This window comes from Shewanella sp. MF05960 (genome assembly GCF_050849305.1).
GTDB lineage: Bacteria > Pseudomonadota > Gammaproteobacteria > Enterobacterales > Shewanellaceae > Shewanella.
This window is the reverse complement of record NZ_JBOZPS010000017.1, coordinates 57,672-110,077: the sequence shown is the minus strand read 5'-3', so window position 1 is coordinate 110,077 and position 52,406 is coordinate 57,672. Positions and strand designations below refer to the sequence as shown.

The window sequence follows — 52,406 nt, the reverse complement described above, 5'->3', positions numbered from 1 at the left end:
GCGGTAAATGAGCGCATCAAAAGCAACGATAAGAGTGAGAATGTTGTACAGAAAACTAAGGCCAAAAAGCCTTCGGTGAGCAGAGTATTATCTTGACTCACCGGGAGCGTCCATATATGGCCATGTTCTAATGGTTGCTTGTGGTATCACAAGTAAAGGCCCTTGGCGTAGCTCTAAAACACCAGGGATACAGCAAGCGCTGAGTAATGAGTATCTGAAGAAAGCAGGATTATATTCACTAAGAGATGGATGGATCGCAGTTCATTATCCTAACCAAAAAGTGAGTTAGGAGTTCTAAATGAACCGCCCTGTGCGGAGCCGCATGCAGGGTGGTGTGGGGGCTGGAGGCTAGATACCTCCGACTACCCGATTAGCCATTTACCACGCAGGTATTTGTGGTCTTTTCCCTCTGGCTATAGATACGCGATTAATTACAGCAGTATATTTAGCTATATAAATTGGATCTTTTAGCAAACCAATAGCATAAGTTTCCATATCATTTCTAGTATTAAAAACTTTATCAGCAATTAACTCAATTACATCTTTTATGTAACTAAACATCTCTTCACAAGAATCATCAGGATCTTCATTTAATTCATAAAAATCCTTACCTTCATGCACCAGTTTATTTCTTACATCGGTATATAATAAATCGTATTTCTCTAGCTTACTCTCAAATGCATTTGCAGAACCTTTAGATAATAATGCAGCAATGAAAGTTCGATGTTTCCATCCATTACCAACAGGATCAGTTAGCCCATCTAGCGTAAATACCAAGTTCAAAAACTGTGACTCAGAACCAATTGAATAGAATGATTGACGACATGATCTTAAAGCTGAAATCACCGATTTTGCAATTTCATTGTTGGTATCATTGCTATAAATATAAGAAAGATATTGAATACCTGGAACATAAAACCCATCCACTTGGGGCCCTAGCCAATTATTACTTACAGAAATAGGTCTTGATATCCCACTGAGCTCAAATGCCTTCATGTGGGTTTGCTCCATGGGAATAATATTCACAGAATAAAATCCATTGCTCATTTGCCCTGCTGGATTTGGGGTAAACTCTTTGACCTTAAATGAACTATGAGAAAACCTTACAATATCAAGTGCATGCTCAGCGAGAGCTAAACATTTATTAATAACGTAGTCATTATGATCCATTGTTTTATTGAGCCTTAGTAGATCTTTATAATTTAGATCAACTTCAAACTGAACATATTCACAGTCGAAGTTTCCATATCGCTCGTAAGGTTCTTGATCAAATTCTTTTCGACAGAAAAATGTATATTTATCTAAGTGGATTTTTTCTTGAATGTATATCTTATCCAAAGGAACAACTACGATACATTTTAATAAACGATCATCACTTTCTAAGTCTGCTAACTCGGTATTTGAATCAGATGAAATGCCTTTATCAATATCAACCCAATCAAAACACAGGATAAAATCTTCTAACATCTCTTCATTATTTCTAATGATTTTTTCATCATAAATATTAAAAGTAACACCATCCCCTTCAGGAAATTGACTAGCCCAATACCCAATTTCTCTTAGCTTATTAAGTGATATCTCTATTTCAGCTTTCTTAGTCGAAAAGCTTTCTTTATTCCAAAGTAAATTACCAGAATAGTTTTCTCTAGGGGGCAAAAACCTTGCTTTCATGCTAAATCCTATTTATGGCTAACAGCTTATTGAACGGCCAAATAAATTTAAATTCGGCAGCTTAAGTTATTGATTAATATCATCCTACATTTGCTATCTTACTGAAGTAAAGCAATTAATTATGTCTAACCGACAAAAACAAACCGTGCTTGCGCGTAAAGTAGAATTCACCTTCATTTTACAAAAAACTAAAGATAACAATATCAGACAATTACGATTTCTCAATTGATAAACCGATACAATTAAAGAACGACTGTTAATCATTTTTGTCGTAAACCAGTGAAAAACCATTATACCTGTACATAAAATCGGTACATGCCACATAAAAGTATTCATGTTGATTTTGTTTTTAACGCTTTTGATTTTTTTACATGCGCAGCATGTGATGCTTGGGGGGTAAAATCCCCCCTTTGTTCGAGGTGATTCTGCCACATCCATGAGCCATTATTTCTCTACACTTTAGAGTCAATACACAGCAAGCAACGAAGACATAGAGCCTCAGGTGCAAGCGCGGCTGTGATCGTCCATGACATGGACGTTATGGCCGAGCTTACAAGGATGTACTCGCAGCGTGTCACAGAAGCGTTTGAACTTGAGGTGATTCAGCCAAATCCATGAGCCAATATTTAGGCTACATATCTGTCCAGATACAAAGCCAGCAACGAAGGCATAGAGCCTCGGATGCAAGCGCGGCTGTGACCGTCCATGATATGGATGTCATGGCCGAGCTTACAAGGATGTACTGGCAGCGTGTCACTGAGGTGTTTGAACTTGAGGTGACTCTGCCACATCCATGAGCCAATTTAGCTACACATCTGTGCCGATACACAGCCAGCAACGAAGAAATAGAGCCTCGAGTGCAAGCGCGGCTGTGACCGTCCATGACATGGACGTCATGGCCGAGCTTACAAGGATGTACTCGCAGCGTGTCACAGAAGCGTTTGCACTTGAGGTGATTCAGCCGCATCCATGCGAGCTAGCGATATATCAAAAAGTGTCTTTAATACGCCAGTACAACATTCTGGCGCTGTCACACTCTCTACACTATCGGTTGAAACGCGGTTAGCGAGTCGAGCATAGTGGCATTACCTAACCCTTGCATTGGGGCTACGGAGGTAAATTGACCTTGTTCGCCGTGTAATGCCATGTAATTAAGCAGTACCGTTTCCACTAACAAATTCACGTTATTAGCAGACGGCGCAGACGCGGTATCGACTGACGCATCAGAGCGCATAAAACCGATTTGTTGTTTTTGGGCCATTTGCGAGGTAGTGCCACCCATTAACTGTGGCTTGCCAGATGGGTTATACACCAAAAAGAACGAGGCTCCGGTTGAAGAATTATCACCCGTCCATTCGCCTTTACCACGTCCTTCCATTGAGTCATCAATCCGGCCATTACTTGAAACTGAGCCATCACTAAACACATACAACATTAGCGGCATATTACGACGTGAAGCATACTCTAAGCAGGCTCCCATACAGCGCCCTGCTCGTAAATCGCGTAACTCACCGGTTGCACGCTCGCCTGTATGATAATCAAACCCACCCATAGTGACCGTACCCGCGCCAGAAAAGCCATTCACCACTAGCTTCATAATCGATGCTGTTTTTTGAAACTCTGATTCAGAATCAAACTCGTTAATGCCAAATATGCCACCTGGCCCCACAATATCTGGGTCTAATAACGGATTTAGGGTTGAAGGGTCGCCAAAGCGATCTGCTAAATCAGCGCTTTTAACATAACCGCAATTAACTAAATCTTTAATCACATCACCTCGGGTCACCTGGGTATTCACCGCCGCCATTTTTTGCGCGCTAATGCGTTGAATACTCTCCATTACTGCCACAGCATCACGTTGCGACAATAAACTAAATAAGTCGCCCACATCTACCAAACCGGTGACATCAGACGGTCTGTCAATTTTGGTCGGTCGCATGCTTAAATCAATAAAACTGGTTGGCGCCATTGAATTGCCGCCCGAGTCAGAATTACGCGAGCCCACCAACGGCATTAACGAGCCATTCGCGCCTGCTGCCGCAATAGCATACATAGGATTGTGTGGATTATTACCGGTGTCGTTGTCTGAGCGATTAGGGATCACTGCACCGTTAATTCTTGATGCCGTGTCTGATGAAACCTTTTCTAAAATACCGCGTAAAAACGCCGAGTCAGAATGAAATGCTAGGCCTAAATCGGTATTGATAAAATCAGACATGCCAACATTAGGATTAGCAATTGAGGGAGCCATATCACCCGGTAAACCTAACTTGTTGTAACCAGCTGTAGATAAAAAGTCTTGCTGACCACCCGCGCCGCCAACGAGCACATTTGAGCCCGCAATGTTAGCGCCACCCGCTAAATCAAAACTAATAAACGGAATTTTACCCGCACCTTGAACGCTAATGCCGCAAGAACCTCTTAATGCTTCAAGATCTGGCGACAATGCCGCATGTGCATTGTTAGGATTAGCAAACATGCTAAACAAAGATAATCCCGCAACCGCCGCACCACCTTTGTATAAACCCGTTGAAATAAACTCTCGTCGAGTCATGGGTTTACGGTGGTCGGCAAACAACAATGGACTGTCTGGATGAAGATGTTTTGGTTTAGTCATTGTTGGATCCTTTTTGTCTCTGTTTTACGGCAACAAATGCAGTGCTGTTCAGTGGTGCATGCATCAATTGAACAAAGCTCAATTGCGCGGTTGTTAATATATTTATCATCTGCGGCCCCTATTGCACTAGCATGACAGCACTGGCCAATACCGCAGCACAGGTTGATTTAGCAATGGTTCGAGTGCGCTCTGGATTACACGTACCACTGCACACCGACAAGCCTGTCACCAAACTGTCTAATTCTGCATACACATCGCTCTGGCTAGGTTGGTTACTCAATGACAATGGCATCAATTGATTGATTAATGGATTGAGCAAGTTACCTCTATCAGCCGCACTTAATGCCACGCTTGGCACCGCCGTAAAATCAACATCAGGGAACCAATTACTGCGTATGGTATTATCTTCAATTGCCGAGTCGCAGTAAGCGATTGCTAATTGGGTGATGCCCATTTGCTGTGCTGAAATAAAGGTTTCAATGTTTTCAAGACTAGGTAATTGACGTTTAACCAACTCATAAGTGGCAAACACCTTGGTTGATTGCTGCGCCACTCCGGTTAGCACACTCATGCTGTGATTAATTTCAGCAAAATTACGCACACCCACTTGAGCTGACTCAGTCGTGGCAGGCACCTCTGCAGGGGTAACAAATACGCCAGGTAGCACCACATTACTGTGCTCACCTAATTGCTCAAAGGTTAAGAAAAACTCATCCTGATTAGCGCCTTTTTCAAGCGCGATAATGGTGCCAAGTGCCGAGATAGAAAACGGCTCTGCAAGTCCCTGCCCTGCCGATACCGACAAGTCGAGATTTGCGTAGGATTGGCCTTGTGCGCTCTCTTTACCATTAATACCAATACGTAAGCCTTTTACCTCAAAGCTGTCACTCACTGGCGTGCCGTCAATATTTACAATCGCAGCATTGCTGAATAAATAACTGTAATTGTCGAACTGACTAACCTCAAACATTACATAAGTATTAGGTAAATCGATGAGATGGCTTATTGAGAACAGTAAAAAGAACTTTTCACCAACGCCCACTTCATAATTTTGCTGCACTTGCTCAGGCGCTAAAACCCGATTGTAAATAGCCAATAAGCGGACATCGCCCTGCCATACATGTTGATTAGACGCTTCACGGCCTAAAATTAGCGCAAAGCTGTCATCCCAATTTGCTAATGGGGCAATATCTTCATCAACCACATCAATCAGCTGACCGTTCACATAAATACTGCGGCCGTTAGTGGCGTTGTAAGTCATGACTACGTGCTGCAACGTCGCTTGCAATACTTCATCGGCATCGGGCGTACTTAAGGCCGGCTCACCATTGGTACTTGATGCTTCAGTTCTGAGCATAAAATCATAATTATATTGGGTTTGCCCAAGGGTAAAGTTACGCGCGTCATCACCTGCTGAATAAGTGACGATGCGGGCAGGCCCTTCTTGAGTCACATTATTGGGCGTCACCCAGGCTTCTATTGAAAACTCACCCGTTGCGGTAATTAAATCGTGCAATTTTTTGCTATTGGCGGTGCTAGCCTGCGCTTTACCATTGGTAAATGACAATCCCCAGCCGCCTAACCAATCGACATCACCCGTGAGCGTTAAATTTGCCGCAGGTGAAATACCCGAGGTGTCATAGGCAATGGCGCCCTCACCGGTTTTGAATTGGTACAGCGCAATCACGTCAGTTTCAAAACGACCACCGCTTGATGCGGTAATACCGTCGGTTAACCGTAACGATTTAGACACCACCATATCCGGTGAGATCTCATCGAGTTCAATGCCATCACTTAACGCCATAATCGCATCGCGCATTACAATACTGTCGTCTAAACAGTTACTCCAACAGTTATGAAACTCCGAACCTAGGCGAACCACTAATCGTGATTGTGCTGGGGTATCTAAATTCATCAACCCTTTTGCGGCTTCATACGCTTGCTCGATATCGTTGCTGGCAAAAAAAGGTGATTGCGCCGCTTGCACGCCTTCGCTATGGCAAGAGACACAATATTGATGCACAATCGGATAAACATGCTGGCTAAATAAACTGCTGTCATCGGGGAAGTTTTTGCTTGAACCTGGGTCTCTAATGACAGGTGCTGTTAGCTCAATAGTATTGGCTGTGCTCACGCGGTCATCAGCCCATAACTTAATCCACTGAGTCATGGTTTCGCCGCAAGCTGAATCACTGGCCAACCAACAGTTATGGCCACCAGCGACTTTACTGACTAAACGCGAAGCTTTTGGGTCGGTTAAGTCAACCAACGGGTTGGTAGCGGCATAAGCGTCGTTAACATCATTACGGCTGGCAAAATAAGGGGCTTGGTTACCTTCGGTATGACAAGCGCCGCATTTATCCTGAGTCGATATATTGTCCCACAATGACGTTTTGTACTTTTGAATATCGGCGGTTGCCGCGGCAGGGCCAGTATATACGTTAGAGGTTGGGGTTTGCTGAGCGGGTGGATTTTTTTCTACATCCCCACCGCCACAAGCACTTAAGCCAAACAATAATGAGACAATAACAAGGCGTTTAATCATTAAAAATTTCATGCCTATTCTCCCATACAATAATTGCCAACTTCAGCGAACACTCGCTTAAGCTGGTAAGCATTCTGCTTAAAAGAGGTTGTTGTTGCACTAATTTGCGCAATATCGGCCTGGCTTTCTGCATCACGCAAACATACTGACTTAAAGACTTTTTTCACTTGGCATTGTGCAAATGCATTACTGTTAGCCAGCTCTTGCCCTAACGACTTGGCGCCACTACCCTGCCCAGATAAGCTGTTATCCCAACCCAGTTTTTGATTAGGCCCTTGGCGCCAATAGTTTTGCCAATTATCATTTGGCGTCACAAAACCATAAGGGAAGCTTGTTGAGTTGATATGGTATTTACCTTGTACACGAGAGCCCGTGTCGGGATCGGTTTGACCGCTGGTGTTATAAGCAATTGAACCGCTTTCACCACTTGGGTCCTGATCGAGGTTAAATTCATACTCATAATAGGCAAATGCTTGAGCTAATGGATCCATGCCGCTGTGACAACTTGAGCAGTTATTAATAAACAAACGACTATCACCACCAGGGCTTCGACTCACATCCTGGCGAATACGGTCAGTTGAACGGGTATTGTCTTTAAGCGGTTCTAAATCGGTACATAAATGATTCATTAGGGTAAAGCGGAACATGGCGCGATTAGTGCCTAAATAAAAAAACTCTTTGGCCGCGGCGCGGCTGGTTAGCACGCCGGCGGTGGCTGACGAAGGTAAACCGTTTAGACTTGATTGCGTGGTGCGCTCAAGGCCATCTTTTAAATCAATAAATTGGTCTTCTAATGCTTGGTAATGGGCATTATCATTACGGTTATAAGCAGGTAAATTTAAACTGTTTTTGCCTACATACACCATATCAGCCTGTAAGATTTCTCTAAAATCGACATCATCTCTAACGGCACCAATGACAGTGGCAGAATAGTCATTTAATGGCGCAAAAATATCTTGTTCAATATTGGTCCACGGCGTAGCAAATAACTTAAGTGTGGTTGAATAAAATGCTGGGGTTTCCATCGCCAGATAAGCGGCTTCTATCGGTTTGCCATCATCTAATAACGTCGCCATGCTCTGTAACGTCGCTTCTGAGGCAGCAACACCGGCAATACGGTCGTGTAATTGTTTTGCCTGCTCTAAACTCCCTGCTGCCGCATTCACAGACAACAAGCTCAACACGCCAATAGTCAATGCATTAACGACGTGTTTCAGCGGCATGATTGTTCTAAAATTAGATAATAAGCTCAAGCTTGTTATCGTACGAAGCCGATCCTTCATACTGTCTCCTTGTTCACACTTGACTGCCTTGCAGTAAACTGACGTTGCGGTGCCGCACTGCTTATTTGTTTTATCAACATTCTCTTTTAATGAGCAAATGTTGTTACTCCCACTTGGTTTGAGTGTTTTTTAAGCAGTGATGGTGGCGAATGGTGCTGATTAAATCATTCAACGGGCAATATTAAAAGTTTTTATTTTGTTAATTTTTTTGACACTCTCAGCCAATAACTTGGCGCCAAAAAAGTGCCTTGAACCGTCAAAAAAAAGTATTGAAACTATTTCACAAAAAGCCTTGAAACACTGAGCCTACAAGGCAATAATGTCAAGCCTAATCGGGATTGGCTAAAACTCTTACAATAATAATGATGGTTAAGGAAAACAAATGAGGCCGACCTCAGGCTATAACATAATGATGTTTACAGTTATTGCATTGTTACTAGGATGTAATACTGAAACAGCAATTAAAGATGAACAGCCTGATCCCGTGCTTGTGGAATATCCGGTGGCGTATATCGAGCGCACTTTAGCCGCTGTCGATCAACCCCCAGCAGAATTTGACACTTTCAATCCCGCTCATTTTAATCCGGGCGCTCAGTTACTGATAAAACGTAATGCCTTTGCCGACTCACCAGCCACCAACTTAACGGCCAGTTTATTTGGTGAAGATAAGCTTATTGATATCCGTGATATCTCTGTGTCAGACGACGGCCAGCAATTACTGATGGCCATTCGCGCCCCTGAAATTGACGATGCCGACGATGATGAGCAGCCCAAGTGGAATATATGGCGTTATCGCGTTGCCGATGAAACCCTAGAACGCGTGATAACTAGCGATGTTACGGCTGAGCAAGGTGATGATTTAATGCCAAGCTTTTTGCCTGACGGCAGAATTATTTTTGCCTCAACTCGTCAGCGTTTATCGCGCGCCATTTTACTCGACGAAGGCAAACCGCAATACACTGCTTTAGATGAAAGCCGCGCCAATGAAACCTTCAATATCCATGTGATGGACCCAGACGGCAACGGCATCAAACAGCTGACATTTAATTTAAGCCACGACTTTTATCCGCTAGTGCTACAAAGCGGTAAAATACTTTATAGCCGTTGGGACCGAATGGGCGCAGACCATGGGGTCAATTTGTACCGCATGAACCCAGATGGCAGCGACAACGAACTGGTTTTTGGCTGGCATTCGCACCAACTGAGTGTCGATGGTCAAACTGAATCAATTGATTTTGTTAAACCGCAACAATTACCTAGCGGCGAGATTTTGATGTTGCTCACCTCACAAGATGATAGCGTGATTCAAAAGCGTCCTGTGGTGATTAACATTGATGACTATATTGATGCAGAGCAAGCCACTGCCACATCAGGTGCTCAGGACAATGCCATTACTGACGCCGTATTGTCTGATTTTCAATTTTCATTCTCAACAGCGTTATCCGAAACCGGTCGATTGAATCACTTATTTCCGCTTCCCGACAGCAGCCAACGTTATTTAATGAGCTGGGATTTATGCCGAGTGATAGTCAATGATGTTGTCCGTGCTTGCGGCCAGTTAACGGCTGAACAACTGGCCGATGAAAACTTGATTCAAGCTGATCCATTGTACGAACTCTGGTTACTTAATAATGCTAATAATACCCAACAATTAGTCGCGACAACGACCCTAGGTACTGTGCTAACAGAGTCGGTCGTGATGCAACCTAGCGCGCAGCCTAAAAGCTTTATTGCCGATAAAGTGGTCGGTAATGAACTCGACTCACAACTTAGCCAGGAGCTAGCAGGCTCAATCCACATTCGCAGCGTGTATGACTTTGACGGCATTGACAGTACAACCAATAGTGGTGGGATAAGCCGTTTAAGTGACCCATCTCAAACGCCTGCGGCTAATTTACCTGCGCGTTTTTTACGCATTGTTCGTGGTGTGCCCATGCCACCTGATCAGGTGCGTGATATTCCCAACACTGATTTTGGCCGCAGTAATAACCAACTCATGCGCGAAATCATAGGTTATAGCCCTATTCAACCCGATGGCTCGGTGAAAATTAAAGTGCCAGCCAACGTACCACTCGCCATCAGCGTATTAGATGCTAATGGCCAGCGTATCGGCGGTCGTCATCGCCAATGGATTACCTTAATGCCTGGTGAAACATTAGAGTGTGTCGGTTGCCATACCGCTAACAGTCAATTGCCTCACGGCCGACTAGATGCACAAGCTGCCAGTATTAACTCAGGTGCGATTGGCGGCTCTGCTTACCCTAATGCCAGCAGTAATATTATTCCTGAGCAAGGGCAAACCATGGCCGAGGCAGATGAAATGGTCAATGGCCTTGCAGAATTAAATGCGGGTCTTTCCTATCTCGATATATGGACCAACCCAGTATTGTCTGCGGTCAATCCAAGCATTGATTACAACTACAGCAATTTAGCCACGCCAGCACCAAATGGCAGCCAATGTTTTGATAACTGGACCGCGTATTGCCGCATACAAATCAATTATGTCGAGCACATTCAACCTCTGTGGGATCTTGCAAGGCCTTTTGTCGACACAGCAACTCAAATGATCGTTGCCGATAACACTTGTACCAGTTGCCACAATATTGTCGATGCCGACGGCGCAGCTCAGGTGCCTGCAGGGCAATTGTCATTAGTCAGTTCAGCGTCTAGCGACGAGCCAGCCCATTTAACCTCATACCGCGAACTGCTGTTTAACGATGTTGAGCAGGAAGAAGTCGACGGCATTTTAATCGACAGGTTAATTGAAGTGCTCGATGCTGACGGCAACGTGGTGTATCAGGTCGACAGTAATGGCGAGCTCATTCTTGACGCAGATGGTAATCCTATTCCAGTGTTAACCACGGTCAATGTACCCGCCATTTTGTCGACTAACGGCGCTCGCTCAAGCAACACATTTTTTGAGGTGATGAACAACACCACTCACCAAAACATGTTGTCGGCAGATGAGCTCAAATTGCTCAACGAATGGTTAGACATTGGCGCCCAATATTACAACACGCCTTTTTACTCACAGGACTAACAAAGCAAACGCCAACCCTCAACGTTGGCGCAATAGACTTTGCGATAAGGAATTATGCAGACTTATATACGCAACACCTGGCTGCTATTGGCACTTTTGTGCTTAAGCCCATTATTACAGGCTAACGACAACCCAAGTTTACGTATCGACGTACCTTTTGTTGAACTCAGATCTGGCCCGAGCGCGGGTTACCCTGTGGTATCGGTTATTGAAAAAAACGAGATGGTCAGCGTGTTACTTAAGCGCACGTCCTGGTTAAAAGTAAAAGACAAACGCGGTGTTGAAGGCTGGTTTCATCAAGATGATTTATTGGGCTTATCTCAAGACGGTCAAGCGATTAGCGCCATGCAAATCACTGAACAAGATGTCATAAACCGTCAATTCGACGTTGGGGTGATGTACGGCGACCTAGAAGGCGCTAACTTTTATAATTTATTTGCCGGTTATGCCTTTACTCCCGTCTTTAGCGCTGAGTTATCAGCGGGTAAAGCATTGGGTAGCATTTCAGACAGTGATGTATTTGAAGTGATGTTATTAAGTCACCCAATACCCGATTTACTTGTTGTGCCTTACATCGGCGTTGGCGCTGGGATCATTAATACCGAACCTCATAGTGTTTTAGCCGACACCGAATCACGTCGCAGCACGCTAATGAGCGCCGCTGCAGGCGTTAAATATCACCTTGCTCGTAACTTTATATTACGCGCCGAATACAAACTCTCGTTAGCCTTAACCGACCGAGATGAAAATGAAGAGATCCAAACATGGAAAATAGGATTCAGCGTATTTTTTTAATGCCGTTACTGACCGCCAGCACCTTGGCGTTTAGCGCATTAACCCCAAGCTCAGTTGCCTTTGCAGCAGATGACACACCAAACACTGTTAAAGCGGATGTAGAGCGCCGCGATGTGCTTGACGACCTGCTCGACACAGAAAATTTTGAAGTGGGTATTCAAGGCGGCATTTTGTCGATTGAAGACTTTGAGTCAAGCCCGTGGGTCAGCGCACATGTGGGTTATCACATCAGCGAACATTTTTATGTTAAAGCGCGTTACGCCCAGGCTAAAGCCGGTGAAACCAGTTTTGAAAAACTGGCCAATGCCGCGCCATTGTTAACTGACGACGAGCGTGAACTGACTTATTACGGTCTTAACATTGGCTATAACATGTTACCTGGCGAAATATTTTTCAGTAAAGATACCGTTTTTAACAGTGTCTTTTCCGTTGAGTTAGGCGGCGGCAACACAGAATTTGCCGGTGACGAGCAATTTACCGTTAACTTAACCGCCAATTATCGCGTGTTTTTAACCGACTGGATAGCGTGGGATTTAAGCATGAGTGATTACCTGTTTAACACCGAGGTTACCGGCGAATCTAAAACCACGCATAACCTCAATTTTGCTACGGGTGTGTCGTTTTATTTTTAAGTGTTATTGATGCAAAATCAGTACACAAAAGAAAAACCAAAAGGAAACTCAATGTTGTTCAGTCGATTTAGCGGTAAATGTCTTATTGCCTTAGGTGCATTGTTATTGTCGGTACAGATGTTGTCGATGCAAGCACACGCGCTCACTATTGGTGACGCAGCGCCCGACTTCACCTTAAAAAACCAGCAAGGCACTAACCTTAACTTAGCCGAACAGCGCGGTGAGATTATCTTAATCAACTTTTGGGCATCCTGGTGTGGCCCTTGCCGTAAAGAGATGCCTGTGCTGCAAAAGTTACAAGACAAATATCAAGAGTTAGGCGTGCAAGTTTGGGGCGTCAACGTTGAGCAAGAAAACCAGGCCGGTAAAGATTTTCTTGCCGATCTTGATTTGAGCTTCTCAATCTTTTTTGACCAAACCAACTCCTTGTCTAAAACCTATCAGGTTGAAGCCATGCCCACCACAGTGATAATTGATCGTGATGGTAAGGTGCGTTTTGTGTTTCAAGGTTATCAAGACGGTTATGACAAAAAATACGCCGCGGCCATTAAACAGCTGATCAGAGAGTAAATCGATGATGACATTCACCTTTTCACCTCGCCTCACCGCCTTATCGCTAAAGTGCATCGCACTGCTAAGCATTGTCGGCCTGAGCGGTTGTTCGAGCATGGGCATTGAGCCCTGGGTTAAACCCTACGAGCGTCAAAACCTGGCTGATCCAATTATGCGCATGAATCGTCACCCTAGTGCCAGCATGCATGTGGCGCACGTCCTTGAAGGGCGTGAATCAGCTCGTGGCGCTGAAGGCACCGGAGGAGGTGGTTGTGGTTGTAACTAATTTGCTTAATAACAGCGTTAAACTCTTTGCGGCACTGTGCCTGAGCATTAGCGCCTTAACTGCGCAAGCCGCTGTGCTCGATCCGGACCGCGCCGATATGCTTTATCACAGCTACGAAGGTGGCGGAATGACCATTGATGGTCCGTCCGTCATGCTGCGAAAAAAAGCCTCAGAATCGGTCGCGATTACCGCCTACTATTATATGGACAGCATTTCATCCGCCTCTGTTGATGTGGTCAGCACCGCCAGTCCGTACACCGAAAAACGCCATGAAGGCCAGGTCGGGGTTGAATACCTGTACGACAAAACCTTAATGTCACTCAATTTACGCCAAAGTAATGAAGACGATTATTTAGCCCAATCTTTTAGCATCAATGTGTCGCAAGACACCTTTGGTGATTTAACCAATCTTAATTTGGGTTTATCTTACGGCGACAACGAGATTAAGCGTAATGGCGATGACATCTTTGAAGAACAAAGCGAGCAATATCGAATTCGCGCAGGCATTAATCAAATTTTAACACGTAACCTCACAGCCAGTTTCAACGTTGAGGCCATTGCCGACAGTGGTTACTTAAATAATCCTTATCGCACCGTGCGTTATGTCGACAACAGCATTCCATCGGGTGTGGGGTATCAAGCCGAAGTCTATCCAGAAACCCGCAATTCGTTTGCGGCAAAATTATCGGCCAGTTACTTTTTACCTTACCGGGCTGCGCTGTTTTTTCATTACCGCCATTTTAACGACAGTTGGGAAATCACCGCCAGCGACGTTGAAGTAGGTTATCGTCACCCCATTGGTGACAGTTTAGAACTAGAGCTAAAAGTACGTTATTACCAGCAAACTCAAGCTGAGTTTTACAGCGATTTATTCCCCTATCGTGACGCGCAAAATTATATGGCGCGCGACAAAGAGTTAAGTGACTTTAGCGACATAACCTATGGTTTAGGGATCACCTATATGCTGCCCGCGTCGATGTCATTTGGCGATACTCGCTCAGAGGCATCCTTACAGTGGGATTATATCGACTTTCAGTACAATAATTTTAGGGACCCCACCGCAGACGGCGGAGTCGGTAGCGAACCTTTTTATGGTTTTTCAGCCAATGTGATCCGTGCCTTTGTTAGCGTGTACTTTTAATGTCTGTGTTTAACGTTATCGATAAAATATTGATCTTACAACGAAATTACCAAGGCCTTAACCCTATGACTACCGTGCGTAAATCTTGTGCATTTTTAACCCGCTTATTTGCTGTCACTGCACTGCTTACAGGCTTATTATCTATACCAGTGCATGCTGAAGACGCTAATAAAGGCGCGCTGGCATCAGAGCTTGAAGACATTAAAAGCCAGGTGCTAAAGCTCAATCGCGATTTGTTTATTTTAGAAGAAGATTTACTGTTTCCGGCCAGCACTCAAATTGCGGTTTTTGTGTCAGTTGATGTAGGGCGTTTTCTTAAACTCGACAGTGTTGAGCTTAAAATTGACGACAATAATGTTAGCGGTTTTTTATATACCGAACGCCAACGTAAGGCCTTAGAACAAGGCGGCATTCAACGCATCTATTTGGGAAACATAAAAATGGGCCCGCACCTGCTTACCGCCATTTTTACCGGTAACGATGCAGAAGGTCGTACAGTACAACGCGCCATTACCCATAACTTCGATAAAACCGATGAAACCGTAATGATTGAGCTTAAAGTTGAAGACAGTGAATCAAGCTATCGCGCTGATATCAAAGTCGAACAGTGGGTGTTGTAAATCATAATGGTCGTTATCACTGCATTATTTAAGATTAGTCTTACTCAACTAAGCAATCAATTTGCACGAGGTTTAGCTTGTGTCGTTATGCTATCTGGCAGTTTGCTCATGTTCAATACAGCAGACGTACAGGCCTCAGAAACAGTAAGCCAATCAGCAAAAACCACAGATTTAGAAGACAAGTTTTATCGTCAAGCCTTGTACTTTTACTTCGCTGGTGATTATGGGTCTGCACTGAGGCAAATTAGTTTAAATCGTCAACGCCAAGGGGTTGATTCTGATCGCAGCCAACTGTTTGAGGCAGGCCTGCAGGTTGCGATTGGATTACACGACCAAGCAACACAAACCTTAACGCGTTTTGAGCAACGCCAAGCCAATGCGGCTACCCATAACAGCAAAGCAAAATCGGCCACATCACCGCAAGAGCTACTGCTCATTGCTTTACTGCAATTAACCGAGCAACAAATTGATCAAGGCGACGTTGAAACAGCTAAGCTGACCCTAGGCAGAATAACCACAGTATTGCCTGCCTATGTTGAGCAATATCATGTATTAAGCCAATTAGCTTATTGGCCGGACACGCCGCCGTTAACCGCCCAGGTACAGCAAAAAGCCAATACAGAAGAAAACACTTTACCGACTAATTCATCTGCCGCTTACATTGCATTAAACCAAGCGTTATTGCACATGGATCAACAACAATACAACGCAGCTCACCCCATATTAATTGAGCTTAAAGAGCAGCAATGGCAGGCTCCTGAAGTTAACTTTTGGCAAAAACTGTTTAACCCTTTTGCACAGCCCGATATTTTTGACGCCAACGACGAGCTCAAACCTGAAGTGCAAGATGCCCTATTGCAACAGCAAGCAATTAACGACTACGCCAAATTACTACTGGCACAATTGTATGTAGCGAACCAACAATACGATTTAGCCTATAACGAATTAAGCGATTTCCCGCAGCAAAGTCCCTATGCCGAATCGGCATTGTTTTTGTTTGCTTATTCAGCCCAGCAGCAACAGCAATACGACATGTCATTTAAATTACTGGCGTTATTGCAACAACAATACCCTTATTCAAATTTAGCCTGGCAAGCCGCGTTGCTCAGCGCCAATCAAGTGAGCGAACAACAATCGTTAGCACAGGGCTTAACCTTGTATCAGCAAGCTGAGCAATTATATTTGCAAAAAATTGCTGAGATTAAACAATTCGGCGAGACCTTCAACGACAGCAAAAACATCATGGACTTTGCCACTAAGGCTGAAGATGAGCAAAATACCTTATTAACACCAAAGTCAGATGTACTCGCGCTTATCTTAACCCAACGCTTTAACACCGACGCCCCCTGGCTTAAAAAAGCCTTACAAGATCCTTTGCTAACAAACGATTATCAAACCCTGCTAAGCCTTGAGTTACTCAGTGACAATGTCAACACTCAGCAAGCTAACAGCCAATGGCTTAAAGACACATTAACGTTAAACCGCCAGCGTCAGGCCAAGGTGATTGAACAACAAAAACAACTGGCTTATCGCGATATGCTTCTAAGCTTAACAGCGCAAAAACAACGTATAGCGGAAGTGATCGCCCAGGCTGAAGTTGAACAAAACGCGCAGGTATTTGCCGATCCAAATCAACAACAGTGGTTAACACGGATCGACGCTAGCCAAACAACGCTTAATACATTGGCAAAACAACGCAATATAGATGATGAACAGCAACGACTTGATAGAATAAAAGGCGTGTTGCAATGGCAATTACAAGGCTCATTCCCACAGCGACTTTGGCAGCATAAGCAAAGCCTCAAACAATTAACTGAACAACTCGAATTGCTTGAGCTGCAAGCTAGTCGGTTTAGTGACTTATCCACTAATAAACGTTTGTTGTCTGACTTTGACGTGCGCCAACAACAAACACAAACCGACATCAATAAAATGACCTTTAATATCGAAGCGTTGAATCTCAAAACTAGCAGAGAAATCCGCGGCAAGATCAGTATATTTACCCAGCAACAGCAATATACTTTACAACAACTGCTTCTCACCACCCGCCATCAAATGGCCAATGTATTAGAGCAAATGTCGCAAGCTGACCGAGCACCAATAAATCCATCGCCTGCGGTTGATACAGCTTCACAAGGATCGCACTAATGTCTGCCTCATCTTATGTATCAAGCGCACTCATTGTGATGAGTGGCATGCTGTTATCGGGTTGCTTTAGCAGTGGTCAATCAGATTATACCCAGCAAGCTAAACGGGCCAGCTTGAGCGATTTAGCCAATAAAAGCACTAGCAAAAAAGTCGCCGCCGTTGAAATGAGTCAACAGCAACGAAGTGCCGCTTTGGCTGGGATTTATCAACAATTATTGACCTTAGAGCCCGATCCAGAAGTGCGTACTCATGTGGAATATCGCCTGGCGCAAATTAACACCGAATCCTTTGAAGCCCAATCTTATGCAGACTTAGGTGATGAGCTAACGGACCCATCGCAAGCTGACAGCCAAGTATTGGCCCAACTGAGCCAAAACGATGCGGCATTACAGCAATTAATTGAGCAATACCAACAGTTATTACAGCGTTATCCGCAAAGAGCAGAAAACGAGCACATTCAATATCAGTTAGCTAAAGCGCTGGATTTACAAGGTAAATTAGACGCCAGTTTGGCACAGGTTGAGTCGCTATTGCGCCAATACCCACAAACAGAGTATTTGGCCGAGCTCAACTTTAGGCGCGGTGAGATTTATTACAATTTACAAAATTACTCAGCGGCCATTCAAGCCTACAAACAGGTCTTAACCGCCAGTAATAATCAAAAATACCAGCTTAATAGCCTGTACATGCTTGGCTGGTCTGAATTTAAGCTCAACCGACTTGCCAATGCCGATAACGCGTTTTTACAAGTGTTTGAAGCACTGGTTGCTAGCCAACAAAACAACCCCGATATAGCTAGATTAACGGCTGATAATTTTGCCTTTGAAAAACTGGGCAGCCGCGCGCAAAACTTAGCTATCGATACCCAAAGAGTGCTGAGTATTTCATTAAGCCAACAACTGCAATCTCAGTCATTAGTCACTTTGGTTAAAGACAATCAGTCACTGCCTTATATTGATTTATACCAGCATGTATTATTTGCTAATTTGGCCACCTTTTTACTCGACAAAAAGCTCGACTACGATGCGGAGCTAACTTACCAGGCTTATATCGACTTTGCCCCTAATCATATTTGGGCGGCGCGATTTTCACTCGACTTGCTTGACCTTTATCAGCGTCAAGGCAAATTTGCCGCCATGCATAAGCTCAAAAATGATTATGTAAACCAATATGGCTTAAACAGCGCATTTTGGCTAAATGCTTCAACAGCTCATCAAGGTGAATTATTACCTAATTTACTGAGTTTTAGTGACGAGCACAGCCGCCGTTTATATGCCGAGGCTCAAACTCAAAAAGGCAATACTCGTATCAGTGCCTTTGCGCAAGCGGCCACTGCGTTAAACACCTATTTACAACTGGCCCAATTGCCTCAAGCTAAGCCATTACTCAGCAAAGACATTATTCATGACCAATACTTATTTGCCGACGCTAACTTTGAGGCCGAGCAATATCAAGCCGCGCTAGACAGCTATTACAGCATTGCATATAGCTCAACACCCGCTGAGGCATCAACAGCCTTAAGCCAAATCCAGCAACAATCGGCCTACGCAACTACGGTGACTATCCGTGAGCTAATAACAAAGGACAGCCAACGCAGCTCAAGTGATCTGACGCCACTATTGACCAAGCGGAATCAATTAGATAAACAATTTATCAATCAATACCCACAAGATGAACGCGCTTTGCAATTGGCCAGTAATGCCGCGCAATATTCATTTGATAACCAAGATTTCGGCGAGTTGGCATACTTTACTGATTTTGTCCTACAAGCTCATGGCATTGCACCACTGACTGCAAGCTCTAGCGCAGCACAAACGGCCATTCCCTTGTCAGACTCAGCCCGTAAACAAGTCCAGTTTGTCAGCCAACTTTATGCCAACAGCCTTTACCAACAAGCGCAATATGTTCAAGCAGAAGACGGCTATGTTCTAGCGTTGCAATACACAGATAGCGGCAGCAGTGCCTGGACAGAAATGCGTAACTTGCTCGCATCAAGTATTTACTTCCAGGCGCAAGCCGTTAAACAAACCGAGCCTCAATTAGCGGTTAGCCAATTATTACGCGTCGCGCAAGTGGTACCAGAATCAAAATATGCGATGAACGCCGAACTCGACGCCGCGAATTTATTGCTTGAACAACAACGCTGGCAAGAAGCAGTAGACGTATTAAAGCCATTTCAAAGCCAACATCCAAACCATGAGTTTAGTGCGGCCATTCCAGCAAAGTTAGCTCAATCTTATGAAGCATTAGCGCAGTGGGATTTAGCCGCAGAGCAGTTATTAATTATTGTGGCTAACGAGCAACCGGGAGCATTAAAGCGTGAGGCACAATACACCGCTGCTGAATATTATTTAAAAGCGGGCGATCGCGGTAACGCTCTTACCACCTTTAGACACTATGCAAAAACCTACCCGCAACCGTTTGATGTGGCTCAAGAAGTACGCTTTAAAATGAGCGAGTTTTATCGCCAAAGTGGTGAAGCCAACAAACAATATTATTGGTTTAGGCAAATACTCAGCTTTGATCGCCAGCAACTGCAAAGTGATGCAAACGCCATTCAAGCACGCCAGGTCGAGCTAGCCTCAATTGCTGCATTTGCCCTAGGCAAAGCTGAGCAACGCAGTTTTGCGGCGATTAAGCTCAATGCGCCACTGCAAAAAAGCTTAAAAAGCAAACAAGACGCTATGAAAAAAGCCATTGGTTATTATCAACAAGTGCTCGACTTTCAATTAGCTAAATATGTGCCACATGCTACTTATAATTTGGCAGAAATGTATCGTCAACTGGCAAGCGACATGATGAATTCTCAACGTCCGAGTGATTTAGATGAGTTAGCTTTAGAAGAATATGAGATTTTACTTGAAGAACTTGCTTACCCATTTGAAGAAAAAGCCATCGACATTCACATCAGTAACACCCAGCGGGCATGGGAAGACATTATTGATCAATGGATAGACCAGAGCTTTCTGCGTCTAGCAGAGATGTCACCTGCCCTGTACCAAAAATCAGAATTAACACACGAGGTTATCGATGCGATTCATTAATTCATTATCAACCTCATCACGCATGCAAAGCGCATTACTTGGGTTGTTCAGTGTGGTTTTATTAGCAAGTTGCAGCTCCGCGCCAAACAGCAATAATTTGAGTTCTCAAACACGCTCTGAACCTTCAGTGAATGCGGCGGATAAAGACATTGTCGATTTAGTCAATTTGAATAGCAAAGGTGCTAATAACAGCCTAAGTGATATTGCTGGTAGCACAGATACACGCAATGCCTACCTGGAGCAAGCGCCGCAACGCTTAGCCGAAGTACCCGCTGCGGTATTAGCACAATACCAACAAGCCATTAATGCAATGAAAAACCAGCAATGGCAAAGCGCCAATAGCCTGTTTGACGACGTTATCGCAGCCCAACCGCAGTTGTCGGGCGCTTATGTCAACAAAGCCCTTATCGCTATTAATCAACAAGCGTTTGCTCAAGCTGACACTTTGTTAGAACAGGCGATTAAAGCCAACAGTAATAATCCATACGCGCACCAAATTAAGGCCAACCTTGCCAGAAAAAATGGCCAATACGCTCAAGCTGAGCAAGGTTATATCAGCGCATTAACACTGTGGCCTCAGTATCCACAAGCTCAACTCAATTTAGCGATTTTATTAGAGCTTTATCGCGGTAAATTATTACAAGCAAGGCAGTTTTATTTGGCTTATTTAGCCAATCAACCAGACGATGAACAGGCAAAACGCTGGCTTGCTGGCGTCGAAATTAAAATTAAACGTGCAGGGTTAACCCTACCCGGTAACACCAACGGAGCAGGCTAAGATGAACACAATAAAAGTGCTGCAACGATTACCTTTGATGTTCATTTTGGGGGCTATGGCGATTCAATCTAGCTCAGCCAATGAGGTCGACACAAACAACATAACGCCTGCGGCTAGCCCATCAAAAACGACGAGCTCTGCGGCTGCAAATAACAAACCTGTGGTGATCCAAAGCCAAGTGACGGGCTCTCAAGAGCAGCCTAAAGTGCTGTACATTATGCCGTGGCAAGGAATAACCAATCCAATAGATATTAATAACAAAGATATGCGGCTCACCCTACCTCAATTTAAACCCATTAACCCCAAAGCATTTAGGCAACAGGTGAGAGACTTTGCCAATAGCAGCAAAAACAGTAAGAAATAAATAGATAGCCCTGAGTCACTACGCATTACATTAAAAACAGAATCAACAGCAAACAAAATAACTGAGCCCATGAAGCCATCAATGCTATGAGCTCAAACAACAAAAATAGAAGGAACATCACATGAGTTTTACCGACCATATCATTGCGTTTTTACAAAATGGTGGCCCATTTATCTACCCTATCGCGTTAGTGTTAGTGGTCGGGTTGGCCATTACCATTGAGCGCTGGTTATATTTAAGCTCAGCTCATCGCACCAACCAGCAAGCCTTCGCGCTGATAAAAAATGCGCTAAAAACAGGTGATATCAATACCATTAGTCAACATGCGCAAAATCATAAAGCGCCAGTATTTGACGTATTGCGCTCAGGTATTGCGCGTATCTCAAGCGCGAGTCGCCGTGAAGATGTTGAATACGCCATGGAAGAAACCGTGATGGAATACATGCTGCGCCTTGAAAAACGCACGCCCTTTATTGCCACACTGGCGAATATCGCCACGTTACTCGGTTTGTTAGGTACCATTATGGGCTTAATTGCGGCGTTCTCGGCCGTTGCCAGCGCCGACCCAGCTGAAAAAGCCAACTTATTATCTTCAAGTATCTCAGTTGCAATGAACACCACTGCATTTGGTTTGATCACCGCTATCCCACTGATTTTATTTCACTCGAGCCTACAAACTAAAACGGCCACCATTGTTGACTCAATTGAAATGGCAGGCATCAAACTGCTTAATTCGTTGTCATTTAAGCAGCAAACGGATAACAACCGAGGCTAATGAGTATGAGACGCCACCGTCGCCCAAATACCCAAGATGCAGAACTGGATATCACCTCATTTATGAACTTAATGATCGTGTTAGTACCCGTGTTACTGCTGAGTTTGGTGTTCTCACAAGTGCGCATTCTTAACTTACAGCTACCGGTATTGTCAGAAGCTGAACAAGCACAAGATGAACTAGAACCCAAAATACTCGAATTGGTGATTACCCCTAGCCGCTTAACCCTTAACTATCCGGCGGGTATGGCACTTAAACAATTTGACATAACAGAGACAGGCTACGACTTCGCAGCACTGTCGGTGTACCTGCAAGATTTAAAGTTAACGTTTCAACAGCAAGGTATTGAGAAAAACGACATCGTACTACTGCTCGACCCAGCAATAGACTATCAAACCATCGTGTCGGCCATGGACACAGTGCGATCGTTTAAAGCCGTAGTTGCAGCTAATTTGGTTGATGCTGAGTTATTTCCAATGATCTCGCTTGGTGATGCTCCCGCTGTTAGTGACTCAGGGGCACAGGTCACTATTGGACAACCAATAGGAGCTAAGCAATGATGAAACAATCGGCCAGAAGCCGCAGATTAGTTAAACATCACAAGCGCCTAAAAGCAGGTAGCAAGCTGAACCTTGTCGCCTTAATGGATATTTTCACGATTTTGGTGTTTTTCTTAATTGTGAATCAGTCTGAAGTGCGCGTATTGCAAAATATCGAAAAGCTCAGCTTGCCAGTCTCTGTAGCTGAAACCTTGCCCGTTGAAAACCTTGTTATCACAGTTATCGCCGACACAGTGTTAGTACAAGATCGGGCTATATGGCAAAAAAGTGAAGATGGACAAGGACTCACTGAACAAGAAAACCCTGAGTTTATTAACTCCTTAACCACCGAGCTGACCTATCAAGCCAGTAAACGTACAGACCTGAGTGAAACCGAACAACAAAACGGCCGCGCAGTCACCATTATTGGCGATGCGGCAACACCTTATGTGGTGTTAAAGCAAATAATGGCAGCCTGTGCAGCAACCGGTTATCGTGATATTTCGTTAGCGGTTGAACAACAAGCTAAACAAGCCGATGGGGAGAGCTAACATGAGTGCTGCGACCCTTGGAACAACTCAATTTAATCAGCACACCAGTAATAGCTTCAATGATTTAGGCGACTTATTTAAACCCAGTAAACAAGACAAACTGTTTAAACAGATTTTGTGGCTATTGCTGCTGGTTTATTTGGTGTTTGCCGTTGTCGTGCCAATGCTTGAACAAGTTGAGCTGCCGCGTGAAGTGAAAGAGCAAGTGCCGCCACAACTGGCGAAAATCATCTTACAAGAAAAGCAGCTACCACCACCGGTTAAACCTGAAGTGAAGCCACCAGAGCCTGAGCCTCTGCCTGAGCCAGAACCGGCTCCGCCAGAAGAAAAGGTCGTCGAGAAACCGGTAGAGCCCGTGGTAAAACCTCAAGTTGTGCAGCCCACAACCCGTGAGGCAGCCAAAGAAAAAGCCAGCACATCAGGCTTAGCCGCCATGAAAGATGAACTATTTTCAATGCGCGAAGCTTTTGATGTTACCCCAACGGCGCAGCGTAAGCTTGACCAAACCACCAGCCAAGAAGTCAAAGTAAAACGTGACCTATTAGCTGGGGCGGCCAATAAGCAAACCGACAGTTTGGCAAAGTCAGCCATTAGCCAAACTGTATCGTCAGGGGCACTTAGCGGTAACGAAACTCAACAAATTCGTCTCGCTAAAGAGGAAGTGTTAGCCAGTCAGGGCGCCGCAACAGAAAAAGCCAGCCAGGCCAGTCAAGGTGGGCAACGATCTGAGGCGGCATTAAGGCGCACATTAGAAGCGAATAAATCTCGGCTTTATTCACTCTACAACCGCGCCTTAAGAAAAGATCCGTTCTTAAAAGGCAAAGTGATGTTTGAAATTGTCATTCAACCCAATGGCAGTATCAACAAGGTGACCATTAAATCTAGCGAGCTAAATGACGCTAAATTAGAGCGCCAGTTAACCTTGGTATTACGTTCAATCACTTTCCCAGCTGAAAGTGTTGCCGTAATGACCACCATTTGGGCCATCGACTTCTTCCCAAGTTAATCAGCGTTACCCGCTGACTTTAGGCAATAAAAAAGCAGGTGATGATAGTCTCATTACCTGCTTTTTTTATCTGTAATATTTTTTAGACATTACCAATGCCTCATACATTAATACCGACTAAACACCCTCGGCATACATAAATATCACCATCAACATCGCTTTAGGCACTCATTCATGTTGGTATGCTAATGGCTGCTTGAGAGCGGTCTATTATCGCGAAATCAAACAATTTATTTACATGGTTCACGCTTTTTAGTCTCGGGTGATTGTATCGAGGTGAAACCTCAGGTAATCTGCTTGTTCTTAATACGCATAAATGGATATTTGAGCTAACTTGAGTGAGTCTAGCGAGCGAACGTCCCAATAATGATTTGGAACCCCTGTCTAGATGACAAAAAAGATAAATTCACATCCAGAACCCAACTCTCTTGAGGTTCGGCCACGTCCAAAAACGGTTAACCACCGTAATGCGACGACCACGCCAGAGATGCGTCAATTTATTCAACAATCCGATTATAGCGTCAGTCAACTCTCTAAAATTCTAAATATCAGCGAAGCCACTGTGCGCAAATGGCGTAAGCGTGACTCAATCGATAACACCCCAAATACTCCACACAAACTAAACACCACGTTGTCACCTATGGAAGAGTACGTGATGTTAGGGCTGCGTTATCAACTCAAAATGCCATTAGACAGATTGTTAACCGTCACGCAAAAGTTTATTAATCCTAATGTGTCTCGCTCAGGCCTAGCGCGCTGTTTAAAGCGTTTTGGGGTATCAAAACTCGATGACTTTGATAGCCCTTTTGTGCCAGAAAAATTCTTCAATCAGCTCCCTATCACTCAGGGTGCCAATATTCAAACGTATACCGTAAACCCTCAGACATTAGCTGACACCTTGGCACTACCGAGTCCAGATCATGACAACGTAGTACAGGTGGTGTCCTTGAGCATCCCCCCGCAACTCACAGAGCAACAAGCTTATTCTGTTTTATTGGGGGTCGACTTTAAGTCTGACTGGGTTTACCTAGATATTTATCAAGACAGCCATACCCAGGCGAGTAATCGCTACATGGCTTATGTGCTAAAGCACGGACCGTTTTATCTACGAAAATTATTAGTACGTAACTATCACACTTTTCTTGCTCGTTTTCCTGGAGCAAGTCAATCAGCCGCGAATGCAGCTGCATCCCAACACCAGATAACTGAACCTCAGTTGTCCAACGGAGACTCATATGAGCCAATCCAGTAATATCGACAAGCGTTTAAATAAACGTTTAAAAGACATGCCCGTCGCCATTGTCGGCATGGCGAGCATCTTTGCCAATTCACGTTATCTGAATAAATTTTGGGATTTAATCAGCGAAAAAATTGACGCGATTGTGGATATTCCAGACACCCATTGGAATGTAGATGACTATTACCATGCCGATAAGTCTGCGCCCGATAAAAGCTACTGTAAACGAGGCGGTTTTTTACCTGAAGTCGATTTCAATCCAATGGAATTTGGCCTGCCACCTAACATCTTAGAATTAACCGATACCTCACAGCTATTGTCATTAGTGGTTGCCAAAGAAGTGTTAGCCGACGCTGGTGTCGATGCGCAATATGATACAGACCGTATTGGTATTACGCTGGGCGTGGGCGGCGGACAAAAAATCAATCACAGCTTAAGTGGTCGCCTACAATATCCTGTACTCAAAAAAGTATTCAAAAACAGTGGTATTAGTGACGCAGATAGCGAAATGCTGATCAAGAAGTTTCAAGACCAATATATCCACTGGGAAGAAAACTCGTTCCCAGGGTCGCTCGGTAACGTGATTGCTGGCCGTATTGCTAACCGTTTTGACTTAGGCGGCATGAACTGTGTGGTCGATGCGGCTTGTGCTGGCTCGTTAGCGGCCATGCGCATGGCCATTACTGAATTAGTTGAAGGCCGCAGTGACATGATGATCACCGGCGGCGTGTGTACCGACAACTCACCGTCGATGTACATGAGCTTCTCAAAAACCCCAGCGTTTACCACCAATGAAACGATTCAACCGTTCGATATCGATTCAAAAGGCATGATGATTGGTGAAGGCATTGGCATGGTGGCGATTAAGCGCCTTGAAGATGCTGAGCGCGATGGCGACAAAATTTATGCAGTCATTAAAGGTATTGGTGCCTCATCAGACGGTAAGTTTAAGAGTATTTATGCACCCCGCCCTGAAGGCCAGGCCAAAGCATTAAAACGCGCTTATGATGATGCCGGTTTTGCGCCACATACAGTCGGACTCATTGAAGCACACGGTACAGGTACCGCTGCAGGTGATGTTGCCGAATTTAATGGCTTAAAATCGGTATTTGCTGAAGACAACGACAGCTTCCAGCACATCGCCCTAGGCTCAGTTAAATCACAAGTGGGCCACACCAAATCAACCGCTGGGACGGCTGGCTTAATTAAAGCGGCATTAGCATTGCACCACAAAGTCTTGCCACCAACGATTAACGTGAGTGAGCCACATCCTAAACTGGGTATCGATGATTCACCATTTTATCTCAACACCGAAACTCGCCCATGGTTGCCTCGCCCTGACGACACACCGCGCCGCGCCGGAATTAGCTCGTTTGGTTTTGGTGGCACTAACTTCCACATCGTGTTGGAAGAGTATCGTCAAGATCACGCCCGTAATGACAAATATCGTCAACGCGCGGTACCACAAAACCTGTTAATTCATGCTGATAACAAAGCCGATTTGCAAGCTAAACTGACTGAACTACAAACTGAAATCAACGCCATTGATATCAGCCAAGCCAATACTCAAGAGCTGGTACTAAACGAGCTTGGACAGCGTTTTGCTATCTCTGACATTGCGCCAACAGCCGCGCGATTAGGGTTAGTCGTTGCCTCCATTGCAGACTTAAGCACGCAGTTAACACAAACATTGGCGCAGTTAAGTAGCAACACAGATCTACAGTGGCAATTGCCGTCTGGCACAAGCTATCGTAGCGCCAGTTTAGTACACAAAGGCGCTAAGCCCAAAGTGGCGGCACTGTTCGCGGGTCAAGGCGCACAATACGTCAACATGGCCACCGAGCTTGCGTGTTTCTACCCTGAAATGCGCCAACAAGTCATGCTTGCAGACAAAGTATTTGCTAAGCATAAGCAAACACCATTGTCGCAAATTATGTACCCTATTCCGGTATTTTCGGCCGATGGTATTGCTGCGCAACAAGCCGCCTTAACCAACACAGCCTATGCACAAAGCGCCATTGGTGCGGTTAGCATGGGTCAATATGCACTGTTCACTCAAGCCGGTTTTAGCCCTGATATGGTCGCAGGCCACAGTTTTGGTGAACTGTCAGCATTATGTGCTGCAGGCGTGATTAACCAGGCCGATTATTATCAGTTGGCATTTGCTCGAGGCCAGGCCATGGCTGCGACGCCAGCCGATCAAGACCCTGGCGCCATGTACGCTATTATTGTTCCGCCACAAGCAGCAGAACAAGGAGTAAGCCAATTAGAAAACTGCATCAGTGTTTTTGATGGAGTAAAAGTTGCTAACTACAATGCGCCAACGCAATTAGTGATTGCTGGCCCTACAGACGCTTGTGCTAATGCAGCTAAAGCCATTACTGCAGAGTTAGGCTTTAAAGCGATTGCCTTGCCAGTGTCTGGTGCATTCCATACCCCGTTAGTCGCCCACGCGCAAAAGCCATTTGCTAAAGCCATTAGCAAGGTTAAGTTTGCTAAGCCTAAAGTGGCGTTATATGCCAATGGCACAGGTCAACTTCACCCAAGCGATGGCAAAGCGATTCAAGCGGCCTTTAGCGAACATATGCTGCAATCGGTACGTTTTAGTGAGCAACTCGTTGCCATGTACGATGCCGGTGCACGTGTATTTGTTGAATTTGGACCTAAAAACATTTTACAAAAACTGGTTGAGGCGACATTAGGCAACAAGTCAGAAGCGGTCACTGTTGTCAGCCTAAATCCTAACCCTAAAGGCAGCAGTGATACACAGTTGCGTCAAGCGGCAACGCAATTAGCGGTATTAGGTGTGGCATTAACTGAGGTTGACCCTTATCAAGCACCAATAGCTGAACTTGCAAAAGTGTCTCCAATGAACGTTAAGCTCACCGCAAGCAACTACATCAGCCCAAGCACACAAGCCAAAATGAACAAGTCATTGCAAAACGGCGAAGTCACCAGCAAGACAGTGGAAGTGCCTGTCGAGAAGATTGTGGAAAAAATAGTGGAAAAACAAGTGATCAAAACCGAATACGTTGAAGTGGCCAGTGCACCTACAGCATCAGATCAAGCGCCTCTTACACAAACGAATGCACCGCTAGCACACACTAGCCAAACAACAGCTCAAGCACCAGTACATGCCAATGCCGCTGTTAACAACGACAGCTTAAGTGCATTTTTTGCCGCTCAACAACAAACGGCAACATTACATCAGCAGTTTTTAGCTATTCCACAACAGTATGGCGATACCTTTAATCATTTGATGACGGCCCAGGCGCAAATGGCCTCATCAGGGGTTGCTATCCCAGAAAGCTTGCAACGCTCAATGGAATTATTCCACCAGCATCAAGCGCAAACACTGCAAAGCCACACACAATTTTTAACCTTACAAGCACAAACTAGCCAGGCTGCATTGGCCATGCTACAAGGTCAAGCACCGACAGCGCCAGTGAGTGCATTTGCCAATACCGCGGCCGCACCACGACACGTTGTTCAATCTTCGGTGGCAGTAACACAACCTTTAGTGGCTCCAGTGATTGCCCAAGCTCCTGCTACACAAGTACTTGCACCAGCGGTTGTATCACCACGTCCTCAGGCTCAAGCTGCTCAACCGTCTGTCACGCCACAAGCGGTCACTCAACCAACAGCATCTATGCCAGCAACGGCATCTGTTGCAAGTGCATCTACAGGATTGTCAGCAGATAAAGTTCAACAGACTATGATGACTGTGGTTGCCGACAAAACCGGCTACCCTACTGAAATGCTTGAACTTGGCATGGATATGGAAGCCGATTTAGGCATCGACTCCATCAAGCGTGTGGAAATTTTAGGTACCGTACAAGATGAGTTACCAGGCTTGCCAGAGCTCAGCCCTGAAGATTTAGCCGAGTGTCGCACCCTAGGTGAGATTGTGAATTACATGCAATCTAAATTATCATCAGCGCCGGCCTCTACATCGACTCAAACGACTAGCACACCAGCACAAGTATCAGCAGCATCAACGTCAGGCTTAAGTGCAGACACTGTACTTAGCACTATGCTAAGTGTGGTTGCCGACAAAACCGGTTACCCAACTGAAATGCTTGAGCTTAGCATGGACATGGAAGCCGATTTAGGCATCGACTCCATCAAGCGCGTAGAGATTTTAGGTACAGTGCAAGATGAGCTACCAGGCTTGCCAGAACTCAACCCTGAAGACTTAGCGGAATGCCGTACTTTGGGCGAGATTGTTGATTACATGCAATCTAAGCTGTCAGCGGTTCCAGTGGCTGCACAAGTTCAAGCGCAAACGGTCCAAACATCAGCACCTGCATCAGGCTTAAGCGCGGAAACAGTGTTAACCACCATGATGTCAGTGGTTGCCGACAAAACCGGTTACCCAACGGAAATGCTTGAACTTGGCATGGACATGGAAGCCGATTTAGGGATTGACTCTATCAAGCGCGTCGAGATTTTAGGCACAGTGCAAGATGAGCTACCAGGCTTACCAGAACTCAACCCAGAAGACTTAGCAGAGTGCCGCACCTTAGGCGAGATTGTTGATTATATGCAATCTAAGCTAGCGCCAGTGGCTGCACAAGTTCAAGTGCAAACGGTGCCAACATCGCCTGCTCCAGCATCAAGCTTAAGTGCAGAAACCGTACTCACGACCATGATGTCAGTGGTAGCCGATAAAACCGGTTATCCAGCAGAAATGCTTGAACTGACCATGGACATGGAAGCAGACTTGGGTATCGATTCAATCAAGCGCGTCGAGATTTTAGGCACAGTGCAAGATGAGCTACCAGGCTTGCCAGAACTCAACCCTGAAGACTTAGCAGAGTGCCGCACTCTAGGCGAGATTGTTGACTACATGCAATCTAAGCTATCAGCTACTCCTGTGGCTGCACAAGTTCAAGCGCAAACATCAGCGCCAGCATCAGGCTTAAGCGCGGAAATCGTGCTCACTACCATGATGGCCGTTGTAGCCGATAAAACCGGTTATCCAGCTGAAATGCTCGAGTTGACCATGGACATGGAAGCAGACTTGGGTATCGACTCAATCAAGCGTGTGGAGATTTTAGGTACCGTACAGGATGAGTTAGCCGATTTACCTGATCTGAACCCAGAAGATTTAGCCGAATGTCGTACATTGGGCGAAATCGTCAGCTATATGCAAGCAACCCTAGGCGCGCTAAATTCAACCGCGACAACCACAGCAGAGCAAAACATAACAGCTAAGCCAACACTTGATAGCTCTGACTTACCGCCACACAGCGGGGTAGCGCTAAAAAAGTTGCCAGCGGCGGATAAACTAGAAGCATGTTATTCAACAGACAGCTGCATTGTCATCACAGATGACGGCCATAATGCCGGTGTACTTGCTGAAAAACTGAATGCAAAAGGATTAACCGTCGCCGTTATTCGTAACCCAGAAAGCATCAGCACAGCTCATTCGCCTTTAAGCAGCGACATCAGCAGCTATGCCTTAACCAGCATTGATGATGCAGCCATTGCCAAGGTAATAAGTGAGATTAGCGCTAAACACCCTATTGCGGGTTTTGTGCACTTACAACCGCAGTTTAACGCTGACAACAAAAAACTGGTCAGTTGCAATGAGGCAGCAAAAGCCGCTGTTGATAACGCCTTTTTATGGGCGAAACATCTGCATGCTGAATTTGCTAAGCCACTGCAATCACGCTTGAGTTACTTTACCGTAAGCCGTATTGATGGTGGCTTTGGCTACCTTGATAGCGCGGCACTAAGCAAAGCAGAGCTTAACCAGGCTGCACTGTCTGGGCTCACCAAAACCTTAAGCCATGAATGGCCAAATGTGTTTTGCCGCGCGCTTGATATCGCCAATGATATTGATGCCAAATCGTTTGCCAATGCCATTATTGCTGAACTGTTTGATGTTAATGGTGCAGCGCCAAGTGCTAAACGCATTACCGAAATCGGCATTAGCCAACAAGGTCGCGTAACGTTAACCGCAGCGAGCCAACCTAACACCAGTGCAAGCTATCCTGCTGCCCAACTGACACAGCAAGACAATGTGTTAGTGACTGGCGGCGCTAAGGGTGTGACCTTTGAATGTGCGTTAACACTGGCCAAACAATGCCAATCGCATTTTGTATTAGCCGGTCGCAGTCAACACCTAGGCAATGACATGCCAGCCTGGGCTCAAGGTAAACAAGCCTCTGAGCTTAAAGCAGCAGCCATTGGTTACATTCAATCGCAAGGCGCTAAACCCACACCAAAGCAAATTGATGCGTTAGTGTGGCCTGTACAAAGTAGCTTAGAGATTGACCGTGCCCTCGCCGCCTTTATCAAGGTAGGCGCCAGCGCGCAATATGTTGCTATGGATGTCAGCAATGCTAAAGGCGTTATCGACGCACTGGCAGAGTTAACCGATGCTAACGGTAAAAAGTTAGTCATCAATGGTGTCATTCATGGTGCTGGCGTACTGGCAGATAAGCATATCCAAGACAAAACATTGGATGAACTGAACCGCGTATACAGCACCAAGGTGACTGGTGTGGCAAGCATTATTAATGCGCTTGAACCACAACAAATCAAATTGGTTGCCATGTTCTCGTCGGCGGCTGGGTTTTATGGCAACACAGGTCAAAGTGACTATGCGATGTCGAATGAAATCCTTAATAAAACCGCATTAAAATTGGCCGCACAATTGCCACAAGCCAAAGTCATGAGCTTTAACTGGGGCCCATGGGACGGCGGAATGGTGAGTTCTGCGTTGAAAAAAATGTTCGTAGAACGTGGCGTGTACGTCATCCCGCTTGAGGCCGGAGCCAATTTATTTGCTCATAGCTTACTCAGCACGCAAGGCGTGCAAATGTTGATTGGTTCAGACATGCAAGGCTCAGCCACACTGGATGCAACTGCAAAAAAGCCTAATGCGAACACTTTGCCGCACGCAGAGGGTTCGCTGACGTTTTCTGCTCCATATTGGGCTGCTGATACCCAAACCATAACGGTGACACGGGTGCTGCAACCTAATGAGCTTGCATTTGTAAACGATCACCGCATTGCCGGCAACCCAGTGTTGCCGACCGTGTGTGCTATCCAGTGGATGCGCGAAACTGCACAAACCTTATGCCATGTGCCTGTGAGTATTGCTGACTATAAATTGCTTAAAGGGGTTATTTTTGACACCGACCAGGCACATTTACTAAATCTGCAACTCACCCACACAGACACAGGCTTAAGTGCATTGATTTCGAGCTGTGTGTTAGACGAGCCTGACAGCACAATGAAGCCGCAATATCAGGCAACATTAGTTGTCAATGGCGCGCTAACTCCCACCGCGGTTGCTCAGTCATCGTTACCTGCAACCGTGCTGCAAAAGCTAGCACAGATGCCCGCAATACACGCTGGCAACACCTTGTATCAAAACGGCACCTTGTTCCATGGGCCGCGCTTGCAGGGTATTAAGCAAGTGTTGAGCTTTGATGATGCGCAGCTGTTGTGTGAGGTTAAGTTACCGCAAATTGACCCTGCCGACTGCCCAGGCTTTGCACCATCGGCAGTATCCGGTGGTAGCCAAATATTTGCCGAAGATTTGCTGTTACAGGCCATGTTGGTTTGGGCAAGGCTCAAGTACGATGCTGCCAGTTTGCCATCATCAATGGGGCAATTTATCACGGTAGCACCTTTTGCCAGTGGCGATCAGGGTTACATCCAACTTGAGGTGTTAAAACACAGCGGCAGAATGTTAATGGCCAATGTGAGTTTGTATCATCAAGATGGACGTTTAAGCTGTCAAATGCGTGATGCCAAAATCACCATTAGCAAAACGCTGAATCAGGCCTTTATCAATCAGCCTGCGAACCAGCCTGAAAATCAGCACAGCAAGGATACCGTGTGACCTTTTTAGTAAACGCGATGTCCGCAGATCAGCAAGCAGCGTTAACCGAAAAGTTAACCGCTGATCTCAAACAACAACAAGCCAAGCCAATGCGCCTGGCCTTGTTGTTGGCTGCGCCTGATGCAAAAAGTGCGAGTAATTTATCCATAAAGCATCAGCCGTTAGAAGCTCAGTTGTTAGAAGCTAAGTTGCTAGAAGTCCTGTTGTTAGACGCGGCAGGTCTACTTGGCAATCACAGCTGCGATATTGTGAGTCTTAACGATAAACTGTGGATTATGCCGGCAATTACTGCGGCTAAAAATGGCTTACATGCTCATGCCTATTTAAATGGAATAGGTTGTGGTGATAACACCGAGCAAGCAATGGTTCAAGCACTCGCTCATGCCAAAAGACAACATACTCAACCTCAAGCGGTAGAGTTAACTCAGGCTAATAATGCACTCAATGCATTGGTCGCGCTTATCGAAGACATTGCCTATCGACGTGTGCCCAACAGCCAAGGTTTTTGGTTTACCCCAGCACACCAAAGCCGCGTGGCAAGCTTGTGTTACCCGAGTAACATCGGTGTGCTCGCACTCGTGCTCACACAAGGCAATCAATTACTGAGTGCTAAACCATTATTAGCAGCAAACCGATTAATGCTGCCAGTATCAGCACAGAATATTGCCCAGTTACACTCACAGTTAACCGCCGTTTGCGACGCTCTCAGCGAGCCATGCGATGAGCTAGGCCTGCTCAAATTTATCCACCAACAATGGCAACAATACCAATCGCAAGCGCCTTATGCCTTGGTGTTAATGGCGACGAGTCAAAGCGGTTTACAGCAAGAAGCATCTACCATGCTCGCGGCACTCGAAGCGCAGCAAACTCAACACAGCACAACGCTTAACAACAAAAAGTTACACTACAAAACACCTGCAGGCAGTTGCTTTACCGCTTCACCATTAGGAGCTTCAGGTCTGAGTTTTGTCTACCCAGGTGTCGGCACGGTTTACCCGCAGATGTTTAGCCAGCTCGGTCATGTTTTTCCTAAGCTATTTGCTAAGTTAGAAGCGCAAGGCGACTTGCCAGCCATGCTGCAAACTCAAGCGATTTATGCCACAGCAGAGAAAAACAATAACCACATGAGCCTCAGTGAGCTTGCCATTGCGGGTGTGGGCGCAAGTTACATGCTTAGCAAAATATTGCAGGATGAATTTGAGATAACACCGGCCTTCGCTTTAGGCTATTCGATGGGCGAAGCCGCCATGTGGGCCAGTTTAGGTGCATGGCAAGCCCCGCATCAGTTAATCGATTCAACCCGAAATAGTAGTATTTTTAATCAAGACATTTCAGGTGAGCTTCGCTGTGTGAGACAAGCCTGGCAATTAGCAAATGATGAACCAATAGTGTGGAACAGTTTTGTGACCCGCGCGACCGTTGCGGACCTTAGCCCGCACTTAGCCGATTATCCACGGGCGTACATTGCTATTATTCAGGGCGACAGTTTAGTGTTAGCCGGCTGCGAAGAAAGCTGTAAAGCATTACTCAAACAAGCCGGTAAACGTGGCATTGCGGCCAATAGAGTCACGGCAATGCATACCCCAGCGGCACTCAATATTGTTGACGATGTAAAACAGTTTTATCTGCAGCCATTAGCTGCAACGCTACCCTCATCGACCCAATTTTTATCGGCAGCGCAAAAACAGCCAGTTGAATTAACATCACACGCCATTGCTCAGTCAATTGCCGACACCTTTTGTCATCCGCTGGACTTTAGCCAGCTTATCAGCGACTCAATTAGTCATGGCTGTCGTTTATTTGTCGAAGTTGGCGCCGACAGACAAACCGCCACTTTAATCGATAAAATTATTGGCCAACAAACCACAGATGTGCAGGCACAATCGTTGGCCGTCAATGCCAAAGGTGCTGACGACATCAACAGTTTATTGAAATGTTTAGCCCAGTTAATGACTCACAGAGTACCCATGTCATTAACCCCGTTTATGCAAAGCTTAAACGAAGCCATCGAACAACAAACCTTATTCATTGCCGCCAACAGTTTTGCTGTTGAGCATGGTGACACTTTATTAGAAGGAGAACCTCATTGAGTTCTCAAGCTGCTCCCAAGATAGCCATTGTAGGCTTAGCCAACCAATATCCCGATGCCGATACCCCGGCAAAATTTTGGCAAAACTTAATTGATAAAAAAGATTCGCGTAGCCAAATAAGCGCACAAAAACTCAATGCATCACCAGATGACTATATTGGTGTTCAAGGGCAATCAGACCGTTTTTATTGCGATAAGGGCGGCTACATTCAGGATTTCAGTTTTAACTCTGATGGTTATCATATTGATAGCAGTGCTTTTAAAGGCCTAGACGACAGCTTTTTATGGGCCACAGATACGGCACGTAATGCGTTAGCTGATGCAGGGATTACCGATCTTAATCATCCTGGCTTACAGCGTACCGGTATTGTGATGGGCACCTTGTCGTTCCCAACCGCTAAGTCAAACCAGTTATTTGTGCCGCTGTATCACAGCGTGGTCGAAAAAGCCTTACAAACCAAATTACAGCAGCCTAATTTTGTGTTGCAAGATTTTGGGTTAACCGCACAAACCGAGCAACATAATTGGCGCAATGGCGCAGTGGCTCACAATGCCTCAAAGCTAGTAGCAGATGCCTTAGGGCTGGGCGGCGCGCAATTAAGCCTAGATGCGGCCTGTGCTAGTTCTGTTTATGCATTAAAGCTTGCCTGTGATTATTTGCATACTGGCAAAGCAGACATGATGCTGGCTGGCGCGGTATCGGGTGCAGATCCCTTTTTTATCAACATGGGCTTTTCGATTTTTCATGCCTATCCAGACCACGGCATTTCAGCACCGTTTGACAGCAACAGCAAAGGCTTGTTTGCCGGTGAAGGTGCTGGCGTCTTAGTGCTTAAACGCCTTGAAGATGCCCAGCGTGATGGCGACCATATTTATGCCCTCGTCAGCGGCATTGGTTTATCAAACGACGGTAAAGGCCAGTTTGTGCTTAGCCCAAACAGTAAAGGTCAGGTGCAAGCCTTTGAGCGAGCATATCGTGAAGCCGCCTCATTAGACTCAAGCATTACCCCTGCCAGCATTGAAGTAATTGAATGCCATGCCACGGGGACGCCATTAGGCGACAAAGTTGAGTTAACTTCAATGGAGCGCTTTTTTGAAGACAAACTCAATGGCAGTGCCACGCCATTGATTGGCTCGGCTAAATCTAATTTGGGCCACTTACTCACCGCTGCAGGCATGCCAGGCATTATGAAAATGATTTTTGCCATGCGTGAAGGTGTGTTACCACCGAGTATTAATATCAGCGCACCTATCGCCTCTCCTAATGGCTTATTTGGTCAGGCAACCTTGCCCAATGAAGTGCTACCTTGGCCAGATAAAGCCGGTAATCGCGCCCGTCATGCTGGCGTGTCAGTCTTTGGTTTTGGGGGGTGTAATGCTCACCTGTTATTAGAATCGTACTGCGATAACACGGCAACATCACAACAACCGACTCAGGTGATCAACGCCAGCGAAAAACCGATGCATATTACCGGGATGGCAGCTCACTTTGGCCAGTGCAGTAACATCAACCAACTGGCCGAACGTATTCGCGCCAAACAGAATCTATTTACCCCATTGCCCACTCAGCGCTGGAAAGGCATTAACAAACATCCAGAATTGTTGGCCAAATACGGTATTGAGCAGGCGCCTCATGGCGCTTACATTAATCAATTCGACTTTGACTTTTTACGCTTTAAAGTGCCGCCGAATGAAGACGACCGATTAATATCGCAGCAGTTGTTACTGATAAAAGTCGCCGACGAAGCCATTGTGAATGCTAACCTCAAACCCGGTAGCAAAGTGGCCGTGTTAGTGGCCATGGAAACGGAATTAGAATTACACCAATTCCGCAGCCGAGTGAACTTGCACAGACAGCTAGCGCAAAGCCTCGCCGCTCAAGGCGTTAAGCTCAGTGAAGATGAATACCAGGCCCTTGAAGCTATCGCCATGGACAGCGTGCTCGATGCCGCCAAATTAAACCAGTACACCAGTTTTATTGGCAATATTATGGCGTCGCGGATTTCATCGTTATGGGACTTTAACGGCCCAGCCTTTACGATTTCAGCCGCTGAACAATCGGTTAATCGCTGTATTGATGTGGCGCAAAACTTATTTGCCATGGGCTCGTTACAAGAACCGCTCGATGCGGTGATTATTGCTGCGGTCGATTTGTCTGGCAGTATTGAAAACTGCCTACTCAACAATGCATACCTGCAAGCAGCAGGAATGCAGACAAGCACAATCCACTTAGGTGAAGGTGCTGGCGCGATTGTATTACAGCAGGATCATCCAACCGACAGCTTTGCCAGTATTGATAGCGTGCTATTTGCCAAGCAAGATAAGCTCAAACTCGAGCAAACCTGCGATATTAACGAACTTAATATTGCACCACTTTGCCAACAGTCTGATTTTGGCCTGCAGTTAACGAGTCAGTTAACTCAAATGGCTAAGCCAAATAGCATTACAAGCGCCCAGCATGTGTTAGGCCATACCTTTGCCGCCTCTGGCATGGCAAGCTTGCTTAATGCACTTATCCAAAGCCAGCAATTACAACAAGCGGACGTTAATGCACAGGTGATTAGCGCCAGTGAAAACCAATACTCACGCATTGGTTTATCGCTCAACACATTACAGCAGCAGGCGCTTGCAAGTCGCTTAAGTCAGCCACTGACAGAACAGCTAACCAAAAGTGCCAAATTGAGTTTAATTAAACAAGTCAGTTTAGGTGGCCGCGATATCTATCAACATATCGTCGACAGCCCAGTTGCTGCTATCGATAATATTGTCAATCAATGCGCCGCGATAAAACCCGTTTCAGTGGAACAAGCCCCGAATAAAATCAATAATAACGAGCCTATTATGCCCGCAAGTCATTCAGCACAGATTCCAGGTTCGCAGCCTCAATCAACAGACAATCACATTAATCCAACTCAAGGGATTAACTCGGCGATACCACCAGCACATTTAACGGCTTTCCAGCAAAATCAATGGCTAGCACAACAAGCCCACTTAGCGTTTTTAGCCAGTCGTGAGGCAGGGTTAAAAGTCGCAGACAGCTTGTTAAAATCACAACTGGCTTCGATGACGTCAGCCGCAACAGCGCAAACAATAGCACCAACGATAACAACCAATGCACCAACTCAGCATTACGTTGAAGCTCAACCGGTACTGGCAGAGCGTAAACCTAACCATGCGCAGGTTCCGGCCTACACCGCCCCCATTCCGGCAGATAAACCGTGCATTTGGAACTACGCCGATTTAGTGGAATATGCCGAAGGTGATATCGGCAAAGTATTTGGCCCAGATTATGCCATCATCGACAGCTATTCACGCCGCGTCCGCTTACCCACTACCGACTACTTATTGGTGTCTCGCGTAACCAAACTTGATGCCACTATCAATCAATACAAACCTTGCTCAATGACCACAGAGTACGACATCCCAGTTGATGCGCCATATCTGGTTGACGGCCAAATTCCCTGGGCAGTCGCGGTTGAGTCAGGCCAGTGCGATTTAATGTTGATTAGCTACTTAGGCATCGATTTTGAAAACAAAGGCGAGCGCGTTTATCGCCTACTCGACTGCACCCTAACCTTCCTAGGTGATTTACCGCGTGGCGGCGACACCCTACGTTATGACATTAAAATCAACAATTTTGCCCGCAATGGCGATACATTATTGTTTTTCTTCTCGTACGAATGTTTCGTCGGCGACAAGATGATTTTGAAAATGGACGGCGGATGTGCTGGCTTCTTTACTGATAAAGAATTGTCTGATGGTAAAGGCGTTATCCAAACCGAAGATGAAATTAAACTGCGTCAGCAAGTGCTTAACAACCCGAATAAACCGACATTTGCACCGTTACTACACTGCACACAATCAGCCTTTGATTATGGTCAAATCCACCATTTATTAACCGGCGATATTGGCAGCTGCTTTGGTGGCGAACACGTTGGCCACCAGCTGCAAACGGGCATGCAAAAATCGCTGTGTTTTGCGTCTGAAAAGTTCTTAATGATTGAGCGCGTAAGCAACTTACAAGTGGGCGGCGGCACATGGGGCCTAGGGTTAGTTGAAGGCCACAAACAATTAGCGCCAGACCATTGGTATTTCCCGTGTCACTTCCAGGGCGACCAGGTGATGGCCGGCTCATTAATGGCTGAAGGCTGTGGCCAATTACTGCAATTCTTTATGTTGCATATTGGTATGCATACGTTAGTTGAAAACGGCCGTTTTCAACCGCTGGAAAATGCCTCGCAAAAAGTGCGTTGTCGTGGACAGGTGTTACCGCAACACGGCGAGTTAACTTACCGTATGGAAGTCACAGAAATCGGTATTTCGCCACGTCCATATGCTAAAGCCAATATTGATATTTTGCTTAATGGCAAAGTAGTAGTCGATTTCCAAAACCTCGGGGTGATGATCAAAGAAGAAGCGCAATGCACCCGCTACCTTGGCGACTCAATGGCTAATACAAGCACCAAGCCAACAGCAGACACAACAAATCAAACACCAACTGGCATAAACAACTCAGCCAGCCAGCAAGATGTCGCCCCGTTAATGGCGAAAATAGCCGACACCAATGCAGCAACCAATAAAGGCGTTATCCCGCTTAAACACGTTGCAGCACCGCAAGTCAGCGCTGATTCTAAATACGCTAACCGCATGCCTGATACCGTGCCTTTTACGCCGTATCATATGTTTGAGTTTGCTACTGGCGATATTGAAAAATGCTTTGGGCCAGACTTTAGCATTTATAAAGGGCTGATCCCACCGCGTACACCTTGCGGTGATTTACAATTAACCACCCGCGTTATCGACATTAACGGTAAGCGTGGCGAATTGAAAAAACCATCATCGTGTATTGCTGAATATGAAGTGCCAACAGATGCATGGTATTTTGCCAAAAACAGCCATCAGGCGGTAATGCCATATTCGGTGTTAATGGAAATATCATTGCAACCTAATGGTTTTATTTCTGGCTACATGGGCACCACATTGGGTTTCCCTGGGCAGGAGTTGTTTTTCCGTAACCTCGATGGTCACGGCATCTTATTGCGTCATGTCGATTTACGCGGCAAAACCATCGTTAACGATTCGCGTTTATTGTCGACCGTGATTGCAGGCAGCAATATTATTCAAAACTTTACCTTTGATTTAAGTGTCGATGGCGAACCGTTTTATACCGGCGGCGCAGTGTTTGGCTACTTTAAAGGTGATGCGCTAAAAAACCAGCTTGGCATTGATAACGGTAAAATTACCCAACCCTGGCATGTCGACAACAATGTCGCAGCCGACACCATTATCAACTTGCTCGATAAGCAATCGCGAGTGTTTAATGCGCCTGCACATCAGCCACATTACCGCTTAGCCGGTGGTCAGCTTAACTTTATCGACACGGCAGAAATCGTCAATAACGGCGGCAAATATCATCAGGGCTATTTGGCAGCGTCACGTACCATCGACCCAAGTGATTGGTTCTTCCAATTCCATTTCCATCAAGATCCGGTAATGCCCGGTTCATTAGGCGTTGAAGCTATCATCGAGTTAATGCAAACTTACGCGATTACTAACGATTTAGCCGCTGGTTTTACCAATCCTAAATTCGGCCAAATTTTGTCTGATATAAAATGGAAATACCGCGGCCAAATTAACCCGCTCAATAAACAAATGTCTTTAGATGTTCACATCAGTGCAGTGAAAGACGAAAACGGTAAACGCATCATCGTTGGCGATGCCAATTTAAGCAAAGATGGTTTACGTATATACGAAGTAAAAGACATCGCTATTTGTATTGAAGAAGCCTAGCTTTTCAAGGAAAAATATAATGACAACTCAATTAAAAAACGAAAAGCTTTCACCATGGCCTTGGCAAGTCAGCCAGCAGCACGTCAGTTTTGACCCGGCTGGAATGAACAAAAAGCTCAAAGACTTATCGCAAGCCTGTTATGTGGTTAATGATAACCAACAAGGCCTTGGCGTCGCACAACAAGCACAAGTGGTAACCGATGCAATTACTGCGGCCAATGAACTACCTGTCAGCGCCTTTGCTCCCGCCCTTGGCACCCAAAGTTTAGGCGACAGCAACTTTCGCCGCGTACATGGGGTTAAATACGCCTACTACGCTGGTGCAATGGCCAACGGTATTGCGTCTGAAGAACTGGTTATCGCATTAGGCCAGGCCGGTATTTTATGTTCATTTGGCGCAGCGGGACTCATTCCGTCACGCGTTGAGCAAGCCATTAAGCGCATTCAAACCGCCCTGCCAAATGGGCCATACGCCTTTAACTTAATCCATAGTCCAAGTGAGCCAGCACTTGAGCGCGGTAGCGTAGAGCTATTTTTAAAACACAAAGTGCGCACCGTTGAAGCCTCAGCCTTTTTAGGTTTAACGCCACAAATTGTCTATTACCGCGCAGCAGGGTTAAGCCGTGATGCACATGGTGATATTCACATAGACAACAAAGTCATCGCTAAAATTAGCCGCACCGAAGTGGCGATTAAATTTATGCAACCGGCACCGGTAAAAATGCTGCAACAACTGCTAGATGATGGCTTGATCAGCGCCGAACAAATGGAATTAGCCCAATTAGTGCCGATGGCTGATGATATTACCGCCGAAGCCGATTCTGGTGGTCACACAGACAACCGTCCATTAGTGACCTTGTTGCCAACGATTTTGGCGCTAAAAGATGAAGTCCAGGCACAATACAACTACAAAACCCCTATTCGCGTTGGCGCGGGCGGTGGCGTGGGTACGCCCGATGCCGCTCTTGCGACCTTCAATATGGGCGCAGCGTTTATTGTCACCGGTTCTATTAACCAGGCTTGCGTAGAAGCTGGCGCCAGTGAACATACCCGTAAATTATTAGCGACGACTGAAATGGCCGATGTCACCATGGCGCCAGCAGCTGATATGTTCGAGATGGGCGTTAAGTTGCAAGTGGTTAAGCGCGGCACCCTTTTCCCGATGCGCGCTAACAAGTTATACGAAATCTATACTCGTTATGACTCCATAGAAGCCATTCCGGCTGATGAGCGTGAAAAGCTAGAAAAACAAGTGTTTCGTTCAAGTCTAGATAACATTTGGGCCGGCACAGTGACGCATTTTAATGAGCGCGACCCTAAACAAATCGAGCGAGCTAAAGATAACCCTAAACGTAAAATGGCGTTAATTTTCCGCTGGTACCTTGGCTTATCAAGCCGTTGGTCAAATACTGGTGAAACGGGCCGTGAAATGGATTATCAAATCTGGGCCGGCCCAGCACTTGGTGCATTTAACGCTTGGGCAAAAGGCAGTTATTTAGATGACTACACCCAGCGTCATGCAGTAGACTTAGCCAAACACTTAATGCACGGCGCCGCTTACTTAGCACGAGTGAATCTATTAACGGCTCAGGGTGTTAGCCTACCCGTTGCATTACAGCGCTGGCGCCCAACAGACCAAGTGAAATAGCCTGCATAGGAACAATGATGAGCGACACACAAAAACTTGATTTTTCAGCGGTAAACGGCCCAACTTTGGCGTCATTTAACCAGCAGAAAAACCTGATTAAACGCATGCTAAAAGGCAACAGCGCGACTTGTGCCGAATGCAATAAACCACTGACATTGCAATTGCCACCTAACAGCAAAAATGCCAAGCCAAATACTAAAGCGCCTGGCATTTATTGCGCTAAAGGCTGTACTGATATTGAGCTCGATATGGAAGCCGTTGCATTAATGAAATAACCCAAACTGATTTGGATTATGAATAAAAAAGACCCTCTTAGCTAAGAGGGTCTTTTGCTTTTAACACACAGTAACTCAAACTGCTTGCCATTGTTTAACTAACATGGCTGGGCCACAAAGCTGAGTCATTGATTTATCGCCAGACAGTGCCGTTTCAAATATCTCAAAAGGTACATTTGGCCACAGGCTGATTTCAAACGAAGTATTAGCAGAAACAGCGCCAACCCCTTTTGGGGTACCGGTCATCACAATATCACCGTCATTTAAACTCATAAACTCAGTGATGGCGGCAAACATGGCGTTGGGTTGATAGGTCATTAATTGCTGATGCCCTAGTTGAGTCATTACGTTATCAATGGTTAATTGAAAACACCAATCTTGTTGCGCCGACGTCATTGGAATAAACTCGCTAAACAATGCTGAGCCATCAAACGCTTTACTGCGCTCCCACGGTAAACCCTGCTTTTTGAGTTTGCCTTGCAACTCACGCTTGGTCATATCAAGCCCAATGCCTACCGCGCTAAATCGACCATCCTTAACCATAAAACACAGCTCGGCTTCATAATGCAGCGTTTCACCCATCTCACTGCACAAAGTGCCAGTAATAGCAGAACTCGGCTTTAAAAACACCACCATTTCATCAGGAATGTCATTGCCCAGTTCATGAATATGATCTACATAATTACGACCAATACAGACAATTTTTGATGGTGAAATTGCTATATCGTCAGCTTGTTGCTTTAGTAAAACGCTGTGTGATCTCACATTAACCTCGTATTAATCTACTATATATTTAGCATTTATCTTTATTGAACCACCGTTTATCACATAACTTGGTAAGCACAACACTGAAACAAAATGACATTTAAACTCAAGAATACTGAAACAGAACAATAATTCCACAGCACGATTGCATTACCCCGCAACTAGATTTACATTTAATTAACAAAAGAGAATAAATCTGTCCTTAACAATGACTGTCATCACTGTACAAAAATAATAAGAGACACTTAATGACGATGTTAACATTAACAATTAAACAAAAAGTAGCACTGGGGTTTGCTTCTATTGGCATATTATTACTTGCTGGTAGTAGTTTTTTTTACCGTTCGCTTAGCCAAATTCAAACAGCGAACAACAATATTGAAGTGTTAGCCGTACCCGTTCAAAACCAATCTAATGCCTTACAAATTACCCTGCTCAAAATGGCCAAAACAGAAAGTTTGGCCTATTCGCAGATTGGCAACGACAATATTACGATTAGTTTTAAGCAATTTAATACTTTACAGCAAGATTTTTCGAGTGCGTTAGCGGATTTATCTGCCAAAGTGGCCAATCATCCTCAAATGAATCAAGCACTCAACCAGGCTAAAAACGTCTACTTACAATATGCCGAAGCGTCGCAAACCATGTTTAGTGCCAAGCTGGCAATCGAACAAAGTAAAAATGATTTCAGTACACTCAAAAATCAATTTGATAATCTTAACATTGATGCCAGTAACAACATGATCGATCTAGAAATTGTAGAAGCACCCGCCTCAGAAGCACAATTATTAGAAGCCGTTATTGGCTCAGGTGTTCGCATTGATGACATGTTATTTACCCTGAGCAACACCGTCACCGAACTGGGTCGCTTAACCACGGCAGATGCCGTTGAAGTCCATAAGCAGGATGTGGCGATGTTACTTGGCAATATCACGACTAATAATAATTACCTCAAACAACAAGCCGCCGCGCTCCCTGTAACACAATTGTTAGCCGACTTTGATGCCAATTTAGAGAAGATCTTGGTGTTAGTTGATAACCCAGGTGACTTGTATAACGCACAAATGAAAGTGGTAAAGCAATTTCAGCAAGCGGAATCCAGTTATACACAATCGAATCAACTATTTGAATCCACAAACCAACAATTAGATAAGCTGGTGCAATTAGCCAACCAAGGCTTTAACGATATGCAAATGCTCGCTATCGATGAGGTGACTACCGCTAAAACATTAGCCATATTAATGGCCGTTGTATTTGTGTTGATGGCAGGCTTTATTTATTACTTCACTTCTAACGCCATGTTAGGGCCCCTAAAGGCCAGTAATCGTGCATTGTCACGCATTGCCAGTGGCGATTTATCGCGGCGTTTAACAAAGCGCAATGACGATGAGTTTGGGGAACTCATGGATAACATCAATAAATTAACAGATGATCTTACTGAGTTATTACAAGACATTAACCGCGACGCCCACTTACTGGATGACGCGGCAATTCGATCGCAAGATCAAAGTCAAAAAATATCGACATCAGCATTAGGGCAAATTAGTCATATTGAGCAAGCGAAACAACTGGCAGAACAGATACATCACAGCTCAATGACCGTAAACGAGCAAGCGTTAGAGTCTGAACAACACGTGAAATTAGCCTCAGCCCAAGGCGAGCAAGTTAAAACCATCGCCAATGATAACCGTATTCGGATTGATGCTTTATCAAAAGGGTTGGGTGACTCGGTGATTATTATGACTAAGCTCAGTCAGCACAGCGACAATATTGGCGGCATTTTGACCACCATCAGCGCGATTGCAGATCAAACCAACTTACTTGCATTAAATGCAGCTATTGAAGCGGCTAGAGCGGGCGAACACGGCCGAGGCTTTGCTGTTGTGGCAGATGAGGTTCGTTCCCTTGCCTCGCGTACTCAATTATCGACTGCTGAAATTCAAAACATGATTAGTGCGCTGCAACAAGAAACCACTAACGCGGTCAATGCGATATCTCAGGGCCAAAATCAAGCCAATGAATGTGTAGAACAAAGTGTGTCTTTACACGATGCTATCGAACAAATAGAAGCTGCATTAGGGATCATTAATGGCATGAGTCAAAGTATTACTCAAGCCGCAGAGCAGCAAGTGAGTTACAGCCAACAAATAGAACAAACCATGACAGAAACCTCAGAAGCAGCTACACAAAATGCTGACGAGTCGACCACAATGGCGCAACGTAGTGAGCAGCTAAATCAACTGGCTCATTCATTAACCGCTTCAGTAGAACGGTTTAAGCTTTAATGTCTAAGGTGCAAGAGAGTTAGATGTTAAATGTTAAATGTTAAACGGTAGGCGGTAGGCGGTAGGCGGTAGGCATTAATAAACACGACAAGCACTCACAAAAAGTATAAATCCCCACAAACAGTTCGCTAAAATTACCACCATAAAAAGGCCCGACAGATTAATGCCGGGCCTTTTTTAATGACCAATAGCTCAAATCTTATTTTTTACCTAAGGTCCCGACTGCAAAACGGCGAATAATTGAACGCACCATTAATACAGACTTCCCTAGCTCGTTGCTATTAAGCAGTGACTTTTGCGAGGACTCTTTGGTAATTTCGGCAGAATCAGCAATATCAATAATTTGCTGATTAATGTGTTCCGCCACGGCACTTTGTTGCTCAACCGCGGCTGACATGTCTAACGTTAATTGTGTAATCTGCTGAACAGATTGATTAATCGAAGCTAAAGCATTGCGGGTTTTATCAACAATACCCACACCATTCATTGCAGCTTGCTCGCCTTTAACCGACACTTGTACCGCATTTTCTGCACGTTTGGTTAGCACATTCACTATCCCGTGAATTTTGTCAGTTGACTCACGTGTTTTAACCGCTAAAGAGCGCACTTCATCGGCGACAACACTAAACCCGCGCCCTTGATCGCCTGCTCTCGCCGCTTCAATAGCGGCATTTAATGCCAGTAAGTTGGTTTGGTCGGCAATACTGGAAATCAAGCTCGCAGCTTGGCCAATCTCAACTGTCGACGCTGATAATTCGCGTACCGTAGTGGCAATATCAGCAACTGAAATATTGAGTTCATCAATGGAATGTTTTGCTTGATCAGCAAGCATTGCGCCTTCATTGACGTTGTCTAAAGCATTTTTAGCGCTGTCGGCATTGCGTTCCACATTGGCAGACACCTCTTGAATCGCTGTCGACATTTGCGTAATAGCCGACGCAATTTGTTGCGTCGCAAGGCTTTGATGCGCAACCGCTTTTGCAGACGATTCGGCCTCAACTTGAGTGTGTTCAACAATACCATCTAATGACTTCGCGGCATCTTCAATGCGTGTCATTGCTGTACGACAACGAGCAATTTCACATCCTAGTGCTAATTTTGCCTGTGCTTTAGCACCAAAATCGGCAAAATATGTTTCAGCAACGGTTAAGTCAGTAAATGAATTAGGGTTAAGCTTAACCACTTCAAACCAATCTTGTTGTTGTTTATATCCGCTCCACGCTGTCGAAATAATCAATGTCAACAAACCAACACCACCGGCTCCACTCCCCCAAAGCTCAAATAATACAAAACTAAGAACAAGCATGGGTAACCAAGTAGGTAACAGCTTAATAGCATGGTGTTTTAGCTTCGCACTAAGAGGTTTAGGTGGTTTATTATTTCTAATCCGAGCATAAGCCGTTTCTGCACGGGCGATTTCACTGGGTAATGCGACGATACGCACAGACTCAAACCCGACCACTTTGTTGTGTTCAAAAATAGGCGTGACAAAGGCACTCACCCAATAGTGGTCACCATTTTTACGTCTGTTTTTGACTAATCCCATCCACACTTTGCCCGCAGCAATGCATCCCCACATGGCTTTAAAAATATCACTAGGCATGTCAGGATGGCGCACAAGGTTATGCGGTTTACCAATCAACTCGCTTTTATCAAAACCACTGACCTCAACAAACGCATCGTTGCAATAGGTAATATGACCACGTAAATCCGTACCAGAAATGAGGCGTAAATCATCATCAAAATGATATTGCTTTTGGGTCACGGGTTGATTATTGCGCATAGGCACGGACTTCCTAGTCTGAGAGTAATGAAGATTTAATCGTTTGCACATTTTTAACACCACTCACTAAAGCGGCAATCTAGCTGTTCAAAGATTATAAGACGAAGCTTAATTAATGATGAATAATATAGCGTTAAACGGTTAAAATACATAACCTTATTTTTTATAAGTTCAATTATGGTATCTACTTGAAATTTATCAAATAAATAACAATTAAAGCCTCAATTTACCGAACGAAAAGCGTTAATATTATTTGGCAATTATTACATATGATTCAAACATCACCTGGGGATAAACTACAGAATAAAAAAATGGCGTGGAATTCGATTCCACGCCATTTTTCACTCTAATCAAGCTGTTAATTCGTCAAGCTATTCACTCGTCAAGCTATGCGTATTCCTGCATAAAATCATCAAGATTGTCATTGATAATTTCAATTTCATCGCCACTAAATTGGGCTATATGAAACAGGGCTTCACCTTCATTGGTTACCGGAATATTACTGTTTCCAATAATAATGCCGTCAGACGGTGCCAATAACGGCCATGGTTCGCCACCTAAAGGGTTAACGATATTAGCCAAGACTTGACCTTTTGATACCCGCTCACCCAGCTTTAGCTTGATGTTAACAAGTCCGTCGGCTTCACTGCGGACCCAATAACTGCGGCTGGCATTCACACTGGTTGTGGCTTTAATTTTACCTTTAAGCATACCAATACAACGCATCACATTAATCACGCCATTAAGGCCTGACTTAATCGACATGTCACTAAAGCGTAATGCCTCACCGGCTTCGTATAAAATACACGGAATATCAAGGCTGTTAGCGTAACCACGCATAGAGCCTTCGCGCGCTTTAGAAGACATCACCACTGGTGCACCAAAGGCATTGGCCATCGCGAGCATGGTTTCATCGTCAGTATCACAACGAATTTGCGGCAAGTTCTCACGATGAATCGCACCGGTGTGCAAATCAACAATATGAGTTGCGCGCTTAACTAACATGCTGCTAAACAAATGCGCTAGGCGACTGGCAAGCGCACCTTTAGCGGTTCCTGGAAAGCAGCGATTTAAGTCGCGGCGATCAGGCAGGTAACGCGATTGCTGAATAAAGCCAAATACGTTAACAATCGGGACCACTAATAATGTGCCGGTTAAGGTTTTAGCATTCACACGACCGAGCAAGCGTCGACATATCTCAATGCCATTTAACTCATCGCCATGGATAGCTGCACACACTAATAAAGTAGGGCCAGGTTTAGTACCGTGAAACACTTCTACATGCAAATCCATTGGCGTATCGTTATACAGTTTTGCTGCGGGCAGTTTTACACTAAGCTGTGTACCTGCCGCGACGCTAACATCACCAATAACAAACGGTTCGTGCTTTTTTGCCATTAACCGACTCCTTTAGTCTTCGAGCTAGTAGGCTTAACATTCTTTTCAATAAATTGAATAATTTTTTCTGCCACATCAATGCCAGTGGCTTTTTCGATGCCTTCAAGACCTGGCGACGAGTTTACTTCCATCACGAGTGGACCGTGCTTAGAACGTAAAATATCTACGCCGGCAACGTTTAGGCCCATTGTTTTAGCCGCACGAAGTGCAGTTGAGCGCTCTTCTGGGGTTAATTTAACAATGCTCGCAGAACCACCACGGTGTAAATTAGAACGGAACTCACCCGGTAATGCTTGGCGCTTCATTGCAGCAATGACTTTATCGCCAATCACAAAACAACGAATGTCGGCACCGCCAGCTTCAGCAATATACTCTTGCACCATGATGTTGGCTTTTAAGCCCATAAAGGCTTCAATAACCGATTCAGCGGCTTTACGCGTTTCGGCTAATACCACGCCAATACCTTGAGTACCTTCAAGTAATTTAATCACACACGGTGCGCCGCCTACCATATCAAGCAAGTCAGGAACATCGGCTGGTTGGTTAGCAAAACCGGTTACCGGTAAACCAATATTTTTACGTGACAAAAGCTGCAGTGAACGCAGTTTGTCGCGAGAACGTGTAATGGCAACAGACTCGTTTAAAGGGTGTGTACCCAACATTTCGAATTGACGCAGAACAGCTGTGCCATAAAAAGTCACCGAAGCACCAATGCGCGGAATAACCGCATCAAATTTCGGCAATTCTTCGCCGCGAACATGGATACTTGGTGCATTCATGTTGATGTTCATATAACACTTTAATGGGTCGACAATTTTAATTGTATGACCACGAGCTTCGGCGGCTTCTTTAAGACGACTTGTCGAGTAAAGATTACGGTTTCTCGACATAATGGCGATTTGCATTTTGCTATTCTCCTGCTAAAAACGACTCTGCTGAATTAACCAAAAAACGCCCTTCTAATGCGCGTCTACCGAGTAACATTCTAAATTTCATGTTATCTCTGTTTGTTAAGGTCAGTTCGATGTCAAATTGTTGGTCACCGATAATAATCGGCGTATTTATCACGTAGCGCTTCGTCACATGTCCGCCAGAGTCACTTACCGCTCGACGATCAAATACAGGGAATTCGCACACTACTTCACGATCTGAGTCTTGATCTGGATGAAGCCAAACTCGGACCCACTTTTGTTTTTCTTTTTGAAACGGTTTAATTTTAAACGCATGTAAACAGGACGTTTTTGCGCCAGTATCCACTTTGATTTTGACTCTTTCGTTGCCAATCTCAGGAAAAGTGCCCCACTCTCGCCAACCCACAATACCGAGGGAGTGTTCAGTCATGGTCAATCCTTTCTTGTAGAGGAATTTTCATTCCAGAGTGTAATCTATCAATAAAATCTATGTATGATTATGTACTGTAATATCGTCAATCTGTGACTTTGTTGCCATCAATGTGACATCGTTCAATATATTCTCACCCACTAATTGACTCACGACTGACTAATTTTTAACGTCAGCAAGTCGTACTCATTACATTAACATGTTAATCCAGAGGATGGATGAGTCATTATGAATGAATACGAATTAGGAAAGAGTGAACAAGATGCTGCACGACAAATAAAAACAACAAGACTGGGATAAAACAACCTTTGGCTCAATTTTAACACTAACGCTTTATTTATATCAAACTAACATTAACGCTTAGAAGAAAATAAAACATCAACTCAGTTAGTTACAACGTTAACACTTGACAATAAAATGACCAAAAACACACGTCAACTTGAGATAAACACCTTAAATTCGCTAAGTAAAAATAAAAAAGGTCAAATATCACTCATCTTTTGCATGATTTAATTATAACTTCGACATTTAATCTTGGTTTCACTCGTCTACCACATTGATTATGATGGTTGAGTTTCTATTAAGTAAACCCGTTTAAAAGGTATTGCTATGTTTAGCCTACAAAGTTTTGATTTTTTACATAAGCTGGCCAACAACAACGACAGAGAGTGGTTTAAAGCGAATCAACCTGATTATGAAGATCGCGTGCGTACACCCGCATTGCAATTTATTGAAGCGATGCAGGGCACGGTTCTAGGGTTGTCGCCTCGTTTTACTGCCGTTCCTAAAAAAGTCGGTGGCAGCTTAATGCGCCCGCAACGCGACAGCCGTTTTAGCAAAGATAAAACACCATATAAAACCAATGTAGGTATTCAGTTTCGCCACTTTCAAGCAAAAGATGTGCATGCCCCAGGGTTTTATGTGCATGTAGCTAACGACGAATGCTTTATTGCTGCAGGTATTTGGCATCCCGAAGCTAAAGCATTAAATGCCATTAGACAGTGCATAGATGAAAATCCAAACGGTTACAAAAAAGCCTTAGCCGTATTGAGCAAAGCTGGTTTTGAACTCACTGGCGACAGCCTAATTAGACCGCCACGAGGGTTTGATAGCCAGCATCCGTTAATAGACGAGCTAAAACGTAAAGATTTTATCGCCATTAAACCCGTTTCGATTGAACAAGTGTGCAGTGACGACTTTGTCGAGTTTTGTACAAAAGAATTTGAGCAGACACGTTCGCTAATGGCTTATCTTTGCTTTGCATTATCTTTAGACTTTTAACGTTTAATGCTCTAAACACAAACTCAATATCAAGCCAGTGAAGGCTTAACTAACTCCACTGGCTTATAATGATTTCGTTTCAAGACATGGTAAACTACCGCCATATTGCATTAAGTTGCACCAACATCGTTGTTATATCGTCATATCAGGTCATTACATGAGTCAAACACGTTCTGCTCAACCCGCCCTTTCTGTGTTCAATGATACCCTCAACATTGAAGCCACTACGCCAGCGCAAAAGCGTGCGCTCAGTTATGCAGCAACAA

33 protein-coding genes and 1 pseudogene (1 of these 34 only partly in view) are annotated in these 52,406 nt (G+C 45.0%); 25 read left to right on the top strand and 9 right to left on the bottom strand.

What is annotated here, in order from left to right; all coding sequences use genetic code 11:
- Window positions 1-133: 133 nt before the first annotated feature.
- Window positions 134-289, top strand: a pseudogene (locus tag ACROAE_RS16245) (group II intron reverse transcriptase/maturase); the annotation flags it as partial.
- Between the two features lie 89 nt (window positions 290-378).
- Here ACROAE_RS16245 and ACROAE_RS16240 read toward each other — a convergent pair.
- The 4 genes from ACROAE_RS16240 to ACROAE_RS16225 form a co-directional block, all read right to left on the bottom strand.
- A complete protein-coding gene (locus tag ACROAE_RS16240; RefSeq protein ID WP_432403615.1) occupies window positions 379-1,671 on the bottom strand; it encodes a hypothetical protein in 1,293 nt (430 codons plus the stop codon).
- 1,039 nt (window positions 1,672-2,710) lie between these two features.
- The gene (locus tag ACROAE_RS16235; protein ID WP_432403613.1) at window positions 2,711-4,288 is read right to left on the bottom strand and encodes a hypothetical protein; all 1,578 of its coding nucleotides are present in this window, start codon (window positions 4,286-4,288) and stop codon (window positions 2,711-2,713) included.
- A 118-nt stretch (window positions 4,289-4,406) separates the two neighbouring features.
- Window positions 4,407-6,845 carry a LamG domain-containing protein gene (locus ACROAE_RS16230; protein ID WP_432403611.1) on the bottom strand — a complete coding sequence of 813 codons (2,439 nt, stop codon included), beginning with the start codon at window positions 6,843-6,845 and terminating at the stop codon, window positions 4,407-4,409.
- A gap of 2 nt (window positions 6,846-6,847) precedes the next feature.
- Window positions 6,848-8,116: a hypothetical protein gene (locus tag ACROAE_RS16225; protein WP_432403609.1), complete on the bottom strand. Its 1,269-nt coding sequence runs from the start codon at window positions 8,114-8,116 to the stop codon at window positions 6,848-6,850.
- 409 nt (window positions 8,117-8,525) lie between these two features.
- Here ACROAE_RS16225 and ACROAE_RS16220 point away from each other — a divergent pair, with 409 nt between their 5' ends.
- The 21 genes from ACROAE_RS16220 to ACROAE_RS16120 all read left to right on the top strand — a co-directional run bounded on the left by ACROAE_RS16220 (window position 8,526) and on the right by ACROAE_RS16120 (window position 43,287).
- The gene (locus ACROAE_RS16220; protein ID WP_432403607.1) at window positions 8,526-11,156 is read left to right on the top strand and encodes a hypothetical protein; all 2,631 of its coding nucleotides are present in this window, start codon (window positions 8,526-8,528) and stop codon (window positions 11,154-11,156) included.
- Between the two features lie 54 nt (window positions 11,157-11,210).
- Window positions 11,211-11,951 (top strand): outer membrane beta-barrel protein, encoded by a 741-nt coding sequence (locus ACROAE_RS16215; protein WP_432403605.1) that lies wholly within the window; start codon window positions 11,211-11,213, stop codon window positions 11,949-11,951.
- The gene (locus ACROAE_RS16210; protein WP_432403603.1) at window positions 11,921-12,583 is read left to right on the top strand and encodes an outer membrane beta-barrel domain-containing protein; all 663 of its coding nucleotides are present in this window, start codon (window positions 11,921-11,923) and stop codon (window positions 12,581-12,583) included. The genes ACROAE_RS16215 and ACROAE_RS16210 overlap by 31 nt, the downstream gene beginning before the upstream one ends.
- 51 nt (window positions 12,584-12,634) lie before the next feature.
- Window positions 12,635-13,153: a TlpA family protein disulfide reductase gene (locus ACROAE_RS16205; protein WP_432403601.1), complete on the top strand. Its 519-nt coding sequence runs from the start codon at window positions 12,635-12,637 to the stop codon at window positions 13,151-13,153.
- 7 nt (window positions 13,154-13,160) lie between these two features.
- Window positions 13,161-13,421, top strand: a complete 261-nt coding sequence (locus ACROAE_RS16200) for a DUF4266 domain-containing protein (protein ID WP_432403625.1) — start codon at window positions 13,161-13,163, stop codon at window positions 13,419-13,421.
- A complete protein-coding gene (locus ACROAE_RS16195) occupies window positions 13,408-14,562 on the top strand; it encodes a DUF3570 domain-containing protein (RefSeq protein WP_432403599.1) in 1,155 nt (384 codons plus the stop codon). The genes ACROAE_RS16200 and ACROAE_RS16195 overlap by 14 nt, the downstream gene beginning before the upstream one ends.
- On the top strand, window positions 14,562-15,182 hold the full coding sequence (locus tag ACROAE_RS16190; RefSeq protein WP_282109931.1) for an AraC family transcriptional regulator: 621 nt from the start codon (window positions 14,562-14,564) through the stop codon (window positions 15,180-15,182). The genes ACROAE_RS16195 and ACROAE_RS16190 overlap by 1 nt, the downstream gene beginning before the upstream one ends.
- Before the next feature lie 108 nt (window positions 15,183-15,290).
- Entirely contained in the window at window positions 15,291-17,330 is a 2,040-nt protein-coding gene (locus ACROAE_RS16185; protein WP_432403597.1) for a tetratricopeptide repeat protein, read from the top strand.
- Window positions 17,330-20,374, top strand: coding sequence for a tetratricopeptide repeat protein (locus ACROAE_RS16180; RefSeq protein WP_432403595.1), 3,045 nt, complete (start codon window positions 17,330-17,332; stop codon window positions 20,372-20,374). The genes ACROAE_RS16185 and ACROAE_RS16180 overlap by 1 nt, the downstream gene beginning before the upstream one ends.
- The gene (locus ACROAE_RS16175; protein ID WP_432403593.1) at window positions 20,361-21,152 is read left to right on the top strand and encodes a tetratricopeptide repeat protein; all 792 of its coding nucleotides are present in this window, start codon (window positions 20,361-20,363) and stop codon (window positions 21,150-21,152) included. The genes ACROAE_RS16180 and ACROAE_RS16175 overlap by 14 nt, the downstream gene beginning before the upstream one ends.
- A 1-nt stretch (window position 21,153) precedes the next feature.
- Window positions 21,154-21,516: a hypothetical protein gene (locus ACROAE_RS16170; protein ID WP_432403591.1), complete on the top strand. Its 363-nt coding sequence runs from the start codon at window positions 21,154-21,156 to the stop codon at window positions 21,514-21,516.
- Window positions 21,517-21,637: 121 nt separating this feature from the next.
- Window positions 21,638-22,291 (top strand): MotA/TolQ/ExbB proton channel family protein, encoded by a 654-nt coding sequence (locus tag ACROAE_RS16165; protein WP_160054681.1) that lies wholly within the window; start codon window positions 21,638-21,640, stop codon window positions 22,289-22,291.
- Between the two features lie 5 nt (window positions 22,292-22,296).
- Window positions 22,297-22,851 (top strand): biopolymer transporter ExbD, encoded by a 555-nt coding sequence (locus ACROAE_RS16160; RefSeq protein WP_432403588.1) that lies wholly within the window; start codon window positions 22,297-22,299, stop codon window positions 22,849-22,851.
- Window positions 22,848-23,381: an ExbD/TolR family protein gene (locus ACROAE_RS16155; protein WP_432403586.1), complete on the top strand. Its 534-nt coding sequence runs from the start codon at window positions 22,848-22,850 to the stop codon at window positions 23,379-23,381. The genes ACROAE_RS16160 and ACROAE_RS16155 overlap by 4 nt, the downstream gene beginning before the upstream one ends.
- Window position 23,382: 1 nt before the next feature.
- Window positions 23,383-24,387: an AgmX/PglI C-terminal domain-containing protein gene (locus tag ACROAE_RS16150; RefSeq protein ID WP_432403584.1), complete on the top strand. Its 1,005-nt coding sequence runs from the start codon at window positions 23,383-23,385 to the stop codon at window positions 24,385-24,387.
- 388 nt (window positions 24,388-24,775) lie between these two features.
- Window positions 24,776-25,639, top strand: coding sequence for a transcriptional regulator (locus ACROAE_RS16145; protein WP_432403582.1), 864 nt, complete (start codon window positions 24,776-24,778; stop codon window positions 25,637-25,639).
- Window positions 25,623-33,485 (top strand): SDR family NAD(P)-dependent oxidoreductase, encoded by a 7,863-nt coding sequence (locus ACROAE_RS16140; RefSeq protein ID WP_432403580.1) that lies wholly within the window; start codon window positions 25,623-25,625, stop codon window positions 33,483-33,485. The genes ACROAE_RS16145 and ACROAE_RS16140 overlap by 17 nt, the downstream gene beginning before the upstream one ends.
- Window positions 33,482-35,575: a PfaB family protein gene (locus tag ACROAE_RS16135; protein WP_432403578.1), complete on the top strand. Its 2,094-nt coding sequence runs from the start codon at window positions 33,482-33,484 to the stop codon at window positions 35,573-35,575. The genes ACROAE_RS16140 and ACROAE_RS16135 overlap by 4 nt, the downstream gene beginning before the upstream one ends.
- Window positions 35,572-41,364 (top strand): beta-ketoacyl synthase N-terminal-like domain-containing protein, encoded by a 5,793-nt coding sequence (locus tag ACROAE_RS16130; RefSeq protein ID WP_432403575.1) that lies wholly within the window; start codon window positions 35,572-35,574, stop codon window positions 41,362-41,364. The genes ACROAE_RS16135 and ACROAE_RS16130 overlap by 4 nt, the downstream gene beginning before the upstream one ends.
- 19 nt (window positions 41,365-41,383) lie before the next feature.
- The gene (gene pfaD, locus ACROAE_RS16125) at window positions 41,384-43,012 is read left to right on the top strand and encodes an eicosapentaenoate synthase subunit PfaD (protein WP_432403573.1); all 1,629 of its coding nucleotides are present in this window, start codon (window positions 41,384-41,386) and stop codon (window positions 43,010-43,012) included.
- A gap of 17 nt (window positions 43,013-43,029) precedes the next feature.
- On the top strand, window positions 43,030-43,287 hold the full coding sequence (locus ACROAE_RS16120) for a hypothetical protein (protein ID WP_432403571.1): 258 nt from the start codon (window positions 43,030-43,032) through the stop codon (window positions 43,285-43,287).
- Between the two features lie 75 nt (window positions 43,288-43,362).
- Here ACROAE_RS16120 and ACROAE_RS16115 read toward each other — a convergent pair whose 3' ends face one another.
- Window positions 43,363-44,052 carry a fumarylacetoacetate hydrolase family protein gene (locus ACROAE_RS16115; protein WP_432403569.1) on the bottom strand — a complete coding sequence of 230 codons (690 nt, stop codon included), beginning with the start codon at window positions 44,050-44,052 and terminating at the stop codon, window positions 43,363-43,365.
- Window positions 44,053-44,300: 248 nt separating this feature from the next.
- On the opposite strand from ACROAE_RS16115, the gene ACROAE_RS16110 reads away from it, so the two are divergent.
- Window positions 44,301-46,337 (top strand): methyl-accepting chemotaxis protein, encoded by a 2,037-nt coding sequence (locus ACROAE_RS16110; RefSeq protein ID WP_432403567.1) that lies wholly within the window; start codon window positions 44,301-44,303, stop codon window positions 46,335-46,337.
- Between the two features lie 199 nt (window positions 46,338-46,536).
- Here ACROAE_RS16110 and ACROAE_RS16105 read toward each other — a convergent pair whose 3' ends face one another.
- From ACROAE_RS16105 to ACROAE_RS16090, 4 genes are all read right to left on the bottom strand, one after another.
- The gene (locus ACROAE_RS16105) at window positions 46,537-48,120 is read right to left on the bottom strand and encodes a methyl-accepting chemotaxis protein (RefSeq protein WP_432403564.1); all 1,584 of its coding nucleotides are present in this window, start codon (window positions 48,118-48,120) and stop codon (window positions 46,537-46,539) included.
- 387 nt (window positions 48,121-48,507) lie between these two features.
- Window positions 48,508-49,518 carry a succinylglutamate desuccinylase/aspartoacylase family protein gene (locus tag ACROAE_RS16100; RefSeq protein ID WP_432403561.1) on the bottom strand — a complete coding sequence of 337 codons (1,011 nt, stop codon included), beginning with the start codon at window positions 49,516-49,518 and terminating at the stop codon, window positions 48,508-48,510.
- On the bottom strand, window positions 49,518-50,423 hold the full coding sequence (gene rimK, locus ACROAE_RS16095; protein ID WP_188958869.1) for a 30S ribosomal protein S6--L-glutamate ligase: 906 nt from the start codon (window positions 50,421-50,423) through the stop codon (window positions 49,518-49,520). The genes ACROAE_RS16100 and rimK overlap by 1 nt, the downstream gene beginning before the upstream one ends.
- A gap of 4 nt (window positions 50,424-50,427) precedes the next feature.
- On the bottom strand, window positions 50,428-50,859 hold the full coding sequence (locus ACROAE_RS16090; RefSeq protein ID WP_432403559.1) for an ATP-dependent zinc protease family protein: 432 nt from the start codon (window positions 50,857-50,859) through the stop codon (window positions 50,428-50,430).
- Window positions 50,860-51,468: 609 nt separating this feature from the next.
- On the opposite strand from ACROAE_RS16090, the gene ACROAE_RS16085 reads away from it, so the two are divergent.
- Window positions 51,469-52,140, top strand: coding sequence for a DUF2461 domain-containing protein (locus ACROAE_RS16085; protein WP_432403557.1), 672 nt, complete (start codon window positions 51,469-51,471; stop codon window positions 52,138-52,140).
- Between the two features lie 157 nt (window positions 52,141-52,297).
- A protein-coding gene (locus ACROAE_RS16080; RefSeq protein WP_432403555.1) for an RsmB/NOP family class I SAM-dependent RNA methyltransferase crosses the window boundary here: on the top strand, window positions 52,298-52,406 show its start. 1,286 nt of this gene lie beyond the right edge of the window; 109 of the gene's 1,395 nt are visible here — the first part of the coding sequence; the start codon lies at window positions 52,298-52,300; its stop codon lies beyond the right edge, outside the window.

Coding starts and splice junctions, on each gene's coding strand:
- ACROAE_RS16110 (WP_432403567.1), top strand. CDS start 44,301: ATGACGATGTTAACATTAACAATTAAACAAAAAGTAGCACTGGGGTTT.
- ACROAE_RS16215 (WP_432403605.1), top strand. CDS start 11,211: ATGCAGACTTATATACGCAACACCTGGCTGCTATTGGCACTTTTGTGC.
- ACROAE_RS16180 (WP_432403595.1), top strand. CDS start 17,330: ATGTCTGCCTCATCTTATGTATCAAGCGCACTCATTGTGATGAGTGGC.
- ACROAE_RS16145 (WP_432403582.1), top strand. CDS start 24,776: ATGACAAAAAAGATAAATTCACATCCAGAACCCAACTCTCTTGAGGTT.
- ACROAE_RS16085 (WP_432403557.1), top strand. CDS start 51,469: ATGTTTAGCCTACAAAGTTTTGATTTTTTACATAAGCTGGCCAACAAC.
- ACROAE_RS16120 (WP_432403571.1), top strand. CDS start 43,030: ATGAGCGACACACAAAAACTTGATTTTTCAGCGGTAAACGGCCCAACT.
- ACROAE_RS16105 (WP_432403564.1), bottom strand. CDS start 48,120: ATGCGCAATAATCAACCCGTGACCCAAAAGCAATATCATTTTGATGAT.
- ACROAE_RS16200 (WP_432403625.1), top strand. CDS start 13,161: ATGACATTCACCTTTTCACCTCGCCTCACCGCCTTATCGCTAAAGTGC.
- ACROAE_RS16160 (WP_432403588.1), top strand. CDS start 22,297: ATGAGACGCCACCGTCGCCCAAATACCCAAGATGCAGAACTGGATATC.
- ACROAE_RS16185 (WP_432403597.1), top strand. CDS start 15,291: ATGTTCAATACAGCAGACGTACAGGCCTCAGAAACAGTAAGCCAATCA.
- ACROAE_RS16155 (WP_432403586.1), top strand. CDS start 22,848: ATGATGAAACAATCGGCCAGAAGCCGCAGATTAGTTAAACATCACAAG.
- ACROAE_RS16230 (WP_432403611.1), bottom strand. CDS start 6,845: ATGAAATTTTTAATGATTAAACGCCTTGTTATTGTCTCATTATTGTTT.
- ACROAE_RS16140 (WP_432403580.1), top strand. CDS start 25,623: ATGAGCCAATCCAGTAATATCGACAAGCGTTTAAATAAACGTTTAAAA.
- ACROAE_RS16090 (WP_432403559.1), bottom strand. CDS start 50,859: ATGACTGAACACTCCCTCGGTATTGTGGGTTGGCGAGAGTGGGGCACT.
- ACROAE_RS16220 (WP_432403607.1), top strand. CDS start 8,526: ATGATGTTTACAGTTATTGCATTGTTACTAGGATGTAATACTGAAACA.
- ACROAE_RS16210 (WP_432403603.1), top strand. CDS start 11,921: ATGGAAAATAGGATTCAGCGTATTTTTTTAATGCCGTTACTGACCGCC.
- pfaD (WP_432403573.1), top strand. CDS start 41,384: ATGACAACTCAATTAAAAAACGAAAAGCTTTCACCATGGCCTTGGCAA.
- ACROAE_RS16190 (WP_282109931.1), top strand. CDS start 14,562: ATGTCTGTGTTTAACGTTATCGATAAAATATTGATCTTACAACGAAAT.
- ACROAE_RS16150 (WP_432403584.1), top strand. CDS start 23,383: ATGAGTGCTGCGACCCTTGGAACAACTCAATTTAATCAGCACACCAGT.
- ACROAE_RS16175 (WP_432403593.1), top strand. CDS start 20,361: ATGCGATTCATTAATTCATTATCAACCTCATCACGCATGCAAAGCGCA.
- ACROAE_RS16100 (WP_432403561.1), bottom strand. CDS start 49,518: ATGGCAAAAAAGCACGAACCGTTTGTTATTGGTGATGTTAGCGTCGCG.
- ACROAE_RS16235 (WP_432403613.1), bottom strand. CDS start 4,288: ATGACTAAACCAAAACATCTTCATCCAGACAGTCCATTGTTGTTTGCC.
- ACROAE_RS16170 (WP_432403591.1), top strand. CDS start 21,154: ATGAACACAATAAAAGTGCTGCAACGATTACCTTTGATGTTCATTTTG.
- ACROAE_RS16225 (WP_432403609.1), bottom strand. CDS start 8,116: ATGAAGGATCGGCTTCGTACGATAACAAGCTTGAGCTTATTATCTAAT.
- rimK (WP_188958869.1), bottom strand. CDS start 50,423: ATGCAAATCGCCATTATGTCGAGAAACCGTAATCTTTACTCGACAAGT.
- ACROAE_RS16165 (WP_160054681.1), top strand. CDS start 21,638: ATGAGTTTTACCGACCATATCATTGCGTTTTTACAAAATGGTGGCCCA.
- ACROAE_RS16240 (WP_432403615.1), bottom strand. CDS start 1,671: ATGAAAGCAAGGTTTTTGCCCCCTAGAGAAAACTATTCTGGTAATTTA.
- ACROAE_RS16205 (WP_432403601.1), top strand. CDS start 12,635: ATGTTGTTCAGTCGATTTAGCGGTAAATGTCTTATTGCCTTAGGTGCA.